At 70.3% G+C, this 44,171-nt stretch carries 46 protein-coding genes; 19 read left to right on the top strand and 27 right to left on the bottom strand.

Annotation, left to right across the window (positions count from 1 at the left end):
* A partial coding sequence (locus ETD86_RS55290; RefSeq protein ID WP_170223185.1) for a hypothetical protein occupies positions 1 to 379 on the top strand: 379 nt, incomplete at its 5' end.
* On the opposite strand, the gene ETD86_RS21215 is transcribed toward ETD86_RS55290, so the two are convergent.
* On the bottom strand, positions 370 to 1,191 hold the full coding sequence (locus ETD86_RS21215) for an SDR family NAD(P)-dependent oxidoreductase (RefSeq protein WP_138667892.1): 822 nt from the start codon (positions 1,189 to 1,191) through the stop codon (positions 370 to 372). The genes ETD86_RS55290 and ETD86_RS21215 overlap by 10 nt on opposite strands.
* 10 nt (positions 1,192 to 1,201) lie before the next feature.
* Complete coding sequence (locus tag ETD86_RS21210) at positions 1,202 to 2,692, bottom strand: DUF885 family protein (protein ID WP_138667891.1); 1,491 nt, start codon at positions 2,690 to 2,692, stop codon at positions 1,202 to 1,204.
* A 77-nt stretch (positions 2,693 to 2,769) separates the two neighbouring features.
* Between ETD86_RS21210 and ETD86_RS21205 the strand changes: the two genes are divergently transcribed.
* Complete coding sequence (locus ETD86_RS21205) at positions 2,770 to 3,513, top strand: GNAT family N-acetyltransferase (RefSeq protein WP_246148051.1); 744 nt, start codon at positions 2,770 to 2,772, stop codon at positions 3,511 to 3,513.
* Here the strand turns inward: ETD86_RS21205 and ETD86_RS21200 are convergent.
* On the bottom strand, positions 3,510 to 4,631 hold the full coding sequence (locus tag ETD86_RS21200) for a pyridoxal-phosphate dependent enzyme (protein ID WP_138667889.1): 1,122 nt from the start codon (positions 4,629 to 4,631) through the stop codon (positions 3,510 to 3,512). The two genes, ETD86_RS21205 and ETD86_RS21200, sit on opposite strands and share 4 nt — an antisense overlap.
* Positions 4,632 to 4,974: 343 nt before the next feature.
* Between ETD86_RS21200 and ETD86_RS57090 the strand changes: the two genes are divergently transcribed.
* The 3 genes from ETD86_RS57090 (at position 4,975) to ETD86_RS21185 (ending at position 10,559) form a co-directional block, all read left to right on the top strand.
* Positions 4,975 to 7,224 carry a WD40 repeat domain-containing serine/threonine protein kinase gene (locus ETD86_RS57090; protein WP_211370205.1) on the top strand — a complete coding sequence of 750 codons (2,250 nt, stop codon included), beginning with the start codon at positions 4,975 to 4,977 and terminating at the stop codon, positions 7,222 to 7,224.
* A gap of 31 nt (positions 7,225 to 7,255) precedes the next feature.
* On the top strand, positions 7,256 to 9,205 hold the full coding sequence (locus tag ETD86_RS21190; RefSeq protein ID WP_170223184.1) for a beta-propeller domain-containing protein: 1,950 nt from the start codon (positions 7,256 to 7,258) through the stop codon (positions 9,203 to 9,205).
* 106 nt (positions 9,206 to 9,311) lie between these two features.
* Positions 9,312 to 10,559, top strand: a complete 1,248-nt coding sequence (locus ETD86_RS21185; protein ID WP_138667888.1) for a S8 family serine peptidase — start codon at positions 9,312 to 9,314, stop codon at positions 10,557 to 10,559.
* A gap of 3 nt (positions 10,560 to 10,562) precedes the next feature.
* Here the strand turns inward: ETD86_RS21185 and ETD86_RS21180 are convergent, their stop codons facing one another.
* The 3 genes from ETD86_RS21180 to ETD86_RS21170 form a co-directional block, all read right to left on the bottom strand.
* The gene (locus ETD86_RS21180; RefSeq protein ID WP_138667887.1) at positions 10,563 to 11,057 is read right to left on the bottom strand and encodes a DinB family protein; all 495 of its coding nucleotides are present in this window, start codon (positions 11,055 to 11,057) and stop codon (positions 10,563 to 10,565) included.
* Between the two features lie 2 nt (positions 11,058 to 11,059).
* Complete coding sequence (locus tag ETD86_RS21175; RefSeq protein WP_138667886.1) at positions 11,060 to 12,790, bottom strand: glycerol-3-phosphate dehydrogenase/oxidase; 1,731 nt, start codon at positions 12,788 to 12,790, stop codon at positions 11,060 to 11,062.
* A 78-nt stretch (positions 12,791 to 12,868) separates the two neighbouring features.
* Positions 12,869 to 13,639, bottom strand: a complete 771-nt coding sequence (locus ETD86_RS21170) for a DeoR/GlpR family DNA-binding transcription regulator (protein ID WP_138667885.1) — start codon at positions 13,637 to 13,639, stop codon at positions 12,869 to 12,871.
* 124 nt (positions 13,640 to 13,763) lie between these two features.
* Between ETD86_RS21170 and ETD86_RS21165 the strand changes: the two genes are divergently transcribed.
* From ETD86_RS21165 to ETD86_RS21150, 4 genes are all read left to right on the top strand, one after another.
* Entirely contained in the window at positions 13,764 to 14,636 is an 873-nt protein-coding gene (locus ETD86_RS21165; protein ID WP_138667884.1) for an SIS domain-containing protein, read from the top strand.
* Between the two features lie 67 nt (positions 14,637 to 14,703).
* Positions 14,704 to 15,840: an N-acetylglucosamine-6-phosphate deacetylase gene (gene nagA, locus ETD86_RS21160; protein WP_138667883.1), complete on the top strand. Its 1,137-nt coding sequence runs from the start codon at positions 14,704 to 14,706 to the stop codon at positions 15,838 to 15,840.
* Complete coding sequence (locus ETD86_RS21155; protein ID WP_138667882.1) at positions 15,837 to 16,730, top strand: 1-phosphofructokinase family hexose kinase; 894 nt, start codon at positions 15,837 to 15,839, stop codon at positions 16,728 to 16,730. Before nagA ends, ETD86_RS21155 begins: the two co-directional genes overlap by 4 nt.
* A gap of 10 nt (positions 16,731 to 16,740) precedes the next feature.
* Positions 16,741 to 17,565 (top strand): class II fructose-bisphosphate aldolase, encoded by an 825-nt coding sequence (locus tag ETD86_RS21150; protein ID WP_138667881.1) that lies wholly within the window; start codon positions 16,741 to 16,743, stop codon positions 17,563 to 17,565.
* On the opposite strand, the gene ETD86_RS21145 is transcribed toward ETD86_RS21150, so the two are convergent.
* The gene (locus ETD86_RS21145; RefSeq protein WP_138667880.1) at positions 17,555 to 17,989 is read right to left on the bottom strand and encodes a GNAT family N-acetyltransferase; all 435 of its coding nucleotides are present in this window, start codon (positions 17,987 to 17,989) and stop codon (positions 17,555 to 17,557) included. The genes ETD86_RS21150 and ETD86_RS21145 overlap by 11 nt on opposite strands.
* Entirely contained in the window at positions 17,986 to 18,762 is a 777-nt protein-coding gene (locus ETD86_RS21140; protein WP_138667879.1) for a phosphotransferase family protein, read from the bottom strand. Before ETD86_RS21140 ends, ETD86_RS21145 begins: the two co-directional genes overlap by 4 nt.
* 218 nt (positions 18,763 to 18,980) lie before the next feature.
* Between ETD86_RS21140 and ETD86_RS21135 the strand changes: the two genes are divergently transcribed.
* Complete coding sequence (locus tag ETD86_RS21135; protein ID WP_138667878.1) at positions 18,981 to 19,547, top strand: dihydrofolate reductase family protein; 567 nt, start codon at positions 18,981 to 18,983, stop codon at positions 19,545 to 19,547.
* Between the two features lies 1 nt (position 19,548).
* On the opposite strand, the gene ETD86_RS21130 is transcribed toward ETD86_RS21135, so the two are convergent.
* The 4 genes from ETD86_RS21130 to ETD86_RS21115 all read right to left on the bottom strand — a co-directional run bounded on the left by ETD86_RS21130 (position 19,549) and on the right by ETD86_RS21115 (position 22,665).
* Positions 19,549 to 20,229, bottom strand: coding sequence for an SDR family NAD(P)-dependent oxidoreductase (locus ETD86_RS21130; protein ID WP_138667877.1), 681 nt, complete (start codon positions 20,227 to 20,229; stop codon positions 19,549 to 19,551).
* 187 nt (positions 20,230 to 20,416) lie between these two features.
* On the bottom strand, positions 20,417 to 21,628 hold the full coding sequence (locus ETD86_RS21125) for an RNA polymerase sigma factor (RefSeq protein ID WP_138667876.1): 1,212 nt from the start codon (positions 21,626 to 21,628) through the stop codon (positions 20,417 to 20,419).
* A gap of 9 nt (positions 21,629 to 21,637) precedes the next feature.
* Positions 21,638 to 22,042: a hypothetical protein gene (locus ETD86_RS55285; RefSeq protein ID WP_170223183.1), complete on the bottom strand. Its 405-nt coding sequence runs from the start codon at positions 22,040 to 22,042 to the stop codon at positions 21,638 to 21,640.
* Positions 22,043 to 22,083: 41 nt separating this feature from the next.
* The gene (locus ETD86_RS21115) at positions 22,084 to 22,665 is read right to left on the bottom strand and encodes a TetR/AcrR family transcriptional regulator (RefSeq protein WP_138667896.1); all 582 of its coding nucleotides are present in this window, start codon (positions 22,663 to 22,665) and stop codon (positions 22,084 to 22,086) included.
* Between the two features lie 157 nt (positions 22,666 to 22,822).
* On the opposite strand from ETD86_RS21115, the gene ETD86_RS21110 reads away from it, so the two are divergent.
* Positions 22,823 to 23,479, top strand: coding sequence for a Uma2 family endonuclease (locus ETD86_RS21110; RefSeq protein WP_138667874.1), 657 nt, complete (start codon positions 22,823 to 22,825; stop codon positions 23,477 to 23,479).
* A 39-nt stretch (positions 23,480 to 23,518) separates the two neighbouring features.
* On the opposite strand, the gene ETD86_RS21105 is transcribed toward ETD86_RS21110, so the two are convergent.
* Positions 23,519 to 24,640: a GuaB3 family IMP dehydrogenase-related protein gene (locus ETD86_RS21105; RefSeq protein ID WP_211370204.1), complete on the bottom strand. Its 1,122-nt coding sequence runs from the start codon at positions 24,638 to 24,640 to the stop codon at positions 23,519 to 23,521.
* Between the two features lie 4 nt (positions 24,641 to 24,644).
* Positions 24,645 to 26,126 carry an IMP dehydrogenase gene (gene guaB, locus ETD86_RS21100; RefSeq protein ID WP_138667873.1) on the bottom strand — a complete coding sequence of 494 codons (1,482 nt, stop codon included), beginning with the start codon at positions 26,124 to 26,126 and terminating at the stop codon, positions 24,645 to 24,647.
* A gap of 449 nt (positions 26,127 to 26,575) precedes the next feature.
* On the opposite strand from guaB, the gene ETD86_RS21095 reads away from it, so the two are divergent.
* Together ETD86_RS21095 and ETD86_RS21090 are read left to right on the top strand one after the other, a co-directional pair.
* Positions 26,576 to 27,586, top strand: a complete 1,011-nt coding sequence (locus ETD86_RS21095; protein ID WP_138667872.1) for a helix-turn-helix transcriptional regulator — start codon at positions 26,576 to 26,578, stop codon at positions 27,584 to 27,586.
* A 39-nt stretch (positions 27,587 to 27,625) separates the two neighbouring features.
* Positions 27,626 to 28,003 (top strand): DUF5319 domain-containing protein, encoded by a 378-nt coding sequence (locus ETD86_RS21090; protein WP_138667871.1) that lies wholly within the window; start codon positions 27,626 to 27,628, stop codon positions 28,001 to 28,003.
* 196 nt (positions 28,004 to 28,199) lie between these two features.
* Here ETD86_RS21090 and ETD86_RS21085 read toward each other — a convergent pair whose 3' ends face one another.
* Entirely contained in the window at positions 28,200 to 28,865 is a 666-nt protein-coding gene (locus ETD86_RS21085) for a sigma-70 family RNA polymerase sigma factor (RefSeq protein ID WP_246148050.1), read from the bottom strand.
* A gap of 202 nt (positions 28,866 to 29,067) precedes the next feature.
* Positions 29,068 to 29,775: a GNAT family N-acetyltransferase gene (locus ETD86_RS21080; protein WP_138667870.1), complete on the bottom strand. Its 708-nt coding sequence runs from the start codon at positions 29,773 to 29,775 to the stop codon at positions 29,068 to 29,070.
* A 107-nt stretch (positions 29,776 to 29,882) separates the two neighbouring features.
* Between ETD86_RS21080 and ETD86_RS21075 the strand changes: the two genes are divergently transcribed.
* Complete coding sequence (locus tag ETD86_RS21075; RefSeq protein ID WP_138667869.1) at positions 29,883 to 30,335, top strand: hypothetical protein; 453 nt, start codon at positions 29,883 to 29,885, stop codon at positions 30,333 to 30,335.
* Here the strand turns inward: ETD86_RS21075 and ETD86_RS21070 are convergent.
* Both ETD86_RS21070 and ETD86_RS21065 read right to left on the bottom strand, forming a co-directional pair.
* Entirely contained in the window at positions 30,302 to 30,895 is a 594-nt protein-coding gene (locus ETD86_RS21070; RefSeq protein ID WP_138667868.1) for a DUF7711 family protein, read from the bottom strand. The genes ETD86_RS21075 and ETD86_RS21070 overlap by 34 nt on opposite strands.
* A 54-nt stretch (positions 30,896 to 30,949) precedes the next feature.
* Complete coding sequence (locus ETD86_RS21065; RefSeq protein WP_138667867.1) at positions 30,950 to 31,327, bottom strand: winged helix-turn-helix transcriptional regulator; 378 nt, start codon at positions 31,325 to 31,327, stop codon at positions 30,950 to 30,952.
* A gap of 63 nt (positions 31,328 to 31,390) precedes the next feature.
* Between ETD86_RS21065 and ETD86_RS21060 the strand changes: the two genes are divergently transcribed.
* Positions 31,391 to 31,771, top strand: a complete 381-nt coding sequence (locus ETD86_RS21060; protein WP_138667866.1) for a YybH family protein — start codon at positions 31,391 to 31,393, stop codon at positions 31,769 to 31,771.
* Between the two features lie 45 nt (positions 31,772 to 31,816).
* Entirely contained in the window at positions 31,817 to 32,539 is a 723-nt protein-coding gene (locus ETD86_RS21055) for an RNA polymerase sigma factor (protein WP_211370203.1), read from the top strand.
* 54 nt (positions 32,540 to 32,593) lie between these two features.
* Here ETD86_RS21055 and groL read toward each other — a convergent pair whose 3' ends face one another.
* The 3 genes from groL to ETD86_RS21040 all read right to left on the bottom strand — a co-directional run bounded on the left by groL (position 32,594) and on the right by ETD86_RS21040 (position 35,637).
* On the bottom strand, positions 32,594 to 34,213 hold the full coding sequence (gene groL, locus ETD86_RS21050) for a chaperonin GroEL (RefSeq protein ID WP_138667865.1): 1,620 nt from the start codon (positions 34,211 to 34,213) through the stop codon (positions 32,594 to 32,596).
* A gap of 72 nt (positions 34,214 to 34,285) precedes the next feature.
* Positions 34,286 to 34,597 (bottom strand): co-chaperone GroES, encoded by a 312-nt coding sequence (groES, locus tag ETD86_RS21045; RefSeq protein WP_043623565.1) that lies wholly within the window; start codon positions 34,595 to 34,597, stop codon positions 34,286 to 34,288.
* Between the two features lie 182 nt (positions 34,598 to 34,779).
* Positions 34,780 to 35,637: an NAD-dependent epimerase/dehydratase family protein gene (locus ETD86_RS21040; RefSeq protein ID WP_138667864.1), complete on the bottom strand. Its 858-nt coding sequence runs from the start codon at positions 35,635 to 35,637 to the stop codon at positions 34,780 to 34,782.
* An 89-nt stretch (positions 35,638 to 35,726) separates the two neighbouring features.
* Here ETD86_RS21040 and ETD86_RS21035 point away from each other — a divergent pair, with 89 nt between their 5' ends.
* The 3 genes from ETD86_RS21035 (at position 35,727) to ETD86_RS21025 (ending at position 39,778) form a co-directional block, all read left to right on the top strand.
* Positions 35,727 to 36,227, top strand: a complete 501-nt coding sequence (locus ETD86_RS21035) for a MarR family winged helix-turn-helix transcriptional regulator (protein ID WP_138667863.1) — start codon at positions 35,727 to 35,729, stop codon at positions 36,225 to 36,227.
* Positions 36,228 to 36,421: 194 nt separating this feature from the next.
* A complete protein-coding gene (locus tag ETD86_RS21030; protein WP_138667862.1) occupies positions 36,422 to 37,579 on the top strand; it encodes a class I SAM-dependent methyltransferase in 1,158 nt (385 codons plus the stop codon).
* A gap of 258 nt (positions 37,580 to 37,837) precedes the next feature.
* Positions 37,838 to 39,778, top strand: coding sequence for a hypothetical protein (locus ETD86_RS21025; protein ID WP_138667861.1), 1,941 nt, complete (start codon positions 37,838 to 37,840; stop codon positions 39,776 to 39,778).
* 197 nt (positions 39,779 to 39,975) lie between these two features.
* Here the strand turns inward: ETD86_RS21025 and tsaD are convergent, their stop codons facing one another.
* The 6 genes from tsaD to ETD86_RS55280 form a co-directional block, all read right to left on the bottom strand.
* Entirely contained in the window at positions 39,976 to 41,007 is a 1,032-nt protein-coding gene (gene tsaD, locus ETD86_RS21020; RefSeq protein ID WP_138667860.1) for a tRNA (adenosine(37)-N6)-threonylcarbamoyltransferase complex transferase subunit TsaD, read from the bottom strand.
* Positions 41,000 to 41,431, bottom strand: a complete 432-nt coding sequence (gene rimI, locus ETD86_RS21015; RefSeq protein ID WP_138667859.1) for a ribosomal protein S18-alanine N-acetyltransferase — start codon at positions 41,429 to 41,431, stop codon at positions 41,000 to 41,002. Before rimI ends, tsaD begins: the two co-directional genes overlap by 8 nt.
* An 11-nt stretch (positions 41,432 to 41,442) precedes the next feature.
* Positions 41,443 to 42,102, bottom strand: coding sequence for a tRNA (adenosine(37)-N6)-threonylcarbamoyltransferase complex dimerization subunit type 1 TsaB (gene tsaB / locus ETD86_RS21010; RefSeq protein WP_138667858.1), 660 nt, complete (start codon positions 42,100 to 42,102; stop codon positions 41,443 to 41,445).
* Between the two features lie 45 nt (positions 42,103 to 42,147).
* On the bottom strand, positions 42,148 to 43,068 hold the full coding sequence (locus ETD86_RS21005; RefSeq protein ID WP_138667857.1) for an aminoglycoside phosphotransferase family protein: 921 nt from the start codon (positions 43,066 to 43,068) through the stop codon (positions 42,148 to 42,150).
* A complete protein-coding gene (locus ETD86_RS21000; protein WP_246148049.1) occupies positions 43,065 to 43,601 on the bottom strand; it encodes a class F sortase in 537 nt (178 codons plus the stop codon). The genes ETD86_RS21005 and ETD86_RS21000 overlap by 4 nt, the downstream gene beginning before the upstream one ends.
* Positions 43,602 to 43,605: 4 nt before the next feature.
* A partial coding sequence (locus ETD86_RS55280; RefSeq protein ID WP_211370202.1) for a hypothetical protein occupies positions 43,606 to 44,171 on the bottom strand: 566 nt, incomplete at its 5' end.

The following is a 44,171-nucleotide window of genomic DNA, read 5'->3' as shown; positions in this document are numbered from 1 at the left end:
CCTGACGACCGAGCGCGGGCGGGAGCTCGCCGGTCCTGAGGCCGCACCCCTCAACCCCGAGCACGAGTGGATCTTCACGGGCAGTGGCTGGCACGGGGTGGAGATCGAACCGGCCGAGGCCTCTCGGCCGGGTCCCAAGCGCCAGGAGGTGGCCGGGCACGTCGTCAAGCGGTGGGTCCAGGTCGAGGCGCACGGCGAGCACGGGCCGCGGCGCGACTACTACATCGCGCTCCACGACGGCAGCTCCGAGAAGGCCAGGGCGTTCCGCGTGGAGCAGGGCGTCTACGAGGACGTGCTGCCGGGGGACGCGGTGCGGCTGGTGGTCAAGCCGCGCAGCGGCACCGTGGTCAGGGTGCTCGCCCACGACCGTCACTGGTAGGACGGCAGGTGCCCGGTCAGCAGGGTCTCCGTCTGCAGGCGGAGCCTGGCGTCGTGCTTGGGGTCGGTCAGCACCAGGAAACGTTCCTCGCGGATGGCCTCCACCGCCAGTTCGGCCACCCGGGACGGATCGATGCCGTCCGCCGCGCGCCTGCCGACGTGGTCAAGCGCCTCCAGCTCGTCCTGGGTGGGGGTGCCGGCCAGGCCGGGCGGGCGTACACGTTCGGACTCGGCGATCCGCGTCCTGACCGCCCCCGGGCAGAGGGCGGTCACGCGGAGCTTGGCGCCCACGGCTGCCAGGTCCTGGGCGAGCGACTGGGAGGCGGCCAGGGCGGCGTGCTTGCTGACCGTGTACCCGCCGGACCCGGGCACGGCGAACACCCCCGCCACTGACACCGTGTTGATGATGTGTCCCTCGGTGTCCTGTTCGATCATGCGCGGCACGAATGCGCGGACGGCGTGCAGCACGCCCCACAGGTTCACGCCCAGCAGCCAGGCGAAGTCCTCCTCGCTGCGGGTCCACATGTGGCCGCCCTGGTAGACCCCGGCGTTGTTGCAGAGCACGTGCACGGCCCCGAACTCGCCGAAGCACCGGTCGGCGAGATGGGCGACGGCGGCGGCGTCGGAGACGTCGGTGATCTGCGTGAGCACCTTGCCGTCCCCGGCCAGCGCGGCCGTCTCCGCGAGCCCGCCGTGGTCGACGTCGGCCAGCATCAGCGTCATCCCCTCGGCCGCTAACCGCAGCGCCAGGGCCCGGCCGATGCCGCTGGCCGCGCCCGTCACCACCGCAACCTTGCCAACGAGCTCGCGCACGTGATCGACGCTACAGGATCGCGCCGATCAGTCCCAGGGGCGGTGAGCCGAGATCGAGCAGCGCCTTGTGGAAGCGCTGCACGGTGAAGCCCGTGCCCCACTCCTTGCGCGCCCGCTCCCGCAGGTCGAGGATGAGCAGCTTGCCCCACGTGTACCGGCCGTAGGTCGGGTCGAACGTGGCCCGCTGGGCCTCCGCCAGCGCCGCCGGCCCGGCCAGATGCGTGTCCGACTCGAAGCGCCTGGCACCGTCCTCGACCGTCATCTGGCCGGTGTGCACGCCGACGGCGCAGGCCAGCCGGGTGACGCGGATGAGCGCCTCCACCCACACGCCGATCGCGAAGCGCGGATCGTCGGCCTCGAACCCCTCCTCGACGCACAACTCCTCGGCATAGTGCGCCCACCCCTCGATGAACGACATCGACTGCAGCAGCCGCCGCACCTCCGACGGCGCCCGGCGGAGCGCGCGGGCGTGCGAGAAGTGCCCAGGCGCCACCTCGTGAACATTGATCGCCGGAAGCGTGGTGTGGCTGAAGACCTCCAGCCATTCCTCCTGGTCCTGCTCGGCCCAGGAGGCGTTGGGCGGCGTGATGTGGTACCAGGACGGGCCTTCGGGCTCGCCGGGCGAGTTCCAGGACATCATCGCCATGGCCCAGCGGCGCGACTCGGGCGCCAGCCCGACCAGGCACTCGCCGTCGTGGTAGGGCACCAGGTCCTTCTCACGGGTGAACGCGATGGCCTTCTCGGTGCCCGCCCTGGCCGCCTCGATCACGCCGTCCGCGTCGGGGTGGTCCTTGACCAGCTCCCGCACGACGTCCAGCGGTGGCCCGGAGCGTCCCAGCCGCGCGCAGGACTCGGCGAGCAGCCCCATGAGCCGGTCGCGCTCGGCGTCGGCCCGCTCGGCCAGCCGGCCCAGGTCCACCGGCAGGCCCTCGGCCGTCCCCATCAGCCTGGCCAGCGCCTCGCCACCGAGCGAGGCGTCTGGGTCGCCCTCGGCCGCGGCGCGTTCCAGGTGCCCGACGAGCCGGCCGTGCGCGGCCAGCGCGGCCTCGTCCTGGACTCCGGCCGCCAGCCCTCGGGCCGCGCCCAGCAGGGACTTCGCGACCGGCGCGCTCAGCTGGTCGAGCGAGGCGATCGCGCCGTCCACGGCGTCCGGCCAGAGGGCGAGGTGGGCCGCCTTCGCCGCGGCACGCTCCGCCTCGGGGCCGTAGTCGCGGTCGTAGCAGGCGAGGTCCAGGTTCGACAGGTGCGGCATCGGGTTCTTGCGATGCAGCTCCAGCTCCCCGAACTGGTAGCGCAGGCTCTCCTCGAACACCTTCAGGTGCTCGGCGTCGTGCGGGTCGGCCGGCGCGGCCCCCTCGCCGAGCCGCGCCAGCCCTCCCCCTACGCCGGCCGGTGACAGGTCCTGGATCCGGCCGTCGTACTCGTGCCTGCCGCCGCCCTCGCGGGCCTCGGCCACCATGAGGTCGGTGACCGCCCGCAACCTGGGGTCAAGTTCCGTCATGCCGCTGACGCTAGCGCACGGTAATGCGCTGATAAATCACGCGCTTACCGGCAAATGGTGATGTGAGAATGCTCGGCATGCCGCTAAAGATCACGACCCTCGCCGAGCGCCCCGAGTTCGGGCCGGTGTTGTGGAACATGGAGAGCACGTGGCCCGTGTTCATGTTCCAGGATCCGATCGCCGACCTGTTCTACCCGTTCGCCGACACGGCCTACCCCGAGTACGTTCTGGTGGCGGACGACGACACCCAGCCCGGCCGGCTGGTGGCCAGGGCGTGCATGATCCCGTACCGGGCGGGCGGGGCCGAGCTGCCCGACGACGGATGGGACGGCGTGGTCAGGCGGGGCTGGCTGACCCGCGAACGCGGCACGCGACCCGACGCCGTCTCCGCCCTGGAGATCACCGTCCGCCCCGACCTGCAGGGCAAGGGACTGTCGTCGGTGATGCTGGCGGCGATGCGGGAGCGTGCCGCCCGCCACGGCTTCAGCGAGCTGGTCGCGCCGGTTCGGCCGAACATGAAGCACCTCGAACCACACACCCCGATGAGCGAGTACGCCTTCCGCACCCGCGAGGACGGGCTGCCGTACGACGCGTGGTTGCGGGTGCACGTACGGGCGGGCGGCAAGATCGTCAAGGTGGCGCCGCGGTCGATGGTGGTCGCGGGCACGCCGGCGGAGTGGCGGACCTGGTCCGACCTGCCGTTCGACCGCACGGGCGCCGTCGAGGTGCCGGGCGCGCTGAGCCCGGTGCACTGCTCGGTCGAGCACGACCACGCTGTCTATGTGGAGCCGAACGTCTGGGTCAGCCACGCATTGCACTAAACGGTGGTGCGGCGGCGCAGCTCGTCCAGGTGCTTGCCGACATCGAGACCCTTGCCCGCGGCCCAGCCGTCGTCGTGGTACGTCGCCAGATGCCGGTCGGCGGCGTCGCCGATCAGCGAGACGATCGTGCCGGTCTCGTCTCTGGCACGCATCCGCTCGACCAGCTCCAGTGCCGCCCAGAGCGCGGTGCCCGATGAGCCGCCCACCGGCAGCCCCGTCACCTCCCTGATGCGCCTGGCCGCCGCCACGCTCGCCGCGTCCGGCACGGGGATGACCAGGTCGACGAGGTCGGGACGGAAGCCGGGCTCGATGCGCGGCCGGCCGATGCCTTCGATGCGGGAGGGCATGCCGGTCGAGTAGTCGGGGCTGTCGAGGGTCCATCCGGGGAAATAGGCCGAGTTCTCCGGATCCGCGACGGCGACCCGGCACCGCCTTCCACCGGCGCTCCCCGAGGCCGCGCCTGGGGTGGGGGCGTCGGCGGCGCTCGGTGTGGGAGCGTCGCTGGCGCTCGGTGTGGAGGCGTCAGCGGCGCTCGGTGTGGAGGCGTCAGCGGCGCTCGGTGTGGAACCGCCGGCCGGGTGGTGGGAGCGTAGCCAGTGACCGAGGGTGGCGGAGGTCGCGCCGGTGCCGGCGCCCGTCACCACCCAGTCCGGCCGCACCTGGCCGAACAGCTCCTCCGCCAGGTCATGCTGCGCCGCCCGCCCGAACTGGTCGAGAAAGTGCCCGTCGATCTCCCGGGCCGCGTCGTAGATCGCCAGGGGCGGCGTCACGAACCTGCACTCCCCACCCAGCGCCTCCACCGCCCGCGCCCGCGCCTCGCTGCGCTCGCCCGGCATGACCACGACGTACGGCAACCCGAGCCGCCGCGCGAACCATGCCTGCGCCACCGCGGCATTCCCGCCCGTCGCCTCCACCACGGTCGTGCCCTCGCCGACCAGCCCGTCGAGGACGGCCTGCCGGAACAGCGCCCTGGCATGCCGGTGCCGCAGGCTCCCTGTCGGCTGCGCCGACTCGTCCTTCAGCAGCAGCCTGACCCCAGGGGTCGGCACGGGGAAGTCGACCAGCGGCGTCGGCGGCCCCGCCGCCAGCACCTCGAGCGCTCGCGCGTTCCAGCTCATGATCCCACCCTGCCAGGTGCTCGATCCCGTCCGGCCCGTGCTGCGCCGGCACCCCCGCCATCCGCACCGCACCGCCCACGTCGACGGACGTCCAGTTGGGCAGCGCCCGCACGGGCGCGCCGGCGCGCTCGGCCGCCGCGCCCTGTTCCCGATCGGGTATTCGCCGGGGCGTCGAACGTGGGTCGGTCAGCGGCCGCACGCCGCCGATCTCCAGCACCGCGGTCGGCCCGCCGATGGACATCCCTTGTCCTGCTGTTGCACATCACGTGCACAGAGGGCGATTTTCGCAAAGTTACCCATGGGTAGTTTTTGCGGATCCGCGCCATAGCGACAGAATCCCTTCATGGCATCCTTCGCTCCGCTCCGACCTGGAGATCCACAACGGCTGGGGGGCCTGGATCTCCTCGGCAGGCTCGGCGAGGGCGGTCAGGGCGTCGTCTACCTCGCCAGAGACCACTCTGGCGGAAACGTCGCGGTCAAGTGGCTGCGGCCCGATCTGTCGGGCGACCACGTCAGCGTCGAGCGTTTCCTGCGCGAGGTTCAGGTGGCCCAGCAGGTGGCGCCGTTCTGCACCGCCGCCGTCCTGGGCACCGGGGTCGAGCAGGACCGGCCGTACATCATCAGTGAGTACATCGAGGGGCCCTCACTACAGCGGATCGTGCAGGAGGAGGGCCCTCGCTCGGGCTCCGTCCTGCACCGGCTCGCCATCGGCACCGCCACCGCGCTGGCCGCGATTCATCAGGCCGGGATCGTGCACCGCGACTTCAAACCGGCCAATGTGATCATCGGTGCGGACGGGCCGCGGGTGATCGACTTCGGCATCGCCCGGGCGCTGAACGCCACCTCCACTGTCAGCAGCACGGTCGTGGGCACGCCGTCGTACATGCCGCCCGAGCAGATCATGGGGCACACCGTCGGGCCGGCCGCGGACATGTTCGCGTGGGCGAGCACGATGGTGTTCGCCGCCTCGGGCCGGGCGCCGTTCGGCAGCGACACGATGCCCGCGGTGATCAACCGAGTGCTCAACCAGCAGCCGGACCTGGGCGTTCTGGACGGGACGCTGCGTGACGTCGTGGCCGCGTGCCTGAACAAGGACCCGGCCCAGCGGCCGACCGCCGAGCAGGTGATCATGCGCCTGCTGCAGCACCCGGCGCCCAAGCCCGGCATGCTCGCCCAGGCCGCCGCCGAGGCGGCCCCGCAGACGCCCTTCGCGCCACCGTCCGGCCCACCCTCCGGACCACCCTCCGGCCCGCACTCCGGCCCAGCGGGCCCGCTCTCAAGTGCGCCGTTCGGCCCGCCGTCGGGTCCGCAGTCGAATCCGCAGTCCGTGCCGATGTCCTACCCCGGCCACGTCCCGCACCCGGCGCCGGGCGCGTATTCCGGGCCGGTCCCGCCGCATCCCCAACAGCAGTGGCGACATCCGGCTCCGCCGTACACCCAGCCGACGTACGGCGGCACGTACAACCAGCCGCCGAAGAAGAGCAAGGCCCCGCTGATCGTCGGCATCTCCGTGGCAGCTGCGTTGTTGCTGCTCGCCGGTGTGGTCGTGGTCATCCAGGTCAACAAGTCATCGGTCGTCGCGAAACCGTCCGAGACCCCGACGTCCGGGCGCACGCGGACCAGCGCCGGCACCCGTCCCAGCCCGAGTCCGTCCGTCACCCAGTCCGCCGCCGTGCCGAGGACGGGCACCAAGAGGACGCTCCCCGGCGCCAAGGTCTCCCTGTACGAGAACCCGTCCGACGCGATCGTCCTGACCTCCTACGAGATCTTCGACAAGGCGAAGGACGACTGGATCGACTACGCGAGGGGCTCGCTGCGCGGCACGTTCACGAAGTACGCCGGCAACTGGGAGTCCATGGTCTCGCCCGACGGCCGCTACCTGGCCAGCAGGGGCAGGAGCTACAGCTCCGACGACTACGACTTCATCGTCATCACCGACCGGCAGTCCGGCGACCGCACGACGATCAAGACCGTCAAGGAGCCGCTGATCAGCAGCATCAGGGCCTGGTCGAAGGACGGCTCGAAGATCCTCCTCAACACGGAGCGCAAGACCGGGGCGGACAAGTGGGTCTACCTCGGGTTCGTCCTCGTGGACGTGGCCGCGAAGGAGGCCACCACGGTCGACGTCTCCGACTCCTCGGTCCGCGACACGGCCTTCGGCTTCGACGGCGATGACGAGGGCGTGGTCAACGTCTACGGCAACGAGAAGAACCAGGGCATACGCTTCTTCGACGCCAAGGGCACGGCCACACGCTCGTTTCCCGGCATCGGCACCATGTCGGCCGGCACGCAGGACATCTTCTCGCCGTCGGGCAAGGCGTTCGTCACCAACTGCCCCAACGGGGGCGACGGCGACCACTGCATCTGGGACGCCGCCTCCGGCGATCGCCTGCGGAAGTTCTACTCCGACTGCGACAAGGTGCTCGGTTTCTACGACGAGAACCACCTCTACTGCTGGGAGCAGGACAACGGCGTCAACGACGAGGTCCAGGTGATCGACTTCTCCGGCAAGCTGCTCCGCAAGCTCCTGGAGGTGCCGGACGACGTGGACTTCAGCCCCGCCTTCACCTTCAACCCGCAACGAGGGTCCTGAACCATCCGGCGCGGAAACCCGTCATGAGGTCATGAAGACGCTGATCCGTACGGCCGTGACCGTCGCGGCACTCGCGACGGTCACGGCCGCCTGCACCACCTCCACGGGAGAGACGCCGGCGCCGCCGAAGAAGACGACCCTCGGCGCGATCCGCCTGGTCGCCTACAACAGTTGCGACGACATGCTGGCGGGCCTGCGGGAGAAGGCGGCGGCGAACGTCGGCCCGTGGGGGTTCGGCGGCGTCACGCCCCTGACGGCGCGGGCAGAGGACACGGCGGCCATCACCCCCAACGCGAAGACGGCCGTCCCCGAGCACTCCACGACCAACGTGCACGAGGCCGGTGTGGACGAGCCGGATCTGGTCAAGACCGACGGCAACCGGGTGATCACGGTGACCGGCGGCACGCTGCGGATCATCGACACCGCCACGCGAAAAGTCACCTCGACCCTGAAGCTGACCGAAGGCGACGAGCGTGTCTTCGCCCCCGCCGACCTGCTGCTGTCCGGGAACCGCGCCCTGGTGTTGTTCCGCGGCTACGGCGACGCCATGTTCAAGGCGACCTCCGCGGTCCCGCTCGGCGACACCCGCTACGTCCTGGTCGACCTGGCCGGCGAGCCCAAGGTCATGAGCACGGTCAAACCCCAGGGCACGTACGTGGACGCCAGGATGGTCGGCTCCACGGTCAGGATCGTCACCCGCAGCCAGCCCGACATCACGCTCCCGCAGCCAAAGGAGAACGTCTCGGAGGCGGAGCGCATCAAGGCGAACCAGGCCGCGGTGCGCCAGGCTCCGATCGACGCCTGGCTCCCCAAGATCGAGATCAAGGACGCGTCCGGCGCCGTCAAGACCGACACGGTCAAGTGCGAGCGGGTCAGCCACCCCGCCGACTACACCGGCACCTCGTTGCTGACCGTGCACACGCTCGACCTGGCGCAGGGCGTCACCACGACCGGCACCGACCCGATCAGCCTCGCCGCCGACGGCGACATCGTGTACGGCACCGGCACCAGCCTGTACGTGGCCAGCAACCCGCGCTGGTGGTCGGTGCTCCCCATGCCGATCGACATCGCCCCGGCCGAGGAGCCCACCCCCGAGGAGCCGAAGCCGACCCCCGAGGAGCCGAAGCCGACCCCCACGATCCCGCCGGAGGAGACCGAGATCCACCGGTTCGACGTCGCCTCGCCAGGACCGCCCTCCTACGTGGCCTCCGGCAAGGTCAGCGGCAGGCTGCTGAACCAGTACTCGATGTCCGAGCACGAGGGCCATCTCCGCGTCGCCACCACGCTCACCTCGGCCGACGGCAAGAACAGCTCCAGCACGGTCCACGTGCTCAAGGCCGACACGCTGGCCAAGAGCGGCGAGGTCGGCGGGCTCGGCGAGGGCGAGCGGATCTACTCGGTGCGGTTCATCGGCGCGGTCGGCTACTGCGTCACGTTCAAGCAGGTCGACCCGCTCTACACGCTCGACCTGCGCGATCCGGCGGCTCCCAAGGTGACCGGCGAGCTGAAGATCACCGGCTACTCGGCGTACCTGCACCCGGGCGGTGAGGGCAGGCTGATCGGCATCGGCCAGGAGGCCAGTGAGCAGGGCAGGACGCTCGGCACCCAGGTGTCGTTGTTCGACGTCAGCGACCCGGCCAGTCCGCGCCGGCTGTCGCAGCTGTTCCAGAAGGACTCCGGGTCGGAGGCCGAGTGGGATCCGCACGCTTTCCTGTACTGGCCGAAGACCGGCCTGTCGGTGATCCCGCTCACCCAGCAGAACGAGTCGGGCGCGCTCGTCCTCAAGATCGATGACTCGGGCGTGTCAAAGGTCGGCATGATCAAGCATCCGACGCAGGAGCAGCAGGGGGACTACGCATACCAGCCCGGCATCCAGCGCTCGATCGTCATCGGCGACACGATCTGGACGCTCTCCCAGGAAGGCATCCAGGTCAACGACGCCACGACGCTTGCCTCACAAACGTGGATCCCGCTTCGTTAAGCGACCGATAGGTGCCGATTCGTAGTGAATCGGCACCTTTTTTATGGACTTTTCACGACAAATGATGAAAGCTTTACTGACATTCTCCTGTCGAGAAAGGGCTTTCATGCGATCACTCACCCCCCTGCTCGCATTGCTCATCGGCGCACTGGCGTTACCCATGACGCCGCTCCCGGTCTCCGCCGCCGCACCGGACGGCACGTACATCGTCCAGCTCAACCCCTCGATGCGCGCGCCCCGCGGCGCCGCCCAGGACCAGGTGTCCCAGCACGGCGGCGAGCTCGTCGGCGTCTACGAGCACGCCTTCAAGGGCTACACCGCCCGCCTGAGCGCGACCGCGGCCGAGCAGCTCAAGCGGAACCCGAACGTGCTCAGCGTCGAGCCCGACGCCGAGGTCACCGCCTTCCCGCAGACCACGCCCACCGGCGTCCGGCGGATCTTCGGCCCGAACAACCCGAACCTCGACATCGACAGCACCGACGACGTACGCATCGACGTGGACGTCGCGGTCGTCGACACCGGCGTCGACTACACCCACCCCGACCTCAACGTGGTGGCCCGGGCCAACTGCGTAACCGGCATCTGCCTGAACAACTCCGGCACCGACGACAACGGCCACGGCTCGCACGTCGCGGGCACCGTGGGCGCCATCGACAACGCCATCGGCCCGGTCGGCGTCGCGCCCGGCGCCCGCATCCACGGCGTGAAGGTGCTCAACGCGGCCGGCTCCGGCACCCTGTCCGGGATCGCCGCCGGCATCGACTGGGTGGTGGCCCGCGCGTCCACCATCGAGGTCATCAACCTCAGCCTGGGCTGCAACGGCTGCTCCAGCAGCGCGATCAGCAACGCGATCGCGAACGCGGTCAACCGCGGCGTCGTGGTCGTCGTGGCCGCCGGCAACAGCCGCACGAACACCGCCAATTTCTTCCCCGCCAACCACCCCGACGTGGTCACCGTGTCGGCTCTGACCGACAACGACGGCCTGCCCGGCGGCGCCGGCGGCAGCAGGCTGTCGTGCCGCAGCGAGACCGACCAGGACGACACCCTGGCCTTCTACTCCAACTACGGCTCCACCGTGGAGATCGCCGCGCCCGGCACCTGCATCTACTCGACGTACCGGAACGGCGGCTACGCCACGATCAGCGGCACCTCGATGGCCTCCCCGCACGTGGCGGGCGCGGCCGGCGTCCTCACCTCGGGCGCCCGCAAGCCGACGACGAGGGCGGGCTCGCTGGCCGTGCGCAGCACGCTGATCTCCACAGGCAACGCCAACTGGACCGACGACTCGGGTGACGGCGTCAAGGAGCCGCTGCTCGACGTGCACGACGCCACGCGGTACCCGCCCGCAGGGTGACCGTCAGCGGGCGGCCTCCGGGCCGCCCGCCAGCTCGCGGGCGATGTCCAGGTGCCCGGCGTGCCGCATGTACTCCTCCAGGACGTGGAACATGATCCACCCCAGCGTCGGGGGCTCCTCGGGCGGCTGGAACCGCCCGATCCGCGAGGCCCGATCGGACAGCCGCCCCTTGGCCACGACCTGCCTGGACCGCTCGCACTGCGCCAGGTAGAAGGCCTTGACCTCCTCGAACGACTCGCCCGCGACCAGCCGTTCCTCGCTGTCACGGTCACCGTACGGGTCGTCGATCGGCTCGCCCGCGTAGTCCCAGACGAACCACCGCCGCTCCATGTACGCCAGGTGCTTGAGCATCGCGAGCGGCGTCCACCCGGACGGCACCCGACTCACCTCGGGCTCCGGGAACCCGTCCAGCACCCGCAGGATCTCCTCGCGGTAGTGGTCGAGGTATCCCTCCAGCAGCTCGCGGGGGTCGGACAACTGCCGGGACGGCTCGGCCATGCTCACTCCGGAAGGACGACGGGGACGATCTCGGGCGCGCCTAGCCTGATCGCGTCCGCCTCCTGGTCGGAGTCCTGCTCCTGGGAGCGGCGCTCGGCCTCCACGCGCTTGGTGAAGTATTCCACCTCCCTCTTGACCTGTTCCCCGTCCCAGCCGAGCGGCCCGGCCAGCAGCTCGGCCGCCTCCTGCGCCACGGCCAGGCCACGGTGGAAGGTCTCGATGGAGATGTGCGTACGCCGGGTCAGCACGTCGTTGAGATGCCGGGCGCCCTCGTGAGTGGCGGCGTAGACGATCTCCGCGCGCAGGTAGTCGTCGGCCCCGGCCAGCGGCCGGGCCAGCGACGGGTCCTGCTCGATCAGCTCCAGCACCTCGTCGATCAGCGACCCGTAACGCTGGAGCAGATGCTCGATCCTGGCCACGTGCAGGGACGAGGTCTGGGCGAGCCGGTGCCGGGAGTTCCACAACGCCTGATAGCCCTCGGCGCCGACGAGCGGGATGCGGTCGGTGCACGAGCGCGGCACCCGCTGGTCGAGCCCGTGCGCCACGGCGTCCACGGCGTCGCGCGCCATCACCCGGTAGGTCGTGTACTTCCCGCCTGCGATCATCACCAGCCCCGGCACCGGGTGCGCCACCACGTGCTCCCTGGACAGCTTGGAGGTCTCGTCGGACTCCCCTGACAGCAGCGGCCGCAGCCCGGCGTAGACGCCCTCGACGTCGTCGCGGGTCAGCGGCACCGACAACACGGCGTTCACGTGGTCGAGCAGGTAGTCGATGTCCACCCGGGAGGCCGCGGGGTGGACCTTGTCCAGCGTCCACTCGGTGTCCGTGGTGCCGATGATCCAGTGACGGCCCCAGGGGATCACGAACAACACCGACGTCTCGGTACGCAGGATGATCCCGGTCAGCGAGTGGATCCGGTCACGCGGCACGACAAGGTGGATGCCCTTGGACGCGCGGACGTGGATCTGGCCCCGCCCACCCACCAGCTCCTGGATGTCGTCGGTCCAGACACCGGTGGCGTTGACCACCTGCTGGGCGCGTACCTCCAGCTCGTCGCCGCACTCCAGGTCGCGTACCCGCACGCCGGTGACCCGCTCGCCCTCCCGCAGGAACCCCACGACCTGCGTTCGGGGCGCGATGAGGGCACCGTAGGTGGCAGCCGTGCGCAGCGTCGTCATCACGAAACGTGCGTCGTCCACCTGGGCGTCCCAGTACTGGACGGCGCCGGTGAAGGCGGTCTTCTTCAGCGCCGGGGCCAGCCGCAGTGCCCGCGACCTGGACAGGTGGCGGTGGCCGGGGACGCCTCGGGTGACCCCGGACGCGCGGCCGAGTGTGTCGTAGAGCGCCACGCCGGCGCCCACGTACGGGCGCTCCCAGCCGTAGTGGGTCATCGGGAAGAGGAACGGCACCGGTCTGACCAGGTGCGGCGCGATCCGCTGCAGGAGGAGCGAGCGTTCCTGGAGCGCCTCGCGTACGAGCTCGAAGTTGAGCTGCTCCAGGTAGCGCAGGCCGCCGTGGATGAGCTTGGAGGAGCGTGAGGAGGTGCCGGAGGCGAAGTCTCTGGCCTCGACCAGGGCGACGTCGAGGCCGCGGGTCACGGCGTCGAGCGCGATCCCCGCGCCGACGACACCGCCGCCGACCACGACCACGTCGAGCTCCCGCGCGACCATGTCCTCCAGTGCCGCGGCGCGTTCCGCGGGCCCGAGCCGCGCCACGCCCCTTCCCGACGTCATAGCTCCCCCTATCGCCTGCGCTCCATACCTACCCACGCCCAGGCACGTACGACCCCGGCCCTGCTCGCTGGATCCGCGTCAGGCGCGGACGACCTTGAGGCCGGCGTCGGAGAGCTGGCCGGCGACGGCGTCCGGCAGCTGGGAGTCGGTGACGAGGGTGTCGATCTGGGTGAGGGGGCAGATGCGGGAGAACGCCCGCTTGCCGATCTTGGAGGAGTCGGCCACCACGACCACCTGCGCGGCCCGGCTGATCAGCAGGTGGTTGACGCTGGCCTCGCCCTCGTGGTGCGCCGACGCGCCCAGCTCGACGTCCAGCCCGTCCACCCCGAGGAAGGCCACGTCCAGCGTCACCTGCTCCAGCACGCCGGACGCCAGCGGCCCGATGAGCTCGTACGACTGCTGCCTGGCCACCCCGCCGGTCACCACGATCTTGACGTGCCGTCGCACGGTGAGCTCGGCGGCGATGTTGAGCGCGTTCGTGACGATCGTGAAGCCGCTCTCCAGCGTGGGCAGCGTGGCGAGGGTACGCGCCAGCTCGGACGTGGTCGTGCCGCCGTTGAGTCCCACCACGGCCCCCGGCGTGACGAGCTCGGCCGCCGCGGCCGCGATGCGGTGCTTCGCGTCGGCGTGCCTGGCCGTCTTGTACCGCAGCGGCAGGTCGTAGCTCACGCTCTGCGCGACCGCCCCGCCGCGCGTACGCATGAGCATCTGCTGCTGGGCCAGCTGGTCGAAGTCCCGCCTGATCGTCGCGGTGGAGACGTCGAGCGCCTGAGCGGCCTCCTCGACCGACAGCCTGCCCTCCTGGGCCAGCAGCTCGAGGATGGCGTTCCAGCGGTCGTAGCGGGACACGAAGGCCTCCTAGCGGATGTGGTGGAGCAAGCGTGGCACACCGGAGAAGCCCGAGCCACCACTGCCCATTGCTGCACTTTTCTGTTATAAATAATGCAGAAACAATCAATCCTGGGAGGCATGGGTGACCACCCACACCGAGGCCGAGATCGCGTCCCAGCCGTCGTGCTGGCGGCGGGCCGTCGACGACGTCCCGCTCGGGACTCTGCCGCGCCGGGGCGAGCGTGTCGCCGTCGTCGGCTGCGGCACGTCGTGGTTCATCGCCATGGCGTACGCCACCCTGCGCGAGCGGGCCGGGCACGGCGAGACCGACGCCTTCACCGCCTCCGAGTTCCCCACCGGCCGCCGCTACGACCGCGTGCTGGCGCTGACCCGCTCGGGCACCACGACCGAGGTGCTGGAGCTGCTGGCCCGGATCGACACGGCGACCACGGCCATCACCGCCGACCCCAACACCCCGATCATGACGGCCGCGGACGAGGTCGTGGTGCTCGACTACGCCGACGAGCGGTCGGTCGTGCAGACCAGGTTCGCCACCACGCAGCTCGCCCTGCTCCGCGCGAGCCTCGGCGAGGACCTCACGCAGGTGATCGCCGACGCCGAGGAGGCCGTGGCCGCGCCGCTGCCCGGCTCGCTGGTCGAGGCGGAGCAGTTCAGCTTCCTGGGCACCGGCTGGTCGGTCGGGCTGGCGCAGGAGGCGGCGTTGAAGATGCGCGAGGCGTCCCGATCGTGGACCGAGGCGTACCCGGCGATGGAATACCGGCACGGTCCCATCAGCATCGCCGCACCCGGTCGGGTGACGTGGATGCTCGGCGCCGCGCCCGGCGGCCTGCGCGCGCAGGTCGAGGAGACCGGCGGGACGTTCTTCGAGAGCGGGCTCGACCCGATGGCCGAGCTGATCCGGGCGCAGCGGGTGGCCGTCGCCCGCGCCTTCGCCCGCGGGCTGAACCCCGACGAGCCCATGCACCTCACGCGATCTGTGATCCTTTCTTCATGAGCGAGCGTAGCGAGCGACCAATCAGACACAGCCCTGCAAGGCTCATGCGGCCGGCGAAGGAGGCCGCATGAGCCTTACTCTCGCCGACGCCAGGATCGTGACTCCCGAGGGAGTGCACGAGGGGTGGCTGACCATCGAAGACGGCCGCATCACGCACGTCGGCCACGGATCCGCGCCGGGCAACGGCCTGAGCGTGGGCGGCCGGCACGTCGTCCCCGGGTTCGTGGACATCCACAACCACGGCGGCGCGGGCGGCTCCTTCCCCACCGGCGAGCAGGACCGGGCCCGCGACGCGGTGGCGCTGCACCGGCGGCACGGCACCACGACGACCATGGCCAGTCTGGTCACCGACTCGCTCGACGGGCTGACCCGGGCCGCGGCGTCGCTGGCGGAGCTGTGCGACGACGGGCTGCTGGCGGGCATCCACTTCGAGGGCCCCTACATCGCCAGGAGCCGGTGCGGCGCGCACGACCCGACGTTGCTGCGCGAGCCGTCCACTCAGGAGTTCGCGGGGCTGGTGAAGGCCGGGCGCGGGCACGTACGCATGATCACGGTCGCGGCCGAGCTGCCCGGCGGGCTCGACATGATCCGCATGGCCGTGGCCGAAGGCGTGATCGCGGCCATCGGGCACAGTGACGCGGACTACGACGAGACGATCGTCGCCATCGAGGCGGGCGCGAGCGTGGCCACGCACCTCTACAACGCGATGCCACCGCTCGGGCACCGCGCCCCGGGACCCGTGGCGGCGCTGCTCGACGACGAGCGGGTGACGGTCGAGCTGATCAACGACGGGGTTCACGTGCATCCGGCCATGATGCGGCTGGCGTACGAGGTGGCGGGTCCCGGCAGGACGGCGCTGGTCACGGACGCGATGGCGGCCGCCGGGCTGGGCGACGGCGACTACGGTCTCGGCACCATGCGGGTACGCGTGGACGGCGGCGTGGCCCGGCTCGTCGAAGGCGGCTCCATCGCGGGCTCCACGCTGACCATGGACGTCGCGTTCCGCCGTGCCGTGCGGGAGCTGGGCATGTCCTTGCCCGACGCCGTGCAGGTCGCCTCGCTGACGCCCGCGCGGGTGCTGGGCCTGGCCGACACGATCGGCTCGATCGCCGTCGGCAAGGCGGCCGACCTCGTGGTGCTCTCCGACGAGCTGGAGGTGGCCGGGGTGATGAAGGACGGCGCCTGGATCACGGAGCCGCGATGATCCTCACCGTGACGCTCAACATGGCGCTCGACGTGACCTACGAGGTGCCCTCGGTCGACTGGGACGGGGTCAACCGGGTCGGCGCCGTGCACCGGCGCGCGGGCGGCAAAGGCGTCAACGTGGCCCGCGTCCTGGCCGCGCTCGGCCGCGAGGTGCTGGTCACCGGCCTGGTGGGTGGGCCCACCGGGCGGGCGATCGAGGAGGACCTGGAGTCGGCGGGGCTGCGGAGCGAGCTGTGCGGCATCGCCGGCGACTCCCGCACGACGCTGGCGGTCTGCGAGACCGGCGGCTCGCGGGATCGGCGCACCGCGCTGTTCAACGAGCCCGGCCCTCAAGTCACACCCGCCGAGCTGGCCGGCTTCGTGCGGCGCTACACCTCCCTCGCGTCCGCCGCTGACGTGGTGGTCGTCTCCGGCAGCCTGCCGCGCGGCGTGCCCGCCGACTTCTACGCCACTCTCGCCGGCATCCCCGCCGCACCCGTGATCGTGGACGCCGACGGCGACCCGCTGCGCCACGCCCCCAAGGGCCGCCCCGCCGTCGTCAAACCCAACGCGGAAGAGCTGGCCAGGGCCTTCCCCGGCGGCCAGGGCGCGCAGGAGCTGCGTAGCCAGGGTGCGGAGGCCGTGGTGGTGTCCATGGGCGCCGACGGGCTGCTCGCCGTGACGGGGGAGGGAACCTTCCGGGCACGGATGCCGTACACCGTCGAAGGCAACCCGACCGGGGCGGGTGACGCGCTCGTCGCGGGGCTGGCGATGGACATGGCCGAGGAGTGGCCCGACAGGCTCAGGAGGGCCGCGGCGCTCGGCGCCGCGGCCGTCGCCGCGCCGGTGGCCGGCGCGTTCGACCGCGACGTGTACGCCGACATCCACCCACAGATCGTCATCACATAAGGAGCCCGCCATGCCCCTCGCCGCCATCGGCGAGATCGTCCGCCAGTCCCCCGCTGGGGTGGGCGCGTTCAACGTGATCCAGCTGGAGCACGCCGGCGCCATCGTGGCCGGCGCCGAGGCGCTCGGCCTGCCGGTCGTCCTGCAGATCAGCGAGAACTGCGTGCGCTACCACGGCGCGCTGGAGCCGATCGCGCTGGCCTCGCTCGCGGTCGCCAGGCGGGCCGAGGTGCCCGTCGCCGTCCATCTCGACCACGCCACCGACCGCGCGCTCGTCGAGGAGGCGGTGGCACTGGGGCTCGGCTCCGTCATGTACGACGCCTCGGCGCTGCCCGACGAGGACAATGTCCGCGCCACGGCGGAGGTGGCGGCCTGGTGCCACGAGCGGGGCGTATGGGTGGAGGCCGAGCTGGGCGAGGTCGGCGGCAAGGACGGCGTGCACGCCCCCGGCGCCCGCACCAAGCCGCACGAGGCGGTCGACTACGTGGCCAGGACCGGCGTGGACGCGCTGGCCGTGGCCGTCGGCACCTCGCACGCGATGACCACCAAGGACGCGGTGCTGGACCTGGACCTCGTCGCGGAGCTGCGAGCGGCGGTGCCGGTGCCGCTGGTGCTGCACGGCTCGTCGGGCGTGCCGGACGACGTGCTGCGCGAGGCCGTACGACGCGGCATGAAGAAGATCAACATCGCGACGCACCTGAACAAGGCGTTCACCGGCGCGGTACGCGACTACCTCGCTCACGACGAGCGCGTCGTCGACCCCCGCAAGTACGTCAAGGCCGGCCGCGACGCGGTGGCCCGCGAGGTCACGCACCTGCTCGGCGTGCTCACGGGCTGAGCTCCTTCCGCATCATCACGGCGGAGCGGCCCTTGACCCCCTCCCTGCCGGTCTCGACGTAGCCGAGCGAGGTGTACAGGGCGATGTTGGAGGCCATCTTGACGTTGGTGTAGAGGCGCAGCGCGGGCAGCCCCAGCCGCCGCGCCTCCTCCTCGGCGTACGCCATCAGCCCGCGCCCGATGCCCTTGCCGTGACTCTCGGGCCGTACCGCGACGTTGTCCACCAGCAGGGCCCCGTCCTCCGGCACGAGCACGATCAGCCCCTGCAGATCGTCGGTGACGTGCACCCGGCCTGCCTCGATCAGCGCCGCGTAGTCGGCCTCCATCGGCACCGGCCGCATGCCGACGACCTCGATCCACGGCTGGTAGGCGTCGTGGACCAGCCGCTCCACGGCTGCCCTGTCCTCGGGCCGGGCGAGTCTCATGCGCCCAATGTTGCCAGCGCCCGCTCCACCTGTCGCTGGAAGGTTCCCGGCGGATTGCGCGGACTCTCGTGCGACAGCAGGAACAACCAGATCATGCTGTGCAGTTTGCGGTAGTCGCGCATCAGCCGCTCCTCCGGCGGGCTCAGCTCGAACCGCCGTGCGATGTCCACCTCGCCCTCGACCCACATCGACACGTGCTCGGCCAGTTCCGCCACCTCGAACGCCAGGTCGCTGCGCCCGGAGTCCTCGAAGTCGACTCTCCGGACGCGGGCGCCGTCCCAGAGGAAGTTCGCCAGGTTGCCGTCGCCGCCCCCGAACACCGGCCGCACTCCCGACTCGTCCGGCCGCCAGCTCTCCAGCCACCGCAGACCCTCCTTCACGGCCTGGTCCGCCAGCGGATCACGCGGCTGCCACGCAGCGGCCCTGTGCAGCACCCAGTCGCTGACCGCCGCGCGTTGCCACGGGCGGATCGGGACGGTCTCGAGCACGGCCGCCGGCACCGCCGCGTGCAGCTCATCGAGAGCCTCGGCCATGGCCGTGACCTGCGGGTTCCCCGCGGACAGCCCACGCAGTGACACCCCGTCGATCCTCGTCATCGACACCACGCCCGCCTCGAACGCGATCGGCTCCGGCGCCAGCCCCGGGGCGTGCTCGGCCAGCAGGCTCAGTGCCCGCCACTCCCGCTCGGCCCCGCCTTGCTTGCCGTCCACGTACCGCTTGGTGACGACGTCGCCGTCATAGACCAGCTCATGCGTGTGTTGAAGATCAGCCACACGTCAGCGTAGCAACCGCCCCACGGCACTGGTCACGAGCTCGTGGATCCGATCGGCCGGCTCCTTCATGAGCCGGGTCACCCGCTCCTGAACCCGTGGCCCGGACAGGCTCGTCGCCCGCAGCGCGACATTCTGCCTGACCGCCTTGACACTATTCCACCTGTAGGACGACGATCAAACCACTTCACCCATAGTACTCCAAACGGAGTTGATTCGGCATGCGAAAGCTCGTCTACTACGTCGGCACGTCCATCGACGGCTACATCGCGGGCCCGAACGGCGAGTTCGACTTCTACCCGCCGGCCGATGACATGGCGGCACACCTCAACAACGAATACCCGGAGACCATCCCCGCGCACATCCGCGCCCACGTGGGCATCGACGCGCCGAACAGGCGCTTCGACACCGTGATCATGGGCCGCGGCTCCTACGAGCCCGGCCTGGCCGTCGGCGTGACCAGCCCGTACGCGCACCTGCGGCAGTACGTCATCTCCACCACCATCAAGAGCGTCGACGACCCCGCCGTCGAGCTGGTCCACGAAGACCCACTCGGCCTGGTACGCCGGCTCAAACAGGAGGACGGACTGGACATCTACCTGTGCGGCGGCGGCAACCTGGCCGCCCAGCTCCTGCCGGAGATCGACGAAATGATCGTCAAGTGCCACCCGGTGGTGGCGGGGGCGGGCGTCTCGGCCTTCGACGGCGAGTTCCGGCCGACCGTGTTCACCCTGACCGGCACCCGGACGTACAACAACGGGGCCGTGGTCATGCACTACTCCCGCTAGATCACCACGGGACAGGCTGCCCGTCGCGGAAGAAGCCGCCGGTCGGCCCGCCGTCCGGCAGGTCGACGGCCCACAACACACTCCTCGCCCCCTCGGCGACCGGCCGGCCGCCCGGCCCGCCCATGTCGGTCGCCACCCAGCCGGGGCAGACCGCGTTCACGAGGATCCGATCCCGCCGGAGCTCGGCGGCCAGCATCTTCGTCAGCGCGTTGAGCGCCGCCTTCGACACCGCGTACGCGGGCGTGCCCGCCCCCATGGACGCCAGCGACCCGGCCTCGCTGGAGACGTTCACCACCCGCCCGCCCCCCAACAGGGGCAGCAGGGCCTGCGTCACCCGCCACGCGCCCAGCAGGTTCGTCTCCAGGGCCTCCCGCACCACGTCCAGGTCCGCGTTCACGGCCCGCTGCCAGGTGTCGTAGTGAATGGCCGCGTTGTTGACGAGCACGTCCACCCGCGCATGAGAGTCCCGCACGCCCGCGGCGAACGTGTCCACGGACTCCTGGTCCGAGACGTCCAGCCGCCTCGGCACGACCTCGCGCCCCATCCCCCGAGCCGCCTTCTCGGCCTGGCCCAGGTCCCTGGCGGTGAGCAGCACGGTGTCCCCGGCCAGCGCGAGCTGCCGGGCCACCTCCAGCCCGATCCCCCGATTGGCCCCTGTGACCACACACACCCGACCCGCCATCACCACTCCTTCCCCGCTCATGGCCTCACGCCGTTCGGCAGGCTCGGCCGCCCTATGCCGCCCTGCTCATGGCCTCACTGCGTGAGGCGGGCTCGGTCGCCCTATGCCGTCGTCTTCCCCCGCTCTGGTCGCTACGCTCCCGCCGCTCCTCCAGCCGACGCCACTCCCTCACGCCCCGCTCTGGTCGCTACGCTCCCGCCACTCCCTCACGTCTGCGCAGCAGGAAATCGCGCTCCACCTCGTTGCCCGCCCCGGCGATGGCCGCCTCGTACGCCTGGGCCGCCTCCTCGTGCCGGCCCAGCCGCCGCAACAAGTCGGCCCGTACGGCGTGGAACAGGTGATAGCTCGGCACGTCGAGCCCGTCGACCAGGGCCAACGCCTTCTCGGGCCCGTCCGACTCGGCCACCGCCACCGCCCGGTGCAGGGCCACGACCGGGCTCGGGTCGAACGTCAGCAGCTGATCGTACAACTGCACGATCTGAGCCCAGTCGGTGTCCGCCGCGCTCGGCGCGTCGCTGTGCACGGCGTTGATGGCGGCCTGGATCTGGTACGGTCCCGGCCGGTCGATCCGCAGACAGCTCCGGACGAGGGCCTGCCCCTCCTCGACAAGCCCGCGGTCCCACGCCCCCCGATCCTGCTCGGCCAGCGGCACCAGCTCACCCGCCGGCCCCGTACGGGCAGCCCGCCGCGACTCGATGAGCAACATGAGCGCGAGCAGCCCCATGACCTCGGGCTCGCCGGGCATGAGCGATGCCACCAGCCGCCCGAGTCTGATGGCCTCCGCGCACAACTCCGCACGGACGAGCCGCTCGCCGGAGCTGGCCGCGTACCCCTCGTTGAAGATCAGATAGACCACGGCCAGCACGGCCCGCAGCCGCCCGGGGAGATCGCCCTCCGCCGGCACCCGGTACGGGATCTTCGCACCGCGGATCTTGCTCTTGGCCCTGACCAGCCGTTGCGCCATGGTCGGCTCGGGCACCAGGAACGCCCGCGCGATCTCCGCCGTCGTCAGCCCGCCGAGCAACCGCAACGTCAGCGCGACCTGGACGTGGGGCGCGAGCGCGGGATGGCAGCAGGTGAAGATCAGCCGCAGCCGATCGTCGGGTACGGCTCCCTCCTCCGAAGGAGGGGCCTGCTGTGCGTGCAGCAGCGCGGCCTGCGCGTGCTTGTCCTGCCGCGCCGACTCCCTGCGCAGCCGGTCGAGGGCCTTGTTGCGCGCGGTGGTGATGATCCACCCCGCCGGGCTGGGCGGCACCCCGTCCACCGGCCACCGCCGCACCGCGACCGCGAAGGCCTCCTGCACCGCCTCCTCGGCCACGTCGATGTCCCCGAAGGCACGCACGAGCACGGCCACGGCCCGGCCGTACTCCTCGCGGAACACCCGCTCGACCTCGGGCATGGAACCGCCTCAGCGCTGCTGGAGCGCCATCGTGTCCACCGTGTTCTTGGCCTCCAGCAGGGAGGCTCCGGTCTGTTCCCGGTAGATCTTGATCGCCAAGATCTTCTTTCCCCTCCGCAGAGCCTCGTAGAACTCCGGCGGCAGGAACGGTCCGTCGGCGTTCTCGCGCTCGGGATCGATGCCGAGATAACGCTGAAGATCCGCCACCTGCCGCTCAAGCCGGGCAATTCTCTCCTCTACGGATTCCATAGCCGAAACACTACGCGTCCAGATCAAGAAGCACGCGACCAGGCTGCCGCCGGAACTCCTCCGGCCGCTCGGTGCAGAGGCCGGCGACTGACCAGCGCGAGCGAGCGCGCCGGCGATCCCGTCGAAGACGCCGGCCGGCGCCGGCAAGGCGTGGGCCGCTGCCACGGACCTCCTAGAACGGCTCGGCACTCGCGACGTCGCCGTCGTCATCCTGACGCTTTCGTCGGCCAGTTCTCCAGCAGCACGTGCAGAGCGTCGATGGCTCGATCCCAGGACGTGTTCAGGTCTCTCGCGTGTGCGAAGCCGCCCGTGGCCTCCAGGCTGGCATATCCGTGGAAGGTGCTGCGGAGCAGCCGCACGGCGTCGGTCAGGTCGGGCTCCTCAAGGCCGTAGCCTCGCAACATCCCGTACGTCAGCTCGCCGGTACGCCGGTAGACCGTGGTGTCGGCGACGGCGGCCGGGTCCAGCTTGCTCTGCGTCGCCGCGTAGCGACCGGGGTGGCGCAGCGCGTACGCACGATAGGCGCCGGCGAACGCCGCCAGCGCGTCCTTCCCCGCCCGTCCCGCCACCGCCTCGGCGATCAGATCCACCATCTCGCCGGCCGCCTGGATCGCGACCCTGGTCCGCAGGTCCTGCAGGTTCTTGACGTGCGAGTACAGGCTCGCGTCCTTGACGCCGAACCTGCGGGCGAGCGCGGACACGGTCACGTTGTCGAACCCGACCTCATCGGCCAGCTCAGCCGCCGCCCGCGTCACCCGCTCAGCCGTCAACCCCGCCCGCGCCGCCATCCGCCATCCCCTCAACTAGACATCCTCGGACTTACCCTAGGGGCCGCAGGGGGGCGCAGATATGGGATAAAAGCAACGCCTTGCAGTAATCCGAGTACAGTCAGTGAGGGGATCTCTACGATGATGGGAGCGGATCGTGAGAGAGGAGTCACAAAAAGTGACCATCGCTGTCATTACCCCGCATGAGGTCGTCCTGCCTAGCTCGCCCTATCAGATGTGGGTTGACGGTGAGCTCCACGACTATCTCCACATTCCACACGACGGCAGCCGAGTCGAAATCATCGATGGAGAGATCGTCGTGTCCCCCGGCCCCCGCCTAATGCACCAAGTCATCTGCTCGGAGATCACCGAGATCATCGGTCGCGCGCGTATGGACGCGTCCTACCGGTGGCGCAGCCTCGTCGGCAACGGGCTGAACTTCGTCGCCGAGGAGAACGCTTACATTCCGGACGTCACCATCCTGGACACCGAGGTCATGCAGGAGGCGTTGAGGCTGGGTCAGATGCACCTGATCACTGACCAAGCCGAAATGGTCGTCGAAGTGACGTCCCCCTCGACTGCAAAACGGGACCGACCCCCGACCGGCAAGCAGGCGGACAAGGGCAAGTGGTGTGGATACGCGCGAGCCGAGATCCCCTACTACCTGCTCATCGACCTCGACCCGGCCGTCTCAAGCGTCACCCTTTACTCGATCCCCGACCAGGCCTCAGTCGCCTACCTCCACAAAGAGACCTGGACCATCGGCGAGACGATCACCTTGCCGGACCCGATCGGGATCGAGATCCCCACGGACGCCTGGAAGCCCTGGGACTGAACTGCCTGGCCCACCCTCGGAAGCGCGGGCCGGCCAGAATTAACGCTGGGTCGGCGCCACCACGACCTCGACCCGCTGGAACTCCTTGATGTCGGAGTAACCGGTGGACGCCATGGTCCGCTTGAGCGCCCCCATCAGGTTCATCGAGCCGTCCGCCACGCTGGACGGCCCGTGCAGGATCTGCGCCAGCGTCCCCACCGTCCCGAACTCGACCCGCCGCCCCCTGGGCAGATCCGGGTGGTGCGCCTCCGACCCCCAGTGGAACCCGTGCCCCGGCGCCTCGGCGGCCCGTGCCAGCGGCGAGCCCACCATCACGGCGTCCGCCCCGCACGCGATCGCCTTCGCGATGTCCCCCGAGGTGCCCATGCCGCCGTCGGCGATCACGTGGACGTACCGTCCGCCGGACTCGTCCATGTAGTCGCGCCGCGCCGCGGCGACGTCCGAGATCGCGGTGGCCATCGGCACCGCCACTCCCAGCACGTTACGGGTGGTGTGCGAGGCGCCGCCGCCGAAGCCCACCAGCACCCCGGCCGCGCCGGTGCGCATCAGGTGCAGGGCGGCCGTGTACGTGGCGCAGCCGCCCACGACGACCGGCACGTCCAGCTCGTAGATGAACTGCTTGAGGTTGAGCGGCTCGGCCCGCCCCGACACGTGCTCGGCCGAGACCGTGGTGCCGCGGATCACGAAGATGTCCACGCCGGCGTCGATCACGGCCTTGTGGTATTGGACCGTGCGCTGCGGCGACAGGCGTACGGCCGTCGTCACCCCTGAGGCCCGGATCTCCTCGATGCGCCGCCCGATCAGCTCCTCCTTGATCGGCGCCGTGTAGATCTCCTGAAGCCGCTTGGTGGCCGCCGCCACGTCGAGCGCGGCGCACTCCTCCAGCAGCGGCAACGGGTCCTCGTACCGCGTCCAGAGCCCTTCGAGGTCGAGGGGGGCCAGGCCGCCGAGCCGCCCGATCTCGATCGCGGTGGCCGGCGACACGACGCTGTCCATGGGTGCGACGACCACGGGCAGCTCGAACCGGTAAGCGTCGATCTGCCAGGCGATCGAGACCTCCTCCGGGTCACGAGTGCGCCGCGAGGGCACCAGGCCGATCTCGTCAAGCGCGTACGCCCGCCGCCCGGTCTTCCCCCGGCCGATCTCCACCTGCTGAGTCATGAACTTACCTTCTGTGATAGTTCGGAGCTTCCACGGTCATCTGGATGTCGTGGGGGTGGCTCTCCGTGAGACCCGCCGCCGTGATCGGCATGAGCTCGCAGTCGGTGTGCATCTGCTCGATCGTGCGGCACCCGGCGTACCACATGCCCTGGCGCAGCCCGCCGACCAGCTGGTGCGCGACGGCCGCGACCGGGCCGCGGTAGGGCACCTGGCCCTCGATGCCCTCAGGGATGTACTTGTCCTCGCCGCCGACGTCGGCCTGCGCGTAGCGGTCCTTGCTGAAGGAGGCGCCGCCGCGCTCGCGGTTGCGTACGGCGCCCAGCGACCCCATGCCCCGGTACGACTTGAACTGCTTGCCGTTGATGAAGATCAGCTCACCGGGCGACTCCTCGCACCCGGCCAGCAGCGAGCCCAGCATGACCGTGTCCGCGCCGGCCGCGATGGCCTTGACGATGTCGCCCGAATACTGCAGGCCGCCGTCGCCGATGACCGGGATGCCCGCCGGCGCGCATGCCTTGGACGCCTCGTAGATGGCCGTCACCTGCGGCGCGCCCACGCCGGCCACCACGCGGGTGGTGCAGATGGAGCCGGGCCCGACGCCCACCTTGACCGCGTCCGCGCCCGCGTCGACCAGCATCTGCGCGCCCGCCCTGGTCGCGATGTTGCCGCCGATGACCTCGACCTTGCTGTTGGCCTTGAGCTTGCCGATCATGTCGGCCAGGCCCTTGGAGTGCCCGTGGGCCACGTCCACGACCACCACGTCCACCCCTGCCTCGATCAGGGCCTTGGCACGCTGCTCGGCGTCACCGCCGACGCCCACCGCCGCGCCCACGATCAGGCGGCCGTCAGCGTCCTTGGTGGACAGCGGATATTGCTCGCTCTTGGTGAAATCCTTGACCGTGATCAGGCCGCGCAGCCTGCCGTCGGCGTCGACCAGGGGCAGCTTCTCGATCTTGTTCTGCCTGAGCAGCGCGAACGCGTCGTCCCGCGACACCCCTACCGGGGCGGTGACGAGCGGCATCTTGCTCATGACCTCGCGTACGGGCCGCGACTGGTCGGTCTCGAAGCGCATGTCGCGATTTGTCACGATGCCTAGGAGCGTGCCCGACACGTCCGTCACGGGCACCCCGGAGATCCGGTACGTCGCGCACAACCGCTCCACGTCGGCCAGCGTGTCGTCCGGGCTGCACGTGACCGGATTGGTCACCATCCCGGCCTCGGACCGTTTGACCAGGTCGACCTGCTGCGCCTGCTCTTCGACCGCCAGGTTGCGATGGAGGATGCCGATGCCGCCCTGCCTGGCCATGGCGACCGCCATGCGCGCCTCGGTGACGGTGTCCATGGCCGCCGAGACCAGCGGGATGGACAGCGAGATGCCGCGCGACAGGCGGGATCTGGTGTCGGCTTCCCCCGGCTGCAGGTCTGAATAGGCCGGCACCAGCAGCACGTCGTCGAAGGTCAGTCCCGTTTCTGTGAACTTGGACATGCTGCGGCCCCCTCTGCCGTTGCTTTGATTGGACCAAGTCTAGGGCCTACGTCCAAACGCGCGTTTACGGCCTCACCCCCTGAGGCTGGCACGTTGCGTGATGCCGGGAGGACGATGACCCCCACGGTCCGTCGTACTCCCGGCATCAAAAGTGCCGGGGGATGGGACGGTCGGTGATCCGTCCCATCCCCCGGCCACCGGCATCCGCGTGGTGGCGCGACGCACCACCGAACCCCCCTCCGCGTTCTGATGAGCGGCGCGACCACTGTGCTTCAGGATGCCGACGCTAAGTAAATCCTGCGTTACTCAACGGCACATCGCAAGGTGAAAACGTGCAATTGCACGAAGTTGCATCGCAGGGGTGGCGAGTCGGCGCAAGGAGCGGACACGACGGGAATGCGGGGTTATTCTCGCGACACGCCCGTGAACCCCCAACGGAGCCGCCCACAATGCGCAACGAGTCCCGCATCGGGTCAGACCCCTTCGAGACGCTGGGCCTCGATCCAGCCCAGCGTGCGCTCTACACGGCCATTCTGCGGCTGCACCGAGCGACGCGTACGGATCTCGCACAGGCCATGGACGGGCCGGTGGAGAAGGTAGGGCGCCAGCTCGACGCCCTCGTCAAGCTGGGCGTGGTCGACGAACAATCGGGGGAGTACCTGGCCAGGCACCCTGCCGCCGCGCTCGGCCGGGTGATCGCCGAGCGGCTGGACCGGCTGGCCGAGGAGAGCCGGATGATCGACTCCGCGCTCGGCTCGATCCGCACCTTGATCCGCGATTACGACGCCGGCCGGGACTACCAGAGCGGCCCCTTCACCGTGGAAATGGCGAGCGGCGCGGACGTGCTGTACGAAAGCGTGGTGGGCATCGCCGTCCAGTCACCGGGGATGGAATTGCTGACTGCCATTCCAGATGAGCGGACTATGACTGACTTTGTCCGTAAATTTGCGGACCCTTGGATAGATGCGCAGAAACGAAAACTTCTCACGGTTCGCGCGGTCATCCCGGTAACGACTCTCACGCTGCCCGGCGTTCGCGACCAGCTGACCGAGCTCGCCGAGTCCGGTGGCAGGGTACGCACGCTGCGCCACGTGCCGAGCTGGTTCATGACCGCCGGGCCGGAGGTCGCGGGCCTGCCCGCGTTCTGGGGCGGCAACCTGCCCGACCACGCGTACAACTTCTATCTCGTCCGCACCCCGATCATGGTCGGCGTGCTCCGCACGCTCTTCGACGAGCTGTGGGCCCGAGCCGTGCCCCTGCCCTGGGGCCGCAGGGGCGGCGGGATGGTGCAGGTCCTGCGCCTGGCTGCGCAGGGCATGTGCGACGAGTCGATCGCCCGCCAGCTGGGAGTGTCGGTCAGAACGGTACGCGCCAGGTTCGCCGACGCCATGGCCGAGCTGGGCACTCAGTCGCGTTTCCACGCAGGCGTGGAGGCCACCCGGCGCGGATGGCTGAGCTAATACTCTCCGCTTGGGCCGCATCGGTCATATGGTGGGAAGGTGCTGGAAGACGTCCCCCGCGACCCGTTCGCGGACGACCCGAACGACCCTTCCTCGGCGATGGGCGCGCTCGACGACGCGGAGCCACTCACCGCACAAGAGCGTGACGAGGCCATCACCGACCTCGCCGACGTCGAGGTGTTCTGCTCCTTGCTCGAACCACAGGGAGTGCTGGGTCTCGTACTCGACTGCCCGGAATGCGGCGAGCAGCACTTCTTCGACTGGGAGCTGCTGCGCGGCAACCTACGACAAATGATCGAGAAGGGCCAGCCTCAGGTCCACGAGCCGGCCTTCCATCCCGACCCGGCCGACTACGTCACCTGGGAGTACGCCAGAGGCTACGTCGATGGCGTCATCGACACGGAAGAACGCCGCTGACCGACGTCATCGCGCCCGGATGAGCCCACACCGAACAGAGAGGAGTGCCGGAGACCACCATCGAGAACGTCGTCCACAAGAGCGGCCAGCACGCACACGGCCGGATCTCCCTGGTGGATCGAGCTCCGATGGACCCCTCGGGGATCCTCACCACGACCGAGCGCATCCAACAGCGCGTCGGTCTCCTCCTCTGGCGTCAAGCCGACTCCAGCTCCGCCATCTGCCGCAACCTGGCAAGTGCCCGATGCTGGGCAACGCGGACCGCACCTGGTGACATGCCGAGTACATTACCGGTCTCCTCCGCCGACAGCCCTGAGACCACTCGCAGGAGCAACAATTCCCGCTGGTTCTCGGGCAGCCTGGCCAGCAGCCGGCGCGCGTGCTCGACCTCGATGTAGCGGACCACGGTCTCCTCGGGCCCCGGCCCGTCGTCCGGGCCGTCAGGCAGATCCTGCGTCGGTACGGCCGACCGCACCGAACTGCGCAGCGCATCGGCCACCTTGTGCGAGGCGATCCCGAAGACGAAGGACGCGAAAGGCCGCCCCATGTCCCGGTATCGCGGCAGCGCGGACAACACCGCGATGCACACCTCCTGGGCAACGTCGTCGGCAATGTGATATTGCCCCGTAACCCTGCCCAGCCTGGCGCGGCAATACCGCACCACCATCGGACGCAACTCACCGAGCAGAGATTCGATCGCACTGCGATCCCCCTGCACGGCGAGGCTCGTCAGTTCCCTAAGGTCGGAGCCATCCGTCCGTTCCGGAAGTCTCGACGCGAGCCTTACCCCAATTTTGGCGTCGGCGACGCTTCCCTCGCTCACGATAGGCATGATGCCCGCGTTGATCCGGCCTGTCGTCATGGCGAACGGCTACGGATTGGTCACATTGAAGCGTCGATAACGAACAGTAATCAACCGACCACACTATGCCTTATTACGCGACATAATATTTCACCAGACAACCGAAATGCGCGACAATTGTCAGACTGCTGACGCTTATCACCCAGACCCGGTTTACTCCAATAATCCACCTTTTCCCCCACTTCTCCCCATGTCCGGATGATCAGCTCGTGAGCAGGATGCTGAGCTGCGAGCCGGACTCCCGGAACCCGAGCGCTCGAGCGACGCGTCGCGACACCTCAGGACGCGCCCTCCACTGCGGCAACAAGCCGCCCGCCAACGCATCCGCGACCGCCGCGGAGGCCGCCTCGCGCGCCAGGCCGCGGCCGCGGTGCCCCGGAGCGGTCAGTACGCACACGTGCGCCGCCATACCGAGCCATGACCGGTAGCCGGCGGCGGCAACCACGTCCCGCCCCGCACGGACGACGAAAGCCGGCGAGGTGATCCCCTCCAGGCCGCTCTCATCCGCGTCCGCCTTCTCCACCGCCGCCATCAGCGCACGAACGTCATGGTGGTCCACAGGCACCCTCTCTACCTCCGCATGGGCGGGCACGAAGTCCTCGGCGTCCAGGTACGCCAGCGTGGCCGGGCCCAGGACCTCCACGGCGGACAGCCGGGACGGCAACGATCCGAGATCGATATCGGCCTCCCGCACCTGGCGGACCAGCGTGCCGCGCAACGGCTCGATCAGGCCGGCGTCGGGAACGGTCGCCAGGACCGCCCCGTCCAGCGCGACGACTCCCGCCCACCCCGGCGGGCACAACGACGACTCGGGCGCGACCACGACATTCACCCCACCACGCAGGGGGAACGTGGCAGGGACCCGGGCCAGGCCGGCCCACAACCGGCGCGCTTGCTCCACAGACGACATCCGCCCATGATCCCCGCCGGCGCGGGCTCGCCACCAGCCCGCGTGCCGCGCCGTGCGGCGGGAATCAACACAAGGGACTCGGCGCTCGACGGGAGGCGCGGATCGTCATGCATTGGCACGCCTACCAGTGGACGGGTGCCGGCGCCGATCGCGACAACGAGGCCGAGCGGCGGCCGGATTCGCCCGACTTCCGGGCGTCCACCCTGCCGCCGATGCGGACGGGCGATTGGCTGGCCAAGCCCGCCTCCCGGATCGCGGCCGGCTTCGACGACGTCGAGGCGGCCGTCGGCTGGCTCGCGGCCGCGTACGGCGAGATCCGCGACACGCTCCTCACGCCCGACCCCATCCCCTTGGAGGACCGGCTGGCCGCCGCCAGGGACCTGCTGCCGCGCGGTGTGGACGTGCAGTGGGGGGAATGGCTGCAGGGCGGCCGGTTCGCCACCATCGGCATGATCTGCTGCCCGAACCGGCACGTGGCCCACCCGTGCCCGATCCGGCGGAGCGCCGGGGTGGCAGGCGTACCAGATCATTCAGCGCGGGCGTCGAGCAGCTCCAGGTAGCCCTGAACCGCCTCCCACAGGTGGTGCTCGGGATACCGGCCGATCCCCCGGTGCTCCCGCCGCCACTGCCGCTCCCAGTACTGGCGATGCACGGCACGCAGGTGCTCGAGAGCCGCCTCGAGCTCGCCGGCGACCTGCGTCCGCTCCTCCTCGGCGTCGGCCGTCACCCGCCGCAGCCGATCGAAACGACGCTCGCCCAACGCGTCCAGCACACCCTTGTCGGGCCCGTTCAGCGACCAGAACCGGACCGGTCCCCGGATGGCGTGGTTCCACACCGGATCCCTGAAGGACCGCCAGTAGGAGGCGATGCCGCCCTGGTCCAGTCGCAGGAAGTCGACCAGCCACGCGGTGCCGGGCGGTTGCGACCCCCAGCTCACCTCCTCCGGCGGCAGGTTCAGGACGAAGACGGCCTCGATGTGATCAATGGGGTCGGCGCCCTCCAGGAGATCACCGAAGACATACGCCGCACGCAGGAAGGGCTCCGCCGCCGGCACGCGCCTGGTCTGGTCACACGCCTCGGCCAGCATCCGCAACCGCTGCACCGCCCGCTCGTACCGCATACTCGGCCGCCTCCTCACGTGTGGCTCGCGACCAGCGTACGGACAGCCTCGGGGTCAGGACGGCCGGGCGCCCCAGTCCCAGAGGGCCTGGAGGACGGGGCCGAGGCGGCGGCCGTGCGGGGTCAGGCCGTAGTGGGTGCGGGACGGCCAGCCGGGCTCGCGGCGCCGGTCCACGACGCCGGCTTCGGCGAGTTGTGCCAGCCGATCGGACAGGACCTTGTCCGACAGCGCGGGCAGCGCCTGGCGGAGCTCGGTGAAGGTGCGACCGCCCTGCAGGAGCTCGCGGATCACCAAGGTCGTCCAACGGCCGCGCAGGGCCGCGAGGGTGATCTCCACCGGACAGGACGGCGTGGGCACGGTGACGGCCGCACGCGGGTCGTCGGGCAGGCCCGGGCTGGTCGTGTGACGGTGACCAACCGTTTGGTGAGTCACGAAGGTGCCTCCTAGCGTTGCCACGTCCCCCTACTTTTACCTGCTGGAAGGGTGTGCGTTGCGATGTGGGAGCTCGCGGAGCGGCCGGAGGACGTGCCGATGGTGTTCGCGGAGAGGTTCAACAGCGGCGATCCGGCGGCGGTGGCCGAGGTGTACGAGAGCGGAGCCGTGTTCGTGCCCGAGCCGGGCACCGCGCTGAACGGGTCGGAGGCGCAGGCCGCCAATGCGGCATTCGTTGCCCTGGGAGCGCCGATCGACGTCCGGCTCCGGCACGTCTACGCCACGGGAGACGTCGCGCTGCTGATCGTGGACTGGGTCATCGAGGGTGCTGACCGCGACGGGCAGCCGGTACACGTCGAGGGCACCGCCACCGACGTCGCCCGCCGCGGGGAGGACGGGCGCTGGCGGTATGTCATCGACAATCCCTTCGGAGTACGCGGATGAGGGGTGTCGAATTCGCGCCCGCCGTTCGACATAGGGATGTAGGGCATGGCGGCGGCGTTGCCTGACCGGCTGCGCGGGGTGCTCGGTGTGATCCATCTGCTGTTCACCACCGGGTACACCGCGCCGTCGGGCGCGTCGCTGATGCGTACGGACCTGATGGATCAGGCGTTGCACCTCGCCCGCATGCTGCGCGAGCTGATGCCCGACGAGCGGGAGGTGTGGGGACTGCTCGCCCTGCTGCTGGTCACCGACGCCCGGCGGGCCACCAGGGTCGACGCCCGCGGCCGGTTGCTCCGGCTGGAGGAGCAGGATCGGTCGCGATGGGACCGGGCGGCGATCGCCGAGGCGCACGACCTGATCGTGAACGGCCTGCGCGGCGGGCTCCCGGGCCGCTACGTGCTGCAGGCCGCGATCGCGTCCCTGTACGCCGAGGCGCCGGCCTACGACCGGACGGACTGGCCGCAGATCGTGACCCTGTACGACGCGTTGCTGGAGGTGTGGCCGTCCCCGGTGGTGGCGCTGAACCGCACGGTGGCCCTGGCCCGCGTCACCGGCCCGGCGCAGGCGCTGGCGGAGGTCGAGGAGCTGGAGACGGACTCCCGGCTCGCGGGCTACCAATACCTGCCGGCGATCAAGGCGGACCTGCTGCGGCGGCTCGGCCGCACCGAGGAGGCGTCGGCCGCGTACCGGAAGGCACTGGAGCTCACCACGAACGAGGCCGAACGAGAGTTCCTGACGTCACGTCTCGAGGACCTCGGCCCGCACTAGAACGCCGTACGGCCCGCACCCCAGGGGTGCGGGCCGTACGGACGAAGGAACTGGTCAGTGGCCGTGGCCGTGACCGTGACCCTGGCCTGCGGCCTGGGCCTCCTCCTCGGGCTTGTCCACCACGAGCACCTCGGTGGTGAGCAGCATGCCCGCGATCGAGGCCGCGTTCTGCACGGCCGACCGCGTGACCTTCACCGGGTCGATGACGCCCTGGTCGATGAGGTTGCCGTATTCGCCGGTCGCGGCGTTGAGGCCGTGACCGGGCTCGAGCTCGGCGACCTTGTGGGTGACCACGTAGCCCTCGAGACCGGCGTTCTCGGCGATCCAGCGGGCCGGCTCGACCAGCGCACGCCGGACCACGCCGACGCCCGTGGCCTCGTCGCCCGACAGGCCGAGGTCGCCGAGCTCCTTGGAGACGTGGATCAGCGCGGAGCCACCGCCGGAGACGATGCCCTCCTCGATCGCGGCGCGCGTCGCGGAGATCGCGTCCTCGAGACGGTGCTTCTTCTCCTTGAGCTCGACCTCGGTGGCGGCGCCGACACGCAGCACGCACACACCGCCGGCCAGCTTGGCCAGGCGCTCCTGCAGCTTCTCGCGGTCCCAGTCGGAGTCGGACTGCTCGATGGCGAGCCTGATCTCCTTGACGCGGTCCTCGATGGCCGCCGCGTCACCGGCACCGTCGACGATCGTGGTGTTGTCCTTGGTGACCACGATGCGGCGGGCCTGGCCGAGCACCTCGAGGCCGACGTGCTCCAGCTTGAGGCCGATCTCCTCGCTGACGACCTGGCCGCCGGTGAGGATGGCCATGTCCTGCAGCATCGCCTTGCGGCGGTCGCCGAAGCCCGGGGCCTTGACGGCCACGGAGGTGAACGTGCCGCGGATCTTGTTGGTGACCAGGACGGCCAGGGCCTCGCCCTCGACGTCCTCGGCGACCACGAGCAGCGGCTTCTTCGTCTGGGCGATCTTCTCCAGCAGCGGCAGGAAGTCCGCGATGGAGGAGATCTTGCTCTGGGTGAGCAGGATGTAGGCGTCCTCCAGGACGGACTCCATCCGCTCGGGGTCGGTCACCATGTAGGCCGACAGGTAACCCTTGTCGAACTGCATGCCCTCGGTGAACTCGAGCTCCATGCCCATGGCGTTGGACTCTTCGACGGTGAGGACACCGTCCTTGCCCACCTTGTCGAACGCCTCGGCGATCAGGTCGCCGATCTGCGCGTCCTGCGCGGAGATCGTGGCGACGTTCGCGATCTCCTTCTTGTCCTCGACCGGGCGGGCGCTGGCGAGCAGCTTGTCGCTGATCTCCTTGGCGGCCTTGTCGATGCCGCGCTTGAGCGACAGCGGCGAGGCGCCGGCGGCGACGTTGCGCAGGCCCTCGCGGACCATCGCCTGGGCCAGGACGGTCGCGGTGGTGGTGCCGTCACCCGCGATGTCGTTGGTCTTGGTCGCCACTTCCTTGGCGAGCTGGGCGCCGAGGTTCTCGTAGCGCTCCTCCAGCTCGATCTCACGAGCGATGGTCACACCGTCGTTCGTGATCGTCGGCGCACCGAACTTCTTGTCGATGACGACGTTGCGGCCACGCGGGCCGAGGGTTACCTTCACGGCGTCCGCGAGGGCGTTGACGCCGCGCTCAAGCGCGCGGCGGGCATCCTCGTCGAACTCCAGGATCTTCGCCATTGCTGAAAGTCCTCTCCTAGCGTCGAAAGCCCCGGTCGCCCTGAAGAGCGCCCGGGGCTCGACACATCCGGCTTACTTCTCGATGATCGCGAGAACGTCGCGGGCGGAGAGCACGAGGTACTCCTCGCCGCCGTACTTGACCTCGGTGCCGCCGTACTTGCTGTAGAGGACGATGTCGCCCTCCGAGACGTCGAGCGGAATCCGCTTGTCGCCGTCCTCATCCCAGTTGCCGGGGCCCACCGCGAGGACCTTGCCCTCTTGCGGCTTCTCCTTGGCGGTGTCCGGGATGACCAGGCCGGAAGCGGTCGTCTGCTCAGCCTCAAGCGGCTGAACCACGATGCGGTCGCCGAGCGGCTTAACGGGAACCTTAGTGGCGGTCGTCACGATCGGACCTCCCCTTCAGATTTGAATGATCAGAAGAGGCGACCAGCTGGGCCTGCCGTCGCGGGTGTCAGACCTGCCTCGTCGCACATTGGCACTCTCAAGGGGAGAGTGCCAACAGGAAACATATGCAAGAGGGGCTTGACAGTCAACACGAACGCGTCTGCTCAGAGCGATAAGGCCCGCTATTCGGCGTACGAACCCTCCGCGAGGTCGGCGACGACGCCGGGACGGACCGGAGTCCAGCCGAGGGCCTCGCGGGTGCGAGCGGCGCTGACCCGCTGACTGATCGACAGCGCGTGCGCGAATCCCTCCCCGAGCAGGCCCGCGGCCTCTTCGAGCGGCCACGGCTCGGCCGTCTCCTTGACGCCGGCCGACCTGGCCGCCGCCTCGGCCACGGTGGCCACGGACACGGCCTCCTCGCTGACCGCGTGGTAGATGGCCGCCCCGCCCTTCTCGACCGCCGTCACGATCAGCTCGCCCAGATCGTCCACGTGCACGAACGTCCACGTCGGCGTCTCGCCGCCGGCGGAGACGTAAACGCCGGTCCCGCGCTGGGCGGCTTGGCCTCGCAGGAGTGCCGGGATGCCGGCGCCGCGCCCGTACACGATGCCGGGCCGCACCACGGAGCCGCCGCCGTCAAGCACCAGCCGTTCCACCTCGGGCCGGTACGCCACCAGCGGAATCGGGTTCGCCGGGCTGTCCTCGTCCGCGCCGTCGGTCTCGCCGAGCACCCAGACGCCGCTCACGTAGACGACCTTCTTGCCCGACCCGGCCAGGGCAGCGATGGTCGCCAGGTCGGTGCCCTGCTCGCCGGTCAGCTGGCCCGCGTGCACGATCGCGTCGATGTCGGCGGTGATCGCGGCCTGCAGGGTCGAGGCGTCCGCGAGGTCCCCGTAGCGCTCCTCGACCGCGGCCGGCACCCGTCTGCCCCCGCCGGCCGCCGGGCGTACGAACGCGATCACCTCATGCCCCCGTTCGACCAGGCGCTCCACCACGGCCGTCCCGATGTAACCCGTCGCTCCGGCAACCAGAACCTTCATTGTCCCACCTCAAAAATTTTGACATTGAACATTTCCATGTAGAACATAGTGCACGACGTCAAACATTTCAATGTCGTACGATTACTGACATGGACGACGCGGTCGACACGATGCTCGGGCAGTGGGCGTGCACCCGGCCCGACGTCGACGTGTCCCCCCTGGGCGTGATCGGTCGGGTGTCGCGGGCGTCGCGGCTGCTGGAGCGCGGGGTCAAGGAGTTCCTGGGCGAGCACGGGCTTGAGGCGTGGGAGTTCGACATGCTCACCACGCTCCTGAGGAGCGGCGACGACGCCACCATGTGCATGAAGGACTTGTCCGCGGCCGCCATGATCAGCCCGGGCGCGCTGACCAACCGGATGGACCGCCTGGTCGAGCGCGGACTGGTGGACCGCCGACCGGCCCCGGGGAACCGGCGGATGACGCTGGTCACGCTGACGGACGAAGGGCGACGGCTGGCCAACGACCTGCTGGAGCGGCACACGGCCCACGAGGACCGCCTGCTGTCCGGCCTGTCCGCCACCGACCGCGACGCCCTGGCCGGTCTCCTGCGCAAGCTCCTCCTCTCGATGGGCGACACCGCACCCCTGTGACGCGCCCGGGGAAACCCGCTCCTGTGCGGGACACTCCCTCAGCGAGCGCCCCGACGAACGTCCGGACCGCACCGACATGGCAACAAAGCGCACCGGCTGCGACGGCCACCGTCCATGACAGCGGGCGCACCGGCGTGGTGGTTGGCGTGGGCAGTGGCTCGGTGGGGCTCGTGGGGGCGATAACGTCCTGTGACGTGGACCTTGACGCGTTCAACGAGCTTCTGACACCGCGCGGGCAACGGGCGCTCGCCGAGGCCGGGGAGCTCGCCGGCGCGGACCCGGTCGCCGCCGCCACGAAGCTGCGCAAAACGTATGACGCCCCGCTCACCTCGGCCGCCCTGACGCAGGCAGGCCTGCGGATACGCGCCAAGGCCAAGTTCGGCGACGACGCCCCGATGATGTACTTCACCCCCCACGGCCTGGAGCAGTCCACGCGCAGGGAGGTGGCCGAGCACCGCGCCCGCCGCCTGGCCGGAGCCGCGGTGGTGGACGCCTGCTGCGGCATCGGCGGCGACCTCCTGGCACTCGCCCGCGCCGGCTGCACGGTCACGGCCGTGGACGTCGACCCCCTGACCGTCGCCGTGGCCAGGGCCAACGCCGAGGCGCTCGGGCTGGCCGGCCTGGTGACGGTGACCGTGGGGGAGGCGGCCGCCGTTCGTCCGGAGGACTACGACGTGCTGTTCGCCGATCCGGCACGACGGACGGGCCGGGGAAGGACGTTCGACCCCCTGGCTTACTCGCCCCCCTGGCCCGTGGTGCTCGGCCTCGTCGCCAGGGCCGAGCGGGCCTGTCTCAAGGTCGCACCGGGGATCCCGTACGAGTTCATCCCGGCGGAGGCGGAGGCCGAGTGGGTCTCGTACAAGGGCGAGGTCAAGGAGGCCGCTCTCTGGACCGGTGGCCGGCCGACCCGCCGCGCCACGCTGCTGCCCGGCGGCCACACCATGACCGCCACCGACGTCAAGGCCGCGGTCGGCGCGATGGGCCGCTACATCTACGAGCCCGACGGCGCCGCGATCCGGGCGCACCTCGTGGGCGAGGTGGCCGAGCTGGTCGGCGGCCGCCTGCTCGACCCGCTGGTCGCGTACATCGCGGCCGACGAGCCGGTGGACACCCCGTGGGCCGCGAGATACGAAGTCGATGAAATCATGCCGTTCTCGCTAAAAAAGCTGCGTGCAGCACTCCGCGAGCGGCAAATCGGAAATGTCACCATCAAAAAGCGCGCCTCCGCCCTCGACATCGAACGCCTCCGCACAGATTTGCGACTCAGTGGGGAAAAGTCAGCGGTAATCATCTTGACGCGGATCATGGCGCGGCCATATGCCCTCATTTGCGACACCTCCCCACCTGCCTGAACAGGGAATCCGGTCATTCTTCCGTTAACCGCGATCTTTCCATTCGGCCCTGACGGACCTTGATCGAAAGGCTAAGGTGGGCGGGCGGGAGTTCTCCCCCTGATGCGGTTACCCGCGTTCTCGCTCTTTCATCTGCAAACCGGACCTACCCCACCGCTGCGCGGCAGACCGTCGGCGACGCGAAGGAGCCTTTCGGTGGACAATTCCAATCACACCACCCTTCTTCAGGCAGGAGGCCATTCCCCCATTTCCGAGAGGATGCGCGACCTGCTCCAGCGCGCCGCCCAAGACCATGTGTACGAGCAGCGCACGCAGGGCGCAGTGCTCGACGAGATCCGCCAGCGCCTCGAAGGCATGGAGTGGCTGCTGCGCGAAGTACGCGAGCGCGAGCTGGGCGGTCTGAGCGGCACCCTGGAGTCGGTCAACGGACGGCTGGAGGACATCGCCGCCAAACCGCCGATGTGGGCGGAGGGTCTGGCTCAGCACGTGGAGGCGGTACGCGACCACGTCGACGCGGTCGGCGAGCGGGTGGGCCACATGGACGCCCGCGTCGGCCCGATCACGGAGCTGCCGAACCTCTGGGCCGACCTGGGCACCGTGGGGGAAAACGTCGACGAAGCGCTCCAACGCCTGCAGTCCGTGCTCGACACCACCGATGGCATCACCAAGGGCATGTCCGATTTCGCCACCATGCTGGCCGGCCTCAACTCCAGCATGGAGGCCGCCGCCAGCCGCTTCACCAGGCTCGACAAGTCGGTGGCCGAGCTGGCCACCCGTACCGACCGCGTGGAGTCCGCGGTCGGCGACCTCGCAGAGGACGTCACCGGCCGGCTGGCCGCCGTGACCGAACAGGTGGCCGGCAAGGTCGACGCGGTCGAGCAGCGCCTGACGACACGCCTGGAGGAGACCGGCGAGCACCTGACCGTCCGGCTGGGCGAAACGGACCAGCGGCTCAGCACCCGGCTCGACGAGACCGACCAGAGCCTCACCATCAGGCTCGACGACACCCACCACCGCCTCACCGCCAAACTGGACGAGACCGACCAGCGCCTCACCGCCAAGCTCGACGAGACCGACCAGCGGCTCACCGCCAAGCTCGACGAGACCGACCAGCGGCTCACGGCCCGCATGGAGGAGAGCGACCGGCACGTGTCCGCCCGGCTCGAGGAGACGGACCAGTTGCTGGCCGACCGGCTCGACGCGGCGGACGAGCGGCTCGCCGTGCGCCTCAAGGAGGCCGACGCGCAGCTCCACGACCGCCTGGCCGACGTCGAGCTGCGCGTCACCACCCGCCTGGACGAGGCCGACCAGCACCTGGCCGTGCAACTCGGCGAGAGCGAGCAGCGCCTGACGGCCAGGCTCGACGGCGTGGACTCCAGGCTCGACCGGGTCGAGGGAAGGCTGCTCGGGCTCGACACCAGGCTCACCGGGTTCGACGGCCGGTTGGAGTCCACCGACGAGTGCCTGGCCGACATCGACACCAGGCTCGACGGGCTCGATGGCAAGATGGGCGGCGTCGACAAGCGGCTCTCGGGCATGGACGGCCGGCTCGGCGCCGTGGACAAGCGGCTGGGCACCATGGACGGCCACCTGGGCAGGCACCACGACCGTTTCGACGCGCTCGACGTACGCATGGACACGCGCTTCACCGCGCTCGACGAGCGCGTGGCCGCCACCGACCAGCGCCTGGGCGAGACCGCCATCCGCAACGAGGGCCGCTTCAACCGGCTCGACAGCCAGATGGACGCCATCGACGAGCGACTGGTCGAGGCCGAGGAGCACCTGAGCGGCCGGTTCGACGCCATCGACGGCCATCTCGGTGGGCTCGACACCCGCTTCAACGGGCTCGACACCCACATGAACGGCCTGGCCACCCGCGCCGAGCAGGCCGGCGCTCACCTGGAGGCGGTGGACGACCGCATCGAGGCCGTCAACGACAGCGTGGACCGGCTGCCCGCGGCTCTGGGCATCTCGGAGCTCCAGTCGCAGGCCGGCGAGCAGGCCGCGCGCCTGGCCGCGGCCGCCGACACGCTGACCGACCTGGTCCGGTCCCGTCCCGACCGCGACGAGCTGGCCCAGACCGTCACCGGCATCGTCGAGCCCGCGGCCACCGATCTCACCAAGCGCCTCAGCGCCCTGGAGGAGACGATGCTGGCCCTGGCCGAGGCGCTGCTGCGGCCCAGCCGGTCCAAGGACTGAGCGGCGGGAGGTCGCGCCCGCAGCCGGCCTCCCACACGCCCGGCCCTCCCACACGCCCGGCGCGCCCGCACGGGCCACGCCCCACGGGTCCGGTGCGGCGTGCCGGGTGAGGGCGCGTGGGGAGAGGGCGCGTCAGTGGAGGCGTGCCGGGTGAGGGCTGGCCGGGTGAGGACGGGCCGGGTGAGGGCGGGCAGGCGTCAGACGTGGACCGTGGTGATCGGCAGGGAGGAGTCGGCGGGGATCTCCAGGCTCGAGGGCGTGATGCCGGCCGCGACCAGGTCGGAGCCCAGCGCGGCGACCATGGCCCCGTTGTCGGTGCACAGCCCGGGACGAGGCACCCGCAGCCGCACCCCGGCCGCGTCGCACCGCTCCTGGGCCAACGCGCGCAGCCGCGAGTTCGCCGCCACGCCGCCGCCGATCAACAGATCGGCCACGTCGTACTTCCGGCACGCCTGCAACGCCTTGCGGGTCAGCACGTCGACCACGGCCTCCTGGAAGGAGGCGGCCACGTCGGGCACGTGGATGGACTCGCCCGCCGCCTCGCGGGCCTCGATCCAGCGGGCCACCGCCGTCTTGAGCCCGGAGAAGGAGAAGTCGAGCGTGCCGTCGTCGATCTTCCCTCGTGGGAACACGATGGCCGTGCCGGAGCCGTCGCGGGCGGCCCGGTCGATGTGCGGGCCGCCGGGGAACGGCAACCCCAGCACCCGCGCCACCTTGTCGAAGGCCTCCCCCGCCGCATCGTCCACCGTGGACCCGAGCGAGATCACGTCCGCGGCCACGTCGGGCACGAGCAGCAGCGACGAGTGCCCGCCGGAGACCAGCATGGCGAGGCACGGCTTGGGCAGCGGCCCGTGCTCCAACTGGTCGACGGCCACGTGCGCGGCCAGGTGGTTGACGCCGTAGAGCGGGACGCCGAGCCCGAGCGCGTACGACTTGGCCGCCGCGACCCCGACCAGCAGCGCGCCCGCGAGGCCAGGTCCTGCGGTGACGGCGATGGCGTCGATGTCGGAGAACTTCAGCCCGGCCTCGGCCAGCGCGGCCTCCACGGTCGGCGTCATGGCCTCCAGGTGGGCGCGGGAGGCGACCTCGGGCACCACGCCGCCGAACCGAGCGTGCTCTTCCATGCTGGAGGCGATCGTGTTGGCCAGCAGCGTGTGGCCTCTGACGATGCCGATGCCGGTCTCGTCGCAGGACGTCTCGATGCCCAGGACCAGTGGTTCGTCAGCCATCAAGCTTCCTTCTCATCATGATCGCGTCGGTGCCGTCGTCGTAGTAGCGGTGGCGGGTGCCGATCTCCTCGAACCCGAAATGCCGGTAAACGGCCTGCGCGCGCGGGTTGTCGGCGCGTACCTCGAGGAAGATCTCCCGCGCTCCCCTGCGGCCCGCCTCGGCCAGCAGCTCGGTCAGCATCGCGCTGCCGATGCCGGTCCCCCGGTGTTTCTCCAGCACCGCGATCGTCTGCACGTCTGCCTGGTCGGCCGCGGCGGCGAGCCCGGCGTAGGCCACGATCTCGTCGTCGACCAGCGCCACCACGTAGTGGCGGGAGCGCGGCATGTCGGCCAGCTCGCCGCGCATCATGCCCTCGCTCCACGCGTCGAGCGGGAACGTGGCCTGCTCGATCGCCATGACCGCCGGCAGATCGGCCTCGGTCATCGGCCTGAGCCTCACGCCGTCACCCTCTTGGGCGCCCCCGGCGCCACGGCGTCGGGCCGGCGCAGGTAGATCGGGCGAGGCGGGTCGAGCGGGGTGCCGCCCGCGAGCCGTTCGGCCGCGAGCGAGGCCAGAGCGCCGGCGTAGGGGTACGGCGGAACGTCGCCCGGTCCAGAACTGCTCGGTCCGAAAATATCGCGATAAAGGTCCGCTCCGGCTCCCACGACCGGCAGCCCCTCCACCGGCACCTCCGAGGGCCGATCCACGAAGGGCCCGTCGAGCCTGGTGCGCAGGTCCGCATAACGCGCCCAGAACACCTCTTTGCGCCGCGCGTCGGTGGCCACCAGGAACGACTCGGAGAGCCCGCTGCCGTAGGCGACCGCGTCGAGCGTGCAGATGCCGTACGCGGGCACGCCCAGCGTCGTGGCGAGCCCCTGAGCGGTCATCAGCCCGACACGCAGCCCGGTGTAGGGGCCGGGACCGCTGCCCGCCACAATGGCCGTCACGTCGCGCAGCGCGGCGCCCGCCTCGCTCAGCACCCGCTCGATGGTGGGCACGAGCAGCTCACCATGGCGCCGGGCGTCGATCGTCGTGGATTCGGCGAGCACCCGCTCGCCGTCGTGGAGCGCGGCGGTGACAGCAGGCGTCGCGGTATCAAAGGCCAGGACCAGCACGACTGATTAGCCTACCCGCAGGGCGGCTCTCACCCGGCCGTATCCTCACGACCAGCCGGTACGCCGCCGCAACCAGTCGAGCGCGACCACACCGTGGGCGCGCTGGAACTCCCTGACCGTGGGAATCCCCGGCGGGTCCGGCTGCCGGGACTGCCGCACGAAAAACCCGGTGAGCGCGGCGAGGACCGCCGTGACAGCCGGATCGGGGTCGGTGAACAGTTCGTGAGGCGGCGGCCCGCCCTGCATGCCGACCGAGATCAGCAGGCCCATCCCATCGAACCAGGACGGCCCCAGGCACGCCCACGGCCAGTCCACGATGTAGATCCGGTCGCCGGTGAGCAGGATGTTGTCGGCCCGCAGGTCGGCGTGGACCAGACTGTCACCCGCGGCGCCCCGCACCCATGCGGACTCCAGCTCCGCCAGCTCGCCGAGGTGGCGCAGCGCCCACGGGTCGAGCCCAGCGGTGTCCTCTTTCGTCAGCTTGCGCCAGCCGTCGAACTTCGCCCCGAACACCTCCTCGATCCGCGGCGCGTCGATCGGCGAGGGGGTGAGCGCCGCCGACATGTTCTCGACGGCTTTCAGCACCCGGTCGAGCTGATCACGCCGCCACGGCAGCTCCGGATGGGCGCCCTCGACGTCCTCGAAGACCAGCACCACCCAGCCTGCCAACTCCAACCCGGTCAGCAAGCGGGGCGCGGGCACCGATTCGGGGAGCGCGGCGGCGATCTTGAGCTCGGACCGGTAGATCCCGGGGGTGTCGGGGTTCGGCTCGGGGCCGACGGCCTTGACGAAGGCGCGCTTGCCTCCTTCGGTACGCAACCGCACCGCGGCCGCCGGCGAGAACCCGCCTGGTTGGGTGCTCGCCTCGATCACACGCCCGCCGAGGAACTCTTCGACGGCCGCGCGTACCTCCGGATGCACCTCGTGCCAGGGCACACGCGTGCCGGACGCGGGCGGATGGCTCATACCTCGGAAGCGTAAACGATGATGTTGTCCAGGTATTCGCCCGTGGCGTAGTCGAACTTGCCGCCGCAGGTCACCAGCTTGAGCCCGTCCTCGACGTACACGCGCCTGGTCGGGAAGCTGTCCTTGTGCACCTGCTCGATCGAGTCGACCTTGTACGTCACGGTCTTGCCGTCGCTACGCTCGACCTTCACGGTCTCACCCTTGCGTAACTGCCTGAGCTTGTAGAACACGGCCGGCGCCGTCTTGGTGTCCACGTGGCCGATGATCACCGAGGCGCCCTTCTCACCGGGCACCGCGCTGCCTTTATACCACCCGGCCATCTTGGGCTTCTCGTACGGCGGCAGCTGGACCTCGCCGTTCTTCTCCAGGCCGAGCTTCATCAGCGGCGCCTCGACGTCGATGGAGGGGATGTCGATGCTCTCGGGCACGACGTTCGCGACAGGCGTGGTGGTCTGCTGCATGCCCTTGCCGAACGCGAACAGCAGCAGGCCCGTCACGGCTCCCGCGAGCACCACCCGTCCTGGGCGGGCCATCGTGTTACGCCCGGTTGCGACGCTTGACCGCGAAGCCGATGCCGGCGGCCAGCGCCAGGCCGATCAGCGCGCCCGCGGGACCGAGCGGGATCGAGGACTCGTCGCCGGCGTCCTGCGCGTACGTGCCGCCGCCGCCGGCCCTGGGCGCCCTGGTCGGCACGTTGGTCGGCAGCGCCTCGCCCGAGACGACCCGGAGCCGGGCCGTGCCCATGTCGTTGGTGCCGTCGCACTTGACGTTGACGGTGTACGTGCCGCGCCTGATCGTCCCTCCGACCTGGGCCGAGCCGCGTACCCATGGCGAGCCGTTGGCGGCGTTGGTCGGCGTGGGCGAGCTCGAGCCCGAGGGGACCTGGTTGAGCGAGGCACCGCTGACGAACGCCCGGGACGTGGCGGTGCCGGTGTGCGCGGGACCGCCACTCGGGACGGGGCAGTTGGCCAGGATCCACACCGTGGAGGTCTGGCCGGCCGTGACGCGGTCGGGGTTGAGCTGGACCTGGATGGTGGGCCGGGTGATGGTCGGCCGCGGGCTCGCCGTCGTGGGGGTGGCCGTGGGGGTGGCTGTAGGGGTGC

Source organism: Nonomuraea turkmeniaca (assembly GCF_005889735.1).
Taxonomy (GTDB): domain Bacteria; phylum Actinomycetota; class Actinomycetes; order Streptosporangiales; family Streptosporangiaceae; genus Nonomuraea; species Nonomuraea turkmeniaca.
Note: the sequence above shows the minus strand (reverse complement) of the source record. Positions and strands in the feature narration are given on the sequence as shown.

Coding starts and splice junctions, on each gene's coding strand:
- ETD86_RS21095 (WP_138667872.1), top strand. CDS start 26,576: ATGCGCAACGAGTCCCGCATCGGGTCAGACCCCTTCGAGACGCTGGGC.
- ETD86_RS21085 (WP_246148050.1), bottom strand. CDS start 28,865: ATGACGACAGGCCGGATCAACGCGGGCATCATGCCTATCGTGAGCGAG.
- ETD86_RS21080 (WP_138667870.1), bottom strand. CDS start 29,775: ATGTCGTCTGTGGAGCAAGCGCGCCGGTTGTGGGCCGGCCTGGCCCGG.
- ETD86_RS21175 (WP_138667886.1), bottom strand. CDS start 12,790: ATGACGTCGGGAAGGGGCGTGGCGCGGCTCGGGCCCGCGGAACGCGCC.
- ETD86_RS21025 (WP_138667861.1), top strand. CDS start 37,838: ATGCGCGACCTGCTCCAGCGCGCCGCCCAAGACCATGTGTACGAGCAG.
- ETD86_RS21145 (WP_138667880.1), bottom strand. CDS start 17,989: ATGAGACTCGCCCGGCCCGAGGACAGGGCAGCCGTGGAGCGGCTGGTC.
- ETD86_RS21005 (WP_138667857.1), bottom strand. CDS start 43,068: ATGAGCCATCCGCCCGCGTCCGGCACGCGTGTGCCCTGGCACGAGGTG.
- ETD86_RS21055 (WP_211370203.1), top strand. CDS start 31,817: ATGGCGGCGGCGTTGCCTGACCGGCTGCGCGGGGTGCTCGGTGTGATC.
- ETD86_RS57090 (WP_211370205.1), top strand. CDS start 4,975: ATGGCATCCTTCGCTCCGCTCCGACCTGGAGATCCACAACGGCTGGGG.
- ETD86_RS21075 (WP_138667869.1), top strand. CDS start 29,883: ATGCATTGGCACGCCTACCAGTGGACGGGTGCCGGCGCCGATCGCGAC.
- ETD86_RS21180 (WP_138667887.1), bottom strand. CDS start 11,057: ATGGCCGAGCCGTCCCGGCAGTTGTCCGACCCCCGCGAGCTGCTGGAG.
- ETD86_RS21200 (WP_138667889.1), bottom strand. CDS start 4,631: ATGAGCTGGAACGCGCGAGCGCTCGAGGTGCTGGCGGCGGGGCCGCCG.
- groL (WP_138667865.1), bottom strand. CDS start 34,213: ATGGCGAAGATCCTGGAGTTCGACGAGGATGCCCGCCGCGCGCTTGAG.
- ETD86_RS21205 (WP_246148051.1), top strand. CDS start 2,770: ATGCCGCTAAAGATCACGACCCTCGCCGAGCGCCCCGAGTTCGGGCCG.
- ETD86_RS21130 (WP_138667877.1), bottom strand. CDS start 20,229: ATGGCGGGTCGGGTGTGTGTGGTCACAGGGGCCAATCGGGGGATCGGG.
- ETD86_RS21040 (WP_138667864.1), bottom strand. CDS start 35,637: ATGAAGGTTCTGGTTGCCGGAGCGACGGGTTACATCGGGACGGCCGTG.
- ETD86_RS21035 (WP_138667863.1), top strand. CDS start 35,727: ATGGACGACGCGGTCGACACGATGCTCGGGCAGTGGGCGTGCACCCGG.
- ETD86_RS21135 (WP_138667878.1), top strand. CDS start 18,981: ATGCGAAAGCTCGTCTACTACGTCGGCACGTCCATCGACGGCTACATC.
- ETD86_RS21155 (WP_138667882.1), top strand. CDS start 15,837: ATGATCCTCACCGTGACGCTCAACATGGCGCTCGACGTGACCTACGAG.
- ETD86_RS21125 (WP_138667876.1), bottom strand. CDS start 21,628: ATGCCCGAGGTCGAGCGGGTGTTCCGCGAGGAGTACGGCCGGGCCGTG.
- ETD86_RS21185 (WP_138667888.1), top strand. CDS start 9,312: ATGCGATCACTCACCCCCCTGCTCGCATTGCTCATCGGCGCACTGGCG.
- tsaD (WP_138667860.1), bottom strand. CDS start 41,007: ATGGCTGACGAACCACTGGTCCTGGGCATCGAGACGTCCTGCGACGAG.
- ETD86_RS21105 (WP_211370204.1), bottom strand. CDS start 24,640: ATGACTCAGCAGGTGGAGATCGGCCGGGGGAAGACCGGGCGGCGGGCG.
- ETD86_RS21060 (WP_138667866.1), top strand. CDS start 31,391: ATGTGGGAGCTCGCGGAGCGGCCGGAGGACGTGCCGATGGTGTTCGCG.
- ETD86_RS21210 (WP_138667891.1), bottom strand. CDS start 2,692: ATGACGGAACTTGACCCCAGGTTGCGGGCGGTCACCGACCTCATGGTG.
- rimI (WP_138667859.1), bottom strand. CDS start 41,431: ATGACCGAGGCCGATCTGCCGGCGGTCATGGCGATCGAGCAGGCCACG.
- ETD86_RS21070 (WP_138667868.1), bottom strand. CDS start 30,895: ATGCGGTACGAGCGGGCGGTGCAGCGGTTGCGGATGCTGGCCGAGGCG.
- nagA (WP_138667883.1), top strand. CDS start 14,704: ATGAGCCTTACTCTCGCCGACGCCAGGATCGTGACTCCCGAGGGAGTG.
- ETD86_RS21000 (WP_246148049.1), bottom strand. CDS start 43,601: ATGGCCCGCCCAGGACGGGTGGTGCTCGCGGGAGCCGTGACGGGCCTG.
- ETD86_RS21190 (WP_170223184.1), top strand. CDS start 7,256: ATGAAGACGCTGATCCGTACGGCCGTGACCGTCGCGGCACTCGCGACG.
- ETD86_RS21115 (WP_138667896.1), bottom strand. CDS start 22,665: ATGGCGGCGCGGGCGGGGTTGACGGCTGAGCGGGTGACGCGGGCGGCG.
- ETD86_RS21150 (WP_138667881.1), top strand. CDS start 16,741: ATGCCCCTCGCCGCCATCGGCGAGATCGTCCGCCAGTCCCCCGCTGGG.
- guaB (WP_138667873.1), bottom strand. CDS start 26,126: ATGTCCAAGTTCACAGAAACGGGACTGACCTTCGACGACGTGCTGCTG.